A 54,799-nucleotide genomic window follows, 5' to 3' on the forward strand; every position below is an offset into this window, starting at 1 on the left:
TGATCAATTCCCGATGCAAAAGTATGATAAAAAATCAAGAAAAAAAGATTATTGATAAATGTTCCTTTTTTCAATCTCGTTTCGTAAAGAATATTATTTTCATTCAACGCTTGTGTTAACCGCACGAGATGATCCATATTATCAGTTTCACATAATTTAATTTTTCCATTATCCTGGGTATATTTCATAAAAATCTCCATTCCGCCGCCTTTGGCTGGCGGCACAAATAGTGAGGAATTATAAGCGGAAACAGGCGCAGGCCGTGACATTTAGGCGTTTTGAAAGTATCGATTATCTCTGTCAATGCATGAGCATACTTATTTTGATGTGGCAGGAAGAACCAGAGAATATATTTGACAGAGTGTCCAAGATATTTGGATAAAGAAAACCGATGGCTTTGACTGTTATCAATCTACACCATCGGCTTTCAAGGTTTTTAAATACTTAAATTCAGACTTATTAAAATAATATAATGAAAACTTAAGTTAATGGATTATTTACCCATCTGTTTTGCAACTTCCTCAGCGAAGTTCTCTTCTTTCTTCTCAAGACCATCGCCTGTCTCGTAGCGAACGAAGCCTTTGATCTGGAGCTTAGCGCCGTTCTCTTTTGCTACCTGCTCTACGTATTTAGCAACGGACTGTTTTCCGTCCTCTGCTTTTACGTATGTCTGGTCAAGAAGGCAGATCTCTTTGAGCTCTTTCTTGATACGTCCTGTGATCATTCCCTCGATAACCTTAGCCGGTTTCTGGGACTCCTTCGGGTCGTTCTGGATCTGAGCCATAAGGATCTCTTTCTCATGCTCGATATAGTCAGCGCTTACTTCCTTGTCGCTTGTGTACTGCGGTTTCAGAGCTGCGATCTGCATAGCTACGTTCTTAGCCATCTCTTTAACAGCATCGTTAACAACATCTGTCTCAACGTCTACAAGAACGCCGATCTTTCCACCCATATGAGTGTAGGAAGCGATGAATCCGTTCTGCTCCTCAACCTGAGCAAATCTACGGATGTTCATGTTCTCGCCGATTACTGCGATCTGAGCTGCAAGAGCCTCTTTTACAGTCTTGGTTGTATCAAGTGCCCATGCCTCAGCAAGGAAAGCATCGATATCAGCTGCTGTTGTGTTAAGTGCCTGTGCTGCAACATCTGCAACATAGCCCTGGAACTTCTCGTTCTTTGCAACGAAGTCTGTCTCAGCATTAACCTCAACAACGACTGCTTTCTTTCCATCCTCTGTTACCAGAGTTTTGCAAAGACCCTCTGCTGCGATACGGCTTGCTTTCTTCTGTGCTGTAGCAAGACCCTTCTCACGCAGGAACTCAACTGCTTTATCCATATCACCATCTGTAGATGTAAGAGCTTTCTTACAATCCATCATTCCGGCGCCGGTCATCTCTCTTAACTCTTTTACCTGTGCTGCTGTAATAGCCATTGTTCGTTTCCTCCTGAAATATTCTGTTTATACGAATTATTCCTCTGTAGCTGCAAACTCCTCAGACTCAGCCTCGATCTCGCCATCTGCCTCAGCAGTTCCCTGCTTAGCCTCGATAACAGCGTCAGCCATCTTGGAAACGATGAGTTTTACTGCACGGATAGCATCGTCATTTCCCGGGATCACATAGTCAAGCTCTTCCGGATCACAGTTAGTATCGCAGATACCGATAAGCGGGATTCCAAGTGTATGAGCCTCCTGTACGCAGATTCTCTCTTTCTTAGGATCTACGATAAAGATAGCATCCGGGATTCTCTTCATCTCTTTGATTCCGCCAAGGTTCTTCTGAAGCTTAACAAGCTCTTTGCGAAGCTCGATAACTTCTTTCTTAGGAAGTACGTCGAATGTTCCGTCAGCTTCCATTGTCTCGATCTCTTTCAGTCTTGCGATACGGCTCTGGATTGTCTTGAAGTTTGTAAGCATACCACCAAGCCATCTCTCATTTACGAAGAACTCTCCACAACGCTCTGCCTCTGTACGGATAGCATCCTGAGCCTGTTTCTTAGTTCCTACGAAAAGGATGTGTCCACCGTTGGCAACGATATCTGCTACTGCATTGTAAGCATCGTCAACCATTCCTACAGACTGCTGAAGATCAATGATATAGATACCATTTCTCTCTGTGTAGATGTACGGAGCCATTTTAGGGTTCCATCTTCTTGTCTGATGTCCGAAATGAACACCTGCCTCTAAAAGCTGCTTCATTGAAATAACGCTCATGTCTTTTCTCCTTTTTGGTTAAATTCTTCCGCACAGGTCGCCTTCTCTCTGGACCCATCCTCACACCGTAGGGCACCATCCTTATAGAATCGCCGTGCGTGCTTATTTTTGCAACTTCTGAATTATAGCATAGAAAATCCCCTTATGTAAAGGGGATTTTTCCAATTTTTTTCTGTTTTTCAGCGGTTTCCGGCAGACTTCAGAAGCTCCAGCTCTTTTTCGGTGAGCGAACGATATTTTCCTGTCGGAAGATCTGAAGGAAGCGCCAGCGGCCCCATGGATAGTCTTTTCAAATAAGTTACTTTTTTTCCCAGTGCCTCCATCATCCGTTTTACCTGATGGAATTTTCCCTCGTGGATAGTAAGTCGGATCTCAGATTCCCAATTCTTACCGGCTTCTGCAGATTCTGTACCGGACTCCCAGGTAGAAAGGATCTCCAGCCTTGCCGGTCGTGTGAGATCTTTTTCCCCGATATCCACGCCTTCTGCCAGCTTCACAACATCTTCTTCTGTCACTTTCCCAGATACTTTTGCATAGTAGGTCTTGTCCACATGCTTTTTCGGAGAAAGAAGCTCGTGTGCCAGAGGACCGTCATCTGTGATCAGAATGAAGCCTTCTGTATCTTTATCCAGGCGTCCCACCGGAAAAAGACCCTTTCTTCTGTCTTTCTCTTCAATGTAGTCAAGAACCGTTTTATCTCTGAAGTCCTCCGTTGCGCTGACACAGCCTGCCGGCTTGTTAAAAAGATAGTATACATATTCCGGTGCAGCATGGATCTCCTGCCCGTTCATAACCACCTGATCTTCTTCTGTTACTTTCAGCTCCGGTTTCTTCACAGATTTCCCGTTAACCTGCACCTGACCCTTCTGTATGTATTTTTTTACCTCGCTTCTTGTACCTGCGCCGGCATCTGCCAGAAATTTATCCAGCCGGACTGGTTTTTCCATTAATCATTTACCTCCCATTCTGTTACATGGGCTGCCTTTGCATCTGCTCTGATAAAATCCGGGATCTCACCGGCAAATGTCATATAAAGTCCGGAATCCCCGCCGGTGCTCTCTTGTCCTTCCAGAACCACTTCCATTGTGGCATCTGCATTCCAGATAGTCCATCCGTTTACCAGCTGTGATGGACGGATACATTTTTTCAGGGCTTCCAGCTGTTCCTTTTTATCGTAACGGACTTTATAACCGTTATCTGTTTCTTCAAGATCCGAAATGGGCTCAGTGTCGGAAAAAGCTTCATCATCTTCGCCGGCAGCTTCGGAGCTGAAGTAATAAACATCAATATACTCAACAGACAGCTCATCCATAGAAAGAGGATATCCTGTTTCTTCCAAAATTGCAAGTGTTCTCTTATATGACGGATACACCAGAACGGATGTGGACACATTCTCTCCTTCCTGCACAGCCGGTACATTCATTCCCCATTCATCCATGTAGCCTTCTGACGGAATTCCCGTATAATCGAACATCAGCATTGCACATGGCTGGTCTTTTACTGTCTGACCGCCGTTTTCCAGAATGTCCTTTCTCAGCGCCTCTGCCAGCGCCTGACGCTTCTCTGCATTTTTCTCAAATAAGGTTTGAATATCTCCGTCACAGAAAATACCGGTGACCTCTTTCAGATACTGTTTGTCCAGCTGAAAAAATGAATATCTGTCTTCTTTCCATGTCTGCTCATCATACAGGGCTTCCATAAGATTCTGTGCCTGTGCAGAGGATACAATATAGCCTCTGCATACACTGAATCCCTGTTTATTTATGTAGCGCACATACATGCGCCTTCCTGATTTTTTTCCTTTTTCATTCTGAAGCCTGATATCCTTCAGACTGTTATATAATGCTTTACTTTTCATCACCGGCTGATCCAGCAGACCGGAACTATTGTCTGAGGTGGCAGTATACCGGATCTTATAGATTCCGTTTTCTTTTTTTTCCACATTGCAAAGCTGCTCTGTATATGAAAGATTGCTTACATTTATCACAACTCCCTGAAGATTGTCATAAGCCGGAAAATAACTGTCATATCCCAGAAGATCCATTTTCATGGTCAGCGCACAGATTGCCACAACACCTCCAAGGATCATAAGCTGCACTTTTCTGCGGAAAAATCTGCGAAAATCCATTTCATAGATCACTTCCAGAATTCCATGGACCAGGATCGTTCCCAGTATCATTCCGAAGATCCACCATGCTGTTTTGGATGAATCTTCCGGAATCATATAAAAGATCAGACCGATCCCCAGTCCGAATGGTATTGTGATCAGGGCACTTAAGACCGGCTCCATCCAGGTATATACCAGAGCTTTTCCGGTATTCTCTGACCTTCGTCTGCAAAATGCCATCCAGGAAAGTGCTGCCATGATAAACAGCGTGAGGATCAGTATCAGCAAATGCTTTCCAAAGCTTCCGCTGCTGTATCTATCTATAAAGCTTACGATCACCATAAGAGGAGATCCCAGATTCCGCACTGCTGCCAGAATTCCGTAACTGCCCTCGTACCAGGTATCAAAAAATAAATGTCCGCTTAACTGCAGCATCACTGCCAGAACGATACTGTAGGTAAACAGCCCTGCCCATGCAAGTGCTCCCATCAACATGGTACCGGTGCAGGCGATCACCAGCACTGTGGAAAAATACACCAGAAGATACATCAGGAGATGGAGCACCAGCAGGATCAGTGCCTTTTTCATAATGGAAAGGCTGTAATATCCTCTGGCTGCCCCGATGCATACCGCAGCAAATTCCATGATCACATATGGCACCAGATAATAAAGAACAGCCAACAATACTCTGTGCAGAAACAGTGCACTTCGCTTTACCGGAAGGCTGTGATAGAAATCCACTTTTCTCGGGGAATACAGATACCAGAAGCCGCTTACTGCTGCAAAAAATGCGGTTACCGCAGCCACAGCTGCTCCCATTGTGAGAAAGTCACTGCTCCACAGGCTGGAATACAGATAGGAAAGCTGACTCTGAGTATAACTGCGCTCATTCCATTTTCCCATCAGAATAAGTTCCGCTACCGGAAATGCAAGGAGAAATGCGATCATGGCAAATGCCGGGATCCATCTTTGTCCTTTGGAAGAGGATTTCATATACTCACTGGAATAAATTTTTGACTTCATAGCCTGCCACCTCCGTTTCGCTGATAAATATTTCTTCCAGAGTCAGTGGGAGCACTTCGCAGAAAAGAGGATTTTTTGCCTGTATCTTCTCCATGATTTCTCTTCTTGTTCCCCTCGCAGTAATAAGCAACAGGGAGCCCTGATGCTCTGTTTTCAAAACATCCAGCTCTTTCTTTAATTCTTCTTCTTTCTTTTTGTCAGTAAGTACACACTGGATCTTATGGATATGGAATTTCATATCCTCCAGATCTCTGGAAAGGAGAATTCCTCCCTGATGAAGAAGCCCGATGTGATCGCAGATATCTTCCAGCTCACGGAGATTATGGGAAGCGATCACCGGCGTAAATTCACGACTCATGATCTCCGATGCAAAAATACTTTTTACTGCCTGGCGCATTACCGGGTCCAGGCCATCAAAGGTTTCATCACAAAACAGATATTTCGTCCCTGTACTGATTCCCAGGATCACCAGAAGCTGTTTCTTCATTCCCTTGGAAAAAGTGCTGATTTTTCGTTTTCCATCCAGATGAAACTGCTTCATCATTGTCTCAAAACGCGCCTGCTGAAATCCCGGATAAATACAACGGTAAAATTCTGCCATGTCCAGAGCATTGTAATTTGCCGGAATATATGCATCGTCCGGGATGTAGAAAAAATGCTCTTTGATCCTTTCATTTTCAAAAACCGGTTCTTCATCCATCAGCACCTCTCCTCTGTCCTGACGGATGATCCCGGCCATGATACGGAGCAGAGTACTTTTTCCCGCACCGTTGGAGCCGATCAGTCCAAAAACCTCCCGTTCCCCGATATCCATGGTGACCTTATTTACTGCCTGTATCTTACCGAAAGCTTTGCTGCAGTTTTTTATCTCAATCATTGTTTCCCTCCTTATAGCATAAGCGGATCACACCGATCATTTCTTCCTCCCCTACTCCCAGAGCCATTCCCTTTTCTGTGATCTTTTTCAGCTCACTTAAGGTTTCTTCCATACCGATCTGCCTGATCCTGCTGCTGTCTGTGACAAAACTGCCTTTTCCCTTCACCGGACAGATCAGCCCCTGCTGCTCCAGTTCCATATATGCCCGCTGGATGGTATTGGGATTGATGGATAATTCCACGGCCAGCTGCCGCACAGACGGCATCTTGGAAGATGGCTCCACAGCTCCTGACAGGATCAGCATCCGGAATTTCTCTACGATCTGCTCGTAAATGGGACGGCTGTCCTGATAGTCCAAGAATATCATACGACGCTCCTTTCTCTGTAATCTGTGTATTAAGTGTATTAATTCTTTTAATACACTTATGATAGCACATGATACAAAGGTACGCAAGAAATGGTCTCTTAAATAAATATAAAATCTATATAAATTTACCGGCAGCAAAAGATTCCGGCATATTTTTATAAAAAAAATCTGTAATGGCATCCTTATACTATGATTCCACTACAGATTCTCTGTAAAGCAAATATTCATCTATCACTCTGCCTGATCCAGTAGCAGGCAGATATTCGTGATCCACATTGGATCAGACAGCCCGGTAGCCACGTTTTTCTCCCCGGCGTGCAAAATACTGATATCCTCCGATCATCGCTGCCGCAAAAACACCATAGATCATCAGAAAGCTTCCTGCTCCGACTTTTTCCACCAGAGTCTGGGCGTATTCACTGAAAATAAGTATCCAGGTATTGGCTCCGATGTGCATCAGCACACTGGTCCACTTATTACCTCCCATCTCCAGAAACCACGCAAAAATCCCTCCCAGAACAAACGCATACACAGCCTGCAGGACATTTCCGTGATAAATTCCGAAAAACGCCGCAGAGATCACAGCGGAAACCAGCACTGAAAAGTGATCCCGAAATCGCAGATAGATCAGCCAGCGAAAGATCATTTCTTCCGCAACAGGCGCTATGATACCCATCCAGAAGATCATCATAAACAAACTCTTTCCTGAGGTAATCTTCGTCATCGTCTCTCCATAGCTAGATGAGATCCAGTTCTGCAGGATCGCCACCAGCACATTGGCATACTGGGCAAATCCGGCTCCAGCAGCAAGAAGAAGCAGCATTTCAGGAATAGATAGCCTTTGTTCCTCAACGGAAGTCAAACCGCCGATCAGCCTTCCTATACGATCCTTCCGGTAAAAATATACTGCCGGAAACATAACCAACACTCCGGTAAGTCCGGTGATCACCAGCGTATAACTATAGTACCTTTCCTGTGCATTGCCGACATGCCCTGTCAGCCAGAGAAGCACGGCGCTTCCGAGGATCTGTCCGATAAGATAATGGATTCCTGCCGGATAAAGCTCCCTCCACACTATTTGAAAAATATTCTGTCTGTGCAGAGGGGTCAGACGAAAAAATTCAGAAGTTCATCTGCGGAAGCTACGATCTGAAGAGGCTGTGCCTTTTCCAGTTCTTCTCTGCTTCCATATCCGTAAGATACAGCCACACACTGGATCCCGCATCGTCTGGCTCCGAGAATGTCATGTTCTCTGTCACCCACCATGATCACCTGGTCACGATGGTCAGAAAGGCTCATTCTTTCCAGAGCTTCCTCGATCACCTGAGATTTGGTTACTTTCGGTCCATTGAGGTCCGTCCCGGCGATCACCTCAAAGTACCGGCTCAGATTAAAATGGTCCATGATCTGTGTTACGTAAAAGGTCGGTTTCGCAGACGCCACAGCCAGTCTGTAACCACGACGTTTCAGTTCTGCCAGAGTGTTTTCCACACCGGGATAAACGGTGTTCTCATACATTCCTTTTTCTGAATACCGCTCTCTGTAATATTCAATTCCCTTCTGTGCTGTCTCTTTATCAAATCCCGCATATTTCATAAACTGTTCCAGAAGCGGCGGCCCCACAAAAACCTTCAATGGCTCCAGCTCCGGTGCCGAAACTCCAAGTTTCTCCAATGCATACTGTACAGATTTCGTAATCCCCTCTCCGGATTCTGTCAGTGTTCCGTCCAGATCAAAAAAGATTGCCTTATACATAAATTCCTCCTGTTGTATAAAATAATCAGTAAGTATGCCTATTGTATCACTGTTTTTCTGGTAAGTCCATGGTTTCATAGTACAGCTTCCCGGATTTCACAAAACCCATGAGTTCTGCTTTCCAGGGATTTCTGCTTTTTTTCGGTAATTCCGCCAGAAGCTTTTTTCCTTGCCAGTAAAAATCACATTCTTTTCCATTGATCCGAAATGAAAGGATCTGGAACGGAATATCCGGACTGATCTCTATCCGGATCCTGTTACCGTCTGTTTTCATTCGGATCACCGGTTTTTGCTCTTTTTCTTTTTTCCTATCCGACGTTCCTGTTGGTTCTGTCCGATAGTAAGATAATGCCGGATTTTGCTTTTTCTCCCTCTTTGATGCATCTGTCACTGACTTTCGAACTGGTTTTTGAGTCAACGTTACAGATGGACTGGCTGTCACTGTCTGTATGGGGATTGGTTGTTCAGTCAGTATTGGCAGTTTTGTTGGTATCGGCGTTTCCGTCAGTTTTTCCGCAAGCGTATCAGCTATCTCTGCTTCTTCCGGAATAGTTATCCCCGGATTTTCATCTTGTCTGATATCCGGTTCCTGAACTTCATAGCCTTCTCCCCCGACCCCCGGATCTTCTCCATTTTCCATAAAGCTTTCTTCCTGAGAACGTACCTCATCTGTCTGAAAATCTAAATTCCATTGTGCAGACTCCTCCTGATCATTCTCCGATTCTGCCCAGGCAGCGGAATACTCCTCAGTATTTCCTTCTTCTCTGTTCCAATTACTATCATCACTTCCTTCTCCTGCATAGCTTTCTTCCCAGTCTTCCGGCAGCTGTCCGGTTCCTTCTCCCACATTCATATCAAATCCACCGGTATCAGAACTATCCATTCCTGACACATCAAATCCATAGACAGCAATGGAAGGGATCATCCAGCTGCATAAGACCAGCAGAAACAAAACAATAAAACAGGTTTTCCTACTAGGAATTTTCATTTCTTTTGGTTTTTTCTGATCACTTTCTCTTCTTTTTCTCATTGATCTCCTCCCAAAGCTGCAGATTTCTGCTTTCACTGTCATCCAGTAATTCCGCTTTTTCTTTCTCTTTATAATCTTCCCACAGCTTTCTGCTGGCCTCTTTCTGACCGGTCCGAATAAGAAACATCCCATATTCCCCGTAGGCCACAGGATATTCTGCATCATACAGAAGAAGATTTTCATAATATAAAGCCGCTTTTTCCGGTTCACACAAAAGCTCCGCATTCCATGCCAGCAATAGCTCAATACGACGCTGCTGTTCTTTTTCCCCATAATTTCTACTTAACCTCTGGAGTCTCTTTTCCGCTGCCATACAGCACTTTTCCCGATTTTTTGAGTCTTCCGGATACTGTCTGGCTTCGTAATACAAATCTGTTACTTCTGAGATCGCCACAGAAAATTCTTCCGTTTTCAGCAATCCTGCTATCAAGATCAGTGTTCCTATCAGAATCCCTGCAGCTGCCGCTTCCAGAAATCGTTTTCTCCAAGTGATCATCCGATATCTGTTTTCCAGCTTTTGGATTTTCTTCTGAACCACTGACATATCCGAATATCTGTATTTTTCCTGTTTTCTGGTACATCGGAACAGAAGCCAGAAAAAATCCGGATATAAAAACCACTGCCATTTCTTTTTTCCGCAAAGCTTTTCCAGGGTCTTCCCCAGAGCATAAATATCACTTCCCGGTCTTAAGTAGCCCTGATACTGCTCCGGCGCCGCATAGCCTTTCGTTCCTTCACAGATCTGTTTTCTTTTTCCATGATCGAACATGGCACTTCCAAGATCTATCAGATACAGATGCCCGGTTTCAGAAAACATAAGATTATCCGGTTTCAGGTCCCCGTAACAGACCGGTGGCTTCCGACTGTGAAGATATTCCAATACTCTGGCAATCTCCTTTCCCAGAGCAAGGATTTCCCGTAAAGAAAACCGTTTTCCTGAACGGAGAAGTTCTCCCAGCGACTGACCCTTGATATATTCCATGATCAGATAACAGTACTCCCCTGTTTCCACATAATCGATAATCTTCGGTATTGCAGGATATTCCAGATGCTGCATGAGTCTGGCTTCTTTTTTCTTTGCGATCGGTATCTCTTTCACTGCACGGCAGATACCAAGCTCCATATCTTTTGCCAGATAAAGGCTTCCACCTCCGCCATGTCCAATTTGTTCTACAATGCAATAACGTTCTTTCAGAACATTTCCGATCAGACAGATCACCTTCCTCTCATTTCTGTCAGACAATATTTATAATTACATTTCTTATTGATTTGGGATAATCCGGTGAATTCCGGTTTGAAAAAAATCAGATAACTTATAGTCAGGCAGAAATTCGTGATCTGCCCTCGTTTAGGATAAGTCCTATTATAGCACGTCCTGTTCTTTTTGCAAAGAACTTTCTATATAAAAAAGTCCGCCGAATATAGCAGACAAAAATGTCTCTTTATCCGGCGGTCTGTCATTATTCATAGTGTTTGTATCTGCAAAGCTATACCTTACATACGATCCGGTGCAGAGAATCCAAGAAGATCGATGCTTGTCTCAAGCACTCTTCTTGTAAGCTGGAGCAGCTGAAGGAAGGATTCCTTCTGTGCCTGATCCTCTTCGCTTAAGATCTTGGTCTCATGGTAAAAGCTGTTAAATGCATTGGATACCTCATAGATATATGCACAGATCTTATGTGGTGCTTTTTCTTCAAAAGCGTTCTCAACCATTGCCGCAAAGCCGGAAAGCTGAAGCATCAGGTTCTTCTCACTGGCATTGACTGCCGGAAGGATCTTACCTGTACTTAAATCTCCCCCCTCCTGTACATAACGGTTCAGGATCGACTTAATACGAACGATAGTATAAAGGATATACGGACCTGTATTTCCCTCAAAGGATGTAAAGCGGTCAACATCAAAGATGTAATCCTTGGTCGCCTGGTTGGAAAGATCTCCGTATTTGATTGCGGAAAGTCCTACAATCTTGGCAGTATCCTTTGCATCTTTATCTTTTACACTGCGATTCTCCACGATCTTACGATACATTTCCTCATCAATATCTGCGATCAGGTTCTCCAGACGCATAACACCGCCTTCTCTTGTCTTAAACGGTTTACCGTCTTTTCCATTCATGGTACCGAAACCAAGGAAGGAAAGCTTGGTCTCCGGATTTACAAGACCGGTTTTTCTTGCGCAGCGGAATACCTGGATAAAATGCAGCTCCTGACGCTTGTCAACAACATAAAGGATCTCATCCGGCTGAAAGAGTTTCATACGCTCTACGATAGTAGCAAGGTCTGTGGTCGTATAGAGAGAAGCTCCGTCTGATTTCAAAAGCATACATGGAGGGATCTCCTTGGTATCACTCTCTTCTTTTACATCTACAACAAGAGCACCCTGGTCCTCATAGGCAAATCCTCGCTTCTTCATATCCTCTACCATATCCGGAATGTATGGCTGTGCATCGGATTCTTTTTTCCAGAGGTCAAAGTCTACGTTCAGATTCGCGTAGTTTCTCTTAAGGTCTGTTACAGATACATTCATGATGTGGTTCCAGAGAGCCATGTATCCGGGTTTACCCTGCTGAAGAAGGTGGGTTGCCTCCAGTGCCTCATTACGGTAAGCCTCATCCTCTTTGGACTTCCCACTGGCACATGGATAGATCTCTTCCAGCTCGCTGATAGTAAACGGTGCTTCTGCCGGATATTCACCGGTAAAGCTGTCATCAAAATATACCAGCTCCGGTTTCCGGTGTTTCAGCTCGGTGATGATCAGTCCCATCTGAAGGCCCCAGTCTCCAAGATGTACATCACCGATCACCTTATGTCCTACAAAACGTCCGATACGCTTGATGCTCTCACCGATGATCGCAGAACGGAGATGTCCTACGTGAAGCGGCTTGGCAACGTTTGGTCCGCCATAGTCGATAATGATCGTCTTCGGATTCTTGGCAGTCTCAACAGAAAGCTTCTCGTCCTCTGCCATCTTATTCATGTATTCTGCAACAAATTCCGGTTTCACATCCAGGTTGATAAATCCAGGCTTTACAACTTCTGCTCTGGAAAAGATCCGGCTGTCTGACAGCTGTGCTACCACATCATCAGCGATCATAAACGGTGCCTTGTGATATGCTTTGGCTCCTGCCATAGCACCGTTACACTGATACTCACATAAGTCCGGTCTGTTGGAAACAGTAACTTTTCCGTAGGACGGATCATAACCTGCTTTTTCAAATGCTGCGGAAAGTTCTTCCGCCATCTGTTCCATAATCTTCTTCATGTTTCAAACTCCTCATATCTTTGTTTCTGTATTTTATGCTTATAACGTCACTTTTCTTGAACATGCGACTGCAAGGGCACCATAACCGATATGGCAGGCAACACTTAAAGAAAGGGGATCCATATGTATCTCCATTCCCGGAAATACCTCCTGGATCTCTTTTTTAAATTCTTCTGCTTCTTCCAGATTTCCTGTATAAGCAGCCTGAAGACACATCTCACCGTCAGATGCGTATTCCTTAAAACGTGTTTCCCAATCATTCTTCATTGCCTTCAGCATGGCACGTTTGGCCTGCTTCTTGCCACGGACCTTGGCGTAGGCATCCAGCTTCTCTCCCTGGATCTGAAGTACAGGCTTCAGGTTCAGAACCGTTCCGATGGCTGCTGCTGCCGGTGTGATCCTGCCACCTTTTTTCAGATATTTCAGGGTGTCAAGTGTGATATAAATACTGGAATCGAGTTTCTGATCTGTAAGGATCTTCTTGATCTCTGCAGCACTTTTTCCTGCCTCGGCAAGCATCTTAGCATCCATTACAGACTGTCTCTGTGTTACGGAAATCCGCTGATTGTCCACTACCTGAACACGACCATTATAATCAATAGCAAGTCCCATTGCAGTAGAACAGGATGCACTCAGTCCGCTTGACATCGGAATATGAACGATTTCCTCATAATCTCTCAGAAGCTTGTCCCACAGATCACAGAGATCAGCCGGACTTGGCTGAGATGTGGAGATCGGTTCATCCTTCTTAAGCTTCTCATAAAACTCTTCCTGTGTGAGAGTTACACCTTCAAGATACATTTTTTCATTAATATAAAACGGCATCGGTATCACATAAACGCCAAGCTCTTCTGCCTGGGCCTGTGTGATACCGCTGTTGCTGTCTGTTACAATGGCAATTTTGCCCATTCTTTTCTCTCCTCCTGGTCTGTTATCTCACAGTTCAAAGAATTAATGCATCAGCCCCTGATGAACTAATTCTTTGAACTGCTGTAGAAAGCCATGATGTTAGTGTATCATATTTTTTTCTATATCACAATTGGAAATTTTCTGTGACCTTCGCTCACAAAAAATACCTCGCGGAATATTACCAGTGAACAGTAACTAAAAAAACAGCTGCCATACAAATATTTATGCACAGCAGCTGTCACACTATTTATCAAAAATATCCTTATCTATTTATGATCTGTGTTTTATTTCATTTCTCTTACGATCTTTCGAACCGGAAGAACAAATGTCGGAGATACGGACAACTCATCCAGTCCCATCTCTACAAATCTCTCAGTAAGTGTAGTGTCCGCACCAAGCTCACCACAGATTCCGGCCCAGATACCTTCTTTGTGTGCATTATCCACAACCATCTGGATCATACGGAGAACTGCCTCATGATGGGAATCATAAATGTTGTCAAGCTTTGCATTCTGACGGTCAATAGCCAGTGTATACTGGGTCAGATCATTGGTTCCGATACTGAAGAAATCAACCTCTTTTGCAAGAAGATCACTGATCATAACAGCTGCCGGAGTCTCGATCATGATACCCTGCTCCACGTCATCACGGAACGGGATCCCCTGTTCCTTAAGCTCTGCTTTTACTTCTGCTACAATGGCCTTGATCTGCTTCACCTCTGTTACAGAGATGATCATCGGATACATGATGGAAATATTTCCGAACATGCTTGCGCGGAAAAGTGCTCTCAGCTGTGTCTTAAATACTTCCGGACGGTCCAGACAGATACGGATCGCACGATATCCCATTGCAGGGTTTTCCTCATGCGCCATATTGAAATAATCGATCTGCTTGTCCGCTCCGATATCCAGAGTACGAATGATAACTTTTTTGCCGGCCATATTCTGAGCTACGGTCTTGTAAACCTGGAACTGCTCTTCCTCTGTAGGATAGTCTTCTTTTTCCAGGTATACGAACTCACTTCGGAAAAGTCCGATGCCTTCCGCATCATTGGCAAGTACATTCGCAACATCACCTGTACTTCCGATGTTGGCATAAAGGTGGAGCTTACGACCGCTCTTGGTAACAGTTTCTTTACCTTTCAGTTCTTTGAGCATTGCACGCTGTGCAAGTTCATCGGCACGCATATCCTCATATTTTTTAAGGGTCTCTGCATCCGGCTCAACGATCAGATTTCCGCTCTTTCCGTCTACGACTGCCATCTTACCGTCCATGGACTCATCGTATTCAATATTGATCAGCGCCGGAATATTCATGGTTCTCGCAAGAATCGCAGTATGTGAGTTAGAAGAACCTTTTCTTGTGACAAAAGCAAGAACCTTGCTCTTATCCATCTGTACAGTCTCACTTGGTGCAAGATCCTCTGCAACTACGATCACCGGCTCGGATGCTTCAAGCTCTCCATCTCCATGGCCGGAAAGCACACGTACCAGACGGTCTGAGATATCCTTTACATCAGCTGCTCTTGCTTTCATATAATCGTCGTCCATCTGTGCGAACATTGATGAGAAGTTATCACCAGTTGTTGCAACCGCATATTCTGCATTTACAGACTCTGTACGGATAATGTTGTGGATGGAATCCAGATAGTCATCATCATCCAGCATCATCTGATGAACCTCAAAGATTGCCGCTCCGGACTCTCCAACTTCCTGAAGAGCCTTGTCATAAAGCTTCTGAAGCTGTGCCACAGCCTGCTCTCTGGCTGCCTCCACACGCTTTACCTCTTCTTCCGGATCCTCCACGTGAACACGTTTAACACTGGCGTCAACTTTCTGGAGGATTGAGATCTTACCGATCGCAATACCGGAAAATACAGATTTACCTTCCAAAACCTTCATGAAATTATCTCCTTCTGTTTTTATATTTGCCCACTTATGACGTATTATATCACACTATCCAAAGATTCTGCCACGATTTTTTTATGATCTCTAAAAAACCTGTAAAAACTCTATTTATACTTTCTTTTTTTGTCATATATACAGCAAAAGTGACAAAATAAAGACCGCAGAGCTTCATAAAACCTGAACAATACTTTCAGATATAAAAATAAGCATCTGCCGCCGGAATCCTTCCGGCAATTGCAGATGCTATATGTATGTATATCTTTTTATTCACTGCGAAGGGCATCGATCGGATTAAGATTAGCTGCCTTTACAGATGGGAGAAGTCCGAAGATCAGACCGATCAGCATGGAAAATACCACAGAGCCGATGATAGCCGGAACGCTGATGGCTGTTGGTGCTCCTGACACCTGAGACACCATTTTTGACAGGATGATCCCAAGGACCACACCAATGATTCCTCCGATACTGGTCAGCACCGAAGCTTCCGTCAGAAACTGTCCCAAGATCACTTTTTTTCTTGCTCCGATAGCTTTTTTCAGTCCGATCTCGCTGGTACGTTCTGTGACAGATACAAGCATGATATTCATAACACCGATACCACCAACAAGCAGGGAGATACTTGCAATCCAGATCAGCTGCTGATTGGTACTTTCGCTGAGCTTCTGGAGATTCTTGACCTTCTCCATAATGTCTTCCGCTTTATATTTAAAGTTCGATTTGTTTTTTTCATTCTGGATCCCTGTATTCAGAATATCCTCTGCTGCTTTTCCTACAGAACTCATATTATCTGTGCTGTCTGCACGGACTGTCACATTTTGCGGCTGATCAAATTTAAATGCAACAGGCCAGGTAATATCCGGGATCATCACGCTTCCCATGATCGTCTGCGAATATTCCTCGTACTCAGAAATCGTATTGATCTTCGGCATGCTGTCCTCACTCTGAGTGATCACACCTACAATAATATACGGTTCTGATCCCACCTCAATGGTTTTCCCTACAGGGCTCTCACTTCCGAAAATATTCTGTGCAGCATTGGAATCCACAAGAGCAACCTTTCGGTAGCTGTCATAATCTTTTTGTACAAATCCCCGCCCGGACTGGACCAGGTATCCCATCGTTTTCAGATAATTGCTGTCGATCCCGTACACGGTTCCGCCCTGAAAGCTTGTGTTTTTATAATAAACACTGGCAGACTGGCTGCTGTAATAAAATGTAGAACTGATCACATGATCCAAGTCTCCGATCGCCGTTTTCTGGGAATCAGAAATAACCGGCGGTGTGGCCGAGCTTCCGTAAGAACCATAATCCATATCGTATGTACTGTCTCCGTCATAGAGCATAACCTGTACGGTATTGTTTCCGGACCCGATCAGATCTTCCTTGATCTGCTCACTGGTACCTTTGATCGTAGATACAATTGCAATAATAGATGCAATACCAATAATAATACCCAGCATGGTCAGAAAGGATCTCATCTTATGTGACCATATTCCCTGAAAAGCCAGGCGTATATTTTCAAACATGAAATTTCTCCTTCCTGTTATTTATTCATTGTACATATCATCCAAAGTCACTTCTTTTGTCTTGGCTCCCTCCTTCACGGCATCACCATATGGGAAAGCAAGAAGATCATCGGATTTCAGGCCTGAAGTTACAACTGCATAATATCCGCTGTTCACAATGCTTCCCACTGTGATCTGCTGCTTTTTCAGTGTTCCCTTCACGTCTTTGTATACATAGCTGGTTCCATTTTCCGTACGGATAAATGCCTTCATCACAACCATACTGCCTTCGGCAAGTTTATTTGACTTCAGAGATACCGTCACATAATCCTGGTCGGTAAACTGCAATGAACGATCTGTGATCTCTGCATTAAAGGTGTAATACGATACATTGGGATTAGAATCTCCACCATAATAAGCATTTGAAGAATCCACCGGGTAATCGGATACATTCAGTACCTTCGCCTCAAAGCTGCCGGAATTATAACTGGTACACTGAAGAAGTGTTCCCTCCTTCATCTGATCCAGCATCAGTTCGCTGACCGTTCCGGTAACATAAAAACCATCTTTGCTTTTTACTTTCAGAAAAGCATCTCCATTATAAGAACCTGTGACTTCATCTCCGATGTAAGCAACCGTTCCATCCAGTTTGCTTGTTATCAGCTTGTTTTTTATTTTGTTCTCCAGCTTAGTGATTTTCAGATTATTTTCCTCAATATCCAGTTTCAAACTTGCGATCTTGTTTTTCTGGATCTTGATCGCATCCTCTCTTGACATGGTTGTGCCATCAGTACCGTCATCTCCATCACCGCTGTCATCCGGTATCTCATCATCATTTTTGTCATATTTGGAAGCCTCGTCCAGTGTAAATTCTGTTTCCGCATACATATATACCGGATTTTCAAGAAGACTTCCATCGATCAGATAATATCCTGTACAGGAAAGTGTTCTGTCTTGAAAATCAGCAATGGTATCATTCTCATGAAACTCCAGCTGGAACCAGCTACCGCCTTTCTGGACCACTTTGGTTCCATCCTCACTGTATCCCGCCATTCTGTTAAAGAAGGATCCCATCACCGTAACTTTGCCTTTGGCACTGCTTACAAGAAAAACATAGGGATCTTCTTCCGTACCGGTTCCTGTAAACGGCTGAGAAGTATAATCCAGCTTCTGATAAAATTCCGGTTCACCATCTGTGATCCCCGGAATTTCCGGTTCTGTTATATTGGGATCAGGAAGCTCATTGGGTCCCAGTGTGGGAGTCGGTGTCGGAGATACCGTTGGGGTGTCATCTTCTCCGGAACCCCAGTCCGTAGTCTCTCCGTCTGTAATATCATTGGCAGTAGGATCCTGGTAGGTCGGATCCATGATCAGATCCTCATCGGATGCAGTTGTATCCTCTTCCATATCCGCTGTGTCATCTCCGGTCATCTGCTCTGTTTCACTGTCCGTCGTTTCTCCGGACGGCATTTCTTCGGTAACTTTCTCTGCAGAATCTTCAAGATCTCCTTCTGTATCTGTAAAGGCACTGAGAAGTAATGGCCTGGAGGAAGCCGCTGCAAGATAGCTGCCATCTGCAGTAGCCGCGGAACCGGTAGTTGACTGCATATCCTCGTCTCCGTCACTTCCGGAAGGTGTATCCGTATTTGTCATTTCTCCGTCATTTCCTGTATCACCACCTGTAAGATTCAGGTCCGTATCATCAGTACTGTCTGTACTGTCTTCGATGGGACCTCCATTCTGAAGACTTGTCAGACGGTTCTGTGCTTTGGTCAGATCCTGCTCCTGCTTCTGCTGTTTCAGCTTTGCAATATTCAGTTCCATCTCTACAAGTGTCATATCAAAGGAGATCAGATTATCGCCTTTTTTTACATCATCACCCTGGGATACATATATTTTCTCGATGATCATATCTTTATCCATATTTACATTCTGAGAAACATTCGTGGTGATGGTTCCATCCAGTGTTGTCTCCGAATACCAGTCCGTCTGAAGATTGCTGACGCTGGTTACCGGCACCTCTGTTACCTTGGATTCTTTCACATGCATAAGCCCTGTGTAGATTCCTCCGGCTGCCAATGCCGCAACCAGTACACCAACGATCACTCTCTTCACCACTTTCATTCTATCACCTCTTTTCCTGCAGCTCACCGTCACGGATCATAACAACCCGTTTGGCATGTGCCGCGATCTCCGGGTCATGTGTGATCATCAGCACAGAAACTCCCTCATCGTTCAGCTTCTGAAACAGTTCCATAACCTGTGCTCCCGATTTCGTGTCCAGTGCCCCGGTAGGCTCATCTGCCAGCAAAAGCTTGGGATTGTTTACGATCGCTCTTGCAATAGCCACTCTCTGCATCTGTCCTCCGGAAAGCTGGTTGGGCTTAAAATCCACTCTGTCGGCAAGGCCTACACGCTCCAGAGCTTTTCGTGCACGTTCCCGGCGCTCCTTTTTGGGAACCCTTGCATAATTCAGCGGCAGTTCCACATTTGTCAGCGCACTCTGCCTTGGAAGGAGATGAAAGCTCTGAAATACAAATCCGATCGTTTTCAGACGGATATCTGACATCTCATTCTCTGTACATTTGGCAATATCTTCTCCATTCAGGAGAAAAGTTCCCTTGGTAGGTTTGTCCAGGCATCCGATAATATTCATCAGTGTAGTCTTTCCGGAACCAGAAGGTCCCATGATCGCCACATATTCTCCCTCCTCCATGGAAAAATCTACATCTTTCAATACAGGTACCGTCATTTTCCCCTGTTGATAATCCTTATATATTCCTTTTAAATCCAAAATCATTCTGTCGGCGCTCCTTCCATCGGAACAAGGTCATCTCCCGAAGAAATATCGTCTGTCGCATCCATCATGTCACTGTCGATCGCTCCATCTTCGATCATTTCAGGCTCTGAGCCATCACTTTCCGTGTACGCAGAATCATCAATACTTTCATCATCCTCGGAATCATCCCACATCGCCGCTGTAGTCTGATCTGCAGTACCTTCTGTGACAGACATACCTTCTTTCAGCTCATCTGTCGGAAATGCGATCTTATCTTTTTCAGAAAGTCCGTCTGCGATCTCATATTCCCCAAGATCTTCATCATACTGTCCTAATATGACATCTCTCTTCTCCAGCTTGTTCTGACCGTTTGCGATCCAGACATATGGGCTGTCTGTATCCGCATCCACGATAAAATAATCGTTCAGCCAGATACCGGACTTCTTCTCATCCTGTCCTTCGTCCGGTTCAATATACACATGCTGCCCCAGCATCAGACCCTCAGATGAATCCAGATTCACATAAAACGGATAGGTACTGGATGATGTCTGATCATCACTGGCACTGGACATTCCGAACATTGCCATATCCGAACTGCTGTTGCTGGTAGAATTATCCATGTCAACAGAGCCCATGGTGCCCTTCCAGGTTTTTGAAGAATCCACCCTGGAACGAATGATCACAGGAGTTCCCTCTATGATCGAATCACGGTTTATTTCATTTACCGTTCCCTTTACACGATAAGCACCTGTACTCAGGATCGTGATAAATGCATTGCCGGAGCTGTTTCCGGAACTGGAATCTGTGGAATCCGTCGTGCCTTCTGTCAGCGTATCCTCCACGCCCTCAGAATCATCACCGCCCATCTTGGAGGTATCGATCTTCTGGATCACTCCATCGATCTCACTGCGCACCTCGGTATTCTGCGTTGCCTGGGAAAGCTTATCGATCTCTGCCTGTTTGCTTTTCTGATCATATTCATTCTTCTTGAGATTCATTTTCTGTGTTTCGATCTCTATTGTATAGGAAAGCTGATTATCTGCTGTAGCTTTCTTTTTCTCAGCTTCCAGTGTAGTGATCTGATCAGATATACTTAACTGTTCGTTTTTCAGGCGGTCCAAGGCCAGCTGTGCTTCCTGAAGACTTTGCTGGATACTTCCAAGATCATACTGAAAAAGAAGCTGCCCTTTCTTGACTTCCTGACCGGTCTTTACCTGAACTTCTTTTACCTTTCGGCCGCTTTCGATCTTTACCTGAACCGTTTCCTGCGGTTCCACAACACCTGCATATCGGTTTTCCACTCCGGAATCCATTTCCGAAAGCTTGCTTATCTTTGTTACATATACAATATCGCTGCCTCCTGCGGACCCTGCATGATGTGTATAATAATACCATCCACCGGCTCCGATACCGGCTGCAAGTACAAGGACCCCAAGTGCGATCAAAATACGTTTTTTCATATCTGTCCCCTTTTCTCAGCATCGTACTAAAACTATCTGTTGCTTCAAACATCATAGCAGATTCACTCTAAAAAGAAAAGTCCCTGAAGAAAACGATGCAGATTTCACAGATTTTTCATAAAAAAGTCTCCTTTTTCTCCATTTTTGCGATATTTTGACTTTCGGTACTTTATCTGCTAAAATGTTGTAATATAACTTTTTTGAAAGGAAAGAACAATATGAAGACAGTGAAACATCTGCTGGCTTTCTTGATGATCATTCTTCTCTCAGTTTTTTTATGTAGCTGCTCCCAGTCGGCCAAAGCTCATGCGGAGAAGGCGATCAAAAAAGATCTGGATCTTCTTAAAAATCTGGACTCTGAAACAACCATGCAGTACATATCCTATCAGGAACTGTTTCCGGATTCTGAGGACAGCACAAAGCTTTCTGCTGACATAAAAGAAGTATTTTCTCTCTTCTTTCAGAATTTCGATTACAAAATCCTGGATATATCCGTTGATAGCGACGAAAAAAATGCTTCTGCGCAGCTTAAGCTTACTACTCTGGATGCTGAAGCTCTTGCCAGTGATTTTGTTTCTGCAAGCCTTCAGGAAGAAATACTGGAAACCGCCTCCGGTAAAGAAAATGATAACGGAAATTCCCTGGAGCAGCGTTATCTGCTCCTGTACAAGCTTCTCAAGAATAACACGTACAGTTCTGCAGAACGCAATACTTCCATCCAACTAAACAATCTTGGATCTTCTTCAGAACCTGACTGGGAGATTACGCACAGTTCCTCTCTCGAAAATGATCTGGTCGGTGGCCTTATCACCTATCTGTCCGATCCTGATCTTGTGCCGCCTGCCGAAACGCTTACCGTCTATCTGAAAACGCTTCAAGAAATGGATGTAAAGCAGATGGCTAATTATTTGGGGCTGGATTCCATTCTGAACACTTCAGATTCGGCAAAAAACGCCATTGCCTCTGCCCTTATGGAACAGTTTCACTCCTGTTTTAACTACAAAATATCAAGCACCTCTGTTTCCGGATATCTTGCTGAAGTGGACGCAGAGCTTACCACATTTGACAGTAATTCCATTCTTACACAGTACGAAAAAGAATTGAATACTTATCTGGCTTCTGCTGATGCAGTGATCGACGGTTCCCAGAAGCGTTACAACAAATCACATGAACTGCTTCTGGACAGTATCAGGAATAATCAGGCAACCATAACTGCCACTGCTACCTTCCATCTCACAAACGATGGTGCATCCTGGAAGCTTGAGAATGCAGGTACCGAACTGGGCAATGCCATCTTCGGAACTCTTACCGCTTCACCGGTTCCTGAAGATTCTACCGAAGATAACGAATAAAGAATAAAAGCTAGAAAACCCGTGAATATCTGCTTTCTCTGACAGGAAAGCGTGATCTTCACGGGTTTTTTATATTCTTCTTTTTTATATTCCGGATATGATCTTTATAAAAAGCAATGCAAGGACTATAAGAATAATAGGCCGTATGATCCGGCTTCCGTTTTTCATAACCATACCTGCACCGGTATAATGTCCTGCGATCGAGAACACTGACGCTGCAATTCCAAGCATGATCACAATCTTTCCGCTGAGCAGAAATACAACAAGAGCCGCTACATTAGAAGAGAGGTTGGTAACCTTCATGGTACCGGATGCTTTTGCCACACTCATTTTTCCCAATCCTGTAAACAAAAGCAGGAGAAAAGTTCCTGTTCCTGGTCCATAAAATCCATCGTAGCATCCTACAGCAAGAGAGCATACGGCACAGAGCAGGATCTGTTTTTTTCTGGCGATCTCGCCACCCTTCTCATCCATATTTTTCTTGCGCAGCACATAAAAAGCAACCACCGGAAGAACAGGGATCAGCATATAACGCAGGAGCTTATCACTGGCTATAAGAGCAAGGTGAGCTCCTATGGAAGATCCCAGGAGTGCCATTGGAATACATGGAAGCACCAGGATCCAGTCCACAAATTTATTTTTGCACAGACGGACAGTTGAGATCAATGTTCCTGTTGCTGATGACAGCTTGTTGGTGGCAACAGCATTATGTACAGGAACTCCGGCCAAAAGATAAGCAGGCAGGGAGATCAGTCCTCCCCCGCCTGCTACAGCATCTACAAATCCGGCAAGAAATACAAGTGGACAAACGATCAGAAATGTATAGATTGTCGGCTGCATGATCTTTTATTCTTCCTCTTCTTTCTGCGGCTCAAGGTCAAGTCCCAGCTCATGAAGCTGTGCCTCACTTACCTGGCTAGGAGACTGAGTCATCAGACAGGAGGCATCCTTAACCTTCGGGAATGCAATAACATCACGGATCGTATCTGCCTTTGCCATAAGCATAACAAGTCTGTCAAGGCCATATGCAAGTCCTGCGTGTGGCGGAACTCCATATTTGAAGGCATCCAGAAGGAATCCGAACTGCTCATGTGCAGCTTCTTTTGTGAAGCCAAGTGCCTCAAACATTCTTTCCTGAATATCATCCTGATGGATACGCACGCTGCCGCCGCCGATCTCATTTCCGTTAAGAACGATGTCGTATGCTTTTGCACGAACCTTTCCCGGATCTGTGTCAAGAAGCGGAAGATCCTCCTCCATAAGCATGGTGAACGGATGGTGCATTGCTGTAAAACGGTTCTCCTCCTCGCTCCACTCAAGAAGCGGGAACTCTGTTACCCATACGAAACGATACTCATTTTTATCTAAAAGATCCATCTGTTTTGCAAGCTCAAGACGGAGTGCTCCCAGTACATCGTATACCAATTTTGTCTTATCTGCTGCAAAAAGAAGAAGATCTCCTGGCTTGCCGTCCATAGCTTTTACAAGAGCATCCATCTCTTCATCTGTCATAAACTTGGCGAAAGAAGACTTTCTGGTTCCGTCCTCTGCAATGGCAATATATGCAAGACCTTTTGCACCATAACCTTTTACGAACTCAACAAGCTTATCGATCTTCTTTCTCGGCATTGCGCCCTGACCTTCTGCATTGATACCACGAACACTTCCGCCGTTCTCAAGCGCACCTGTGAACACACCAAATCCGCAGTCTTTTACGATATCACTGACATCATGAAGTTCCATACCGAAACGCATATCCGGCTTGTCGGAACCAAAACGATCCATAGCTTCCTGCCAGGTAATTCTCTGGATCGGGAGTTTTACATCGATATCCAGAACTTCTTTGAACAGGAATGCAAGATATCTCTCGTTAACATCGATAACATCGTCTACATCAACAAAGGAAAGCTCCATATCGATCTGTGTGAACTCCGGCTGACGGTCAGCACGAAGATCCTCATCACGGAAGCATCTTGCGATCTGGATATAACGATCAAATCCAGAGCACATCAGAAGCTGCTTGTACAGCTGCGGAGACTGTGGAAGGCCATAGAAGCTTCCCGGATGAACACGTGATGGTACCAGATAGTCTCTGGCTCCCTCAGGAGTACTCTTTCCAAGCATCGGTGTCTCAATCTCAAGAAATCCCTCTTCTGTAAAGAACTGTCTTGTAAGCTGGGCAACCTTGCTCTTCATCATGATATTTCTCTGAAGATCCGGTCTTCTTAAATCAAGATAACGATATTTAAGTCGGATCTCATCTTTTGTCTTGCTATTCTCCTCGATCGGGAATGGAGGAACATCTGCCTCAGCAAGAACACGGAGGGATTTTACACGAAGCTCGATCTCGCCAGTTGCAAGATTCTCGTTTACTGCTCCTCCACGTTTCTCTACGGTACCGGTTACAGCAATAACAAACTCACTACGCAGTTTACCTGCTTTTGTAAAGCCTTCTTCGTCAATGCTGCCATTCTCAAAAATCAGCTGCATGATCCCGGAACGGTCACGAAGATCCACAAATACAAGACCTCCTTTATTTCTGGCTTTTGCCACCCATCCCATTAATGTTACTTCTTTTCCGACCATCTCTGTGGTCACTTCTGCACATCGGCAAGTTCTGTGCAGTCCCTGCATGCTTTCAGCCATCTCTTTATCCTCCTCTGACTATTTTTTTCATAGTCATTTTAATTTACTCTGCTATCTCCGTTTTCAGACGGGCAGTTTCAGTCTCTGTTGAAAAATTCTACATACTCTGTATAACCATCTGCTGCCAGCTGGTCTTTCTGGAATTTTTTGTTCTTTTTCATAATAGAGATATTGATCTGTGTACCTGCACTTCTTTCCTCAGTTGCCTGTTTCAGGATGTTCAGAAGCTTGTCTGCCGGCATGTTCTTCTCGATCAGATATGCTTTCTTGCCATTCTTGGTTGGAATCTCATAGCCTCTCTCAAGAAGCAGCATAACGATTCTCTCAAATCCAATGGAGAAACCACAAGCACAGGTATTATTTCCTGTAAATTTACCGATCATCTCATCGTAACGTCCGCCTCCACCGACGCTTCCGCCGAACTCATCCATGGAAATCTCAAAGATCGGACCTGTGTAATAGGACATTCCACGTACCAGTGTAGGGTCAAAGGACATTTTGAAGTCTGCTGTTTTTACAGATTCTACAGTGTTGATGATCGTTTCAAGATCCTCTGCAATACCTGCTTCCAGAACATCAGAAAGTTTTTCTTTAATATAACGGACACCCTCAACATCGTTGGTGATCTCACGGAAAAGTCCAAGATAAGTGTCAATGCTCTCTTTCGCAAAGCCCTCTTTCTCAAGCTCCTCTGCAACTCCCTCGATGCCGATCTTATCCATCTTGTCAAGAATAATAAAGACAGTATCAAAGCTCTCTGCCGGGAATCCACTGTACTGAGCCATTGCCTTCAGGATCCTTCTGTCATTGATACGGATCGTAAAGTTATGGAAATCCAGTTTTCCAAGAAGTGTTGTAGTTGCAAGTACAAGCTCGATCTCAGCAAGATAGGTCGGCTCACCCAGGATATCGATATCACACTGCATAAACTGACGGAAACGACCTCTCTGCGGACGGTCAGCTCTCCATACATTTCCCATCTGAAGTGCCTTAAACGGAGCCGGAAGCTCGTTTGCATTATTGGAATAATATCTGGAAAGCGGTACGGTCAGGTCATAGCGAAGTCCGGAATCTGTCAGATCATTCTCTGTTTTTGCAGTATCCAGTTTCAGTTTCTCGCCTCTCTTCATGATCTTGAAGATCAGTTTTTCATTTTCACCGCCCTGCTTGCTGCAGAGATTCTCAATATGTTCTACACAGGGAGTTTCAATTGCGGAAAAACCAAAGGTTCCGTACGTCTCTCTGATCATATTCATCACATAGTTACGGATTGCCATTTCCTTCGGTAAAATGTCCTTCATTCCTGTAACCGGTTTCTTTTTTAATGCCATAGTTTCCTCCTTTATGAATCACCCTCTGAAATGCAAGAAACACCTGCATGTCAAAGTTTTTAATCTCATCGATCATCAGTCTTAAAACTTCATCATTTTCCAGAGCTTTCCGATATGGTCTGTCCATACTCAAAGCCGCATATACATCACATACTCTCAGGATCCTTGCACCCATAGGGATATCCTTTCCGCTTCTGTTGCTGGGATAACCGCTGCCGTCAAAATTCTCATGATGATAAAGAATACTTTCCAGAACATAATCGGAATATCCCTGGTCTTTCAGGATCTCATAACCTAATGTGGAGTGCATGCGAACATATTTCAGTTCTTCAATGACCATCGGATTCTGCTCTTGGCCATTAATGTATCCTTCCAATTTCAGCTTGCCTATATCATGGAGCATTCCGGCAATAGCCAGCTGATAACATTCTTTCTCACCAAGTCCAAGCTCCTTTGCCACATCATAGGCAAGGTTACTGACAACAACCCCATGCTTCAGCTCTGCGGAAAGATCCATTTCCAGAATCCGGTCCTGCGTAGTTTCACTTATCTTCTGTACGCTTTTCAAGGATCCGTCTCTCCTTTCCGTCTACAGCCATTTTGCAATGCCCTCGCGTTTTCTCTCGATCATTTCATCGATACGTGTGATATAATTGACAACATCCTTCACATTCTCCACACGCTCAATGCGCTGTCCGTGATCAAACACAAGCTTGGAGGAACCACCTGCACCCAGTGCGATGATCGGCTGCTTTTCCTCCATAATCAGTATATTGTAAATCCCTGCTTTGTCAACCTCAGAATACCCAACGTTCTCAAAATTCCCCTTCATATTCTTCTGTCTGTACAGATAATAAGGACCCATTCCCATCTCGTAGGCCGTTTTCATAGTCAGATCCATGATCTCCTGATTGTTTTCAAAGGTCATCTCCTGGTATTTATCACGGAAAATATTCAGTCTTGCCGCACGCTTTACAGCAAGAGAATGTACGGTCAGGCTGTCCGGCCCGAGAGCTTTTACCTCGTCCAGTGTATGCTGCACTTTTGTGATATCTTCGCCGGGAAGACCCACGATCAGATCCATATTGATATTGTCGAATCCGGCTTTTCTTGCCAGATGAAACGCATTCTTTGTCTGTTCTACTGTATGACGTCTGCCAATGATATCCAGGGTTTCCTGATTCATGGTCTGTGGATTTACAGAAATCCTGGTAACCGGAAACTCCCGGATCGCCTGAAGCTTTTCCAAGGTTATACTGTCCGGTCTTCCTGCCTCAACCGTAAATTCTTCCAGCTCCTCACAGGGAAAATATTCCGTGATCGCGCCAAGAAGTCTCCGAAGCTGATCCGGCTCCAGTGTGGTAGGTGTTCCCCCACCGATATAGACCGTATCCAGCTTCCGGTTTTTCATCATCCCGGAAACAGCCCGGATTTCCTTTACCAGCGCGTCCAGATACGCCTCCACATATTTACGCCATCTCTCCAGCGGATAGGAACTGAATGAACAGTACAGACAGATACTCGGACAGAAAGGAATGCCAACATAAAGGCTGTAACCGTTTTCATAATCAATGTTTTTCAGGATATCCCGCTCACGATTTGCGATGGTAACTGCAAGAGCTGTTTTCTCCGGACTTACCAGATACTGATCTCTCATATATCTGGCGATCTCCGTATTTTTCATTCCGGACTCCAGCATTCCCATAGCCATTTTCACAGGACGGATGCCTGTAAGATTTCCCCAGGGAAGTGTCTTTCCTGTAGCTTTGGAAAGCATCTGATACAGGGCGTATTTGATCGCGTCTTTTTTTTTTCTGCGGATATCATGGGCATCATTGCAAGAAATAAGGGCATCCGAAGCTTCTCCACTGGATTGCCCTTCTATCACAGCCCCATGAGCTGTTTTTTTCTCTATTCCGTTGTTGTAACTGATGGTATAACCTTCTTCATCACGTAAGACCCGGAAGCGGATATCATAATCCGCATCATCCTCTTCATAAAGAGAAACGATCTCATTTCCGGGATAAAACGCTTTGATCAGTTCATACACATCATGCTCAAAATCTCTGTTCTGAAACAAAATGCCAATCTTATACAAATGGATTATACCTCTTTTCATAACCAATGGTTGTGGATGCGTCATGCCCCGGAAATACTTCTGTATCCTCCGGCAAAGTATCCACAAGCTTATGAAGGCTTCTTACGATCTCAGCAGAACTTCCGCCAGGAAAATCGGTTCTTCCCACAGAGCCGCAAAACAATGTATCTCCGCTGAAAAGCACACCTTCGTCTTTGATATAATAGCAGCAGCTTCCTTTGGTATGTCCCGGTGTGTGGAACATCTGGATGGAAAATCCGGCCGCTTCGAAAATCTGCCCGTCATCCAGAAGAACCTCCGGCTTAATTGAACAGGCACTTCCATAAACAGCAGTCATATTTATCGTGGGCTCTGCCAGCATTGCTTCTTCCTGCCTGCATGCATAAACCGGGATCTGATATTTTTCCTTCACTTCCTTTACAGCCATGATGTGATCAAAATGACCATGTGTCAGAAGGATCCCCACCGGTTTTCCCTGCATAAGAGATACTTTCTGAAAAACTTTTTCTGCATAGTCTCCCGGGTCTACGATCAGCAGTTCTCCGGTCTCTTTATTTTTCAGAAAATAGCAGTTGGTAAACACCTGGCCCAGCACACACTGCTGCATTTCAAGTTTACTCATAAAAATTCCTCCGTTTATCGGGTCAGCCCGTTGTTCGCTCTACATCAAGAACACTTTCAACCTGACGGATCTTTTCGATCAGAGAATTCAGTTCCTGTTTGCTGCATACATTAAAGGACATGGAAATCGTGGCGCGTTCCTGCTTGTTGGTACGGCTGTTAATGGAACGAAGATCGATCTTCCTCTCTGTAAAGATCTTGGAAATATCCACCAGAAGTCCGGTACGGTTATTTGCATAAACCTGGATCTCCGCTTCGTATTTCTCGGAATCCGCTCTGTCCGGCATCTGCCACTCTGCTTCAATGAGACGTTTCCGGTCAATCTCAGGCATGTTGAGCACATTCACACAGTCTGTACGATGAATGGTGATCCCTCTTCCTCTTGTTACAAAGCCTACGATCTCATCTCCCGGGATCGGACTACAGCATTTGGAAAAACGAACTGCCACATCATGAATGCCTTTTACTACAATGCCACTCTTACTCTTGGCAATGTGAAGCTTCTCCTGTGATTCAGAAGCTGCCTCCAGGACCTGTTCATCTGTAAGATTCTTCTTATGCTCCCTCTCATAGGCTTCTACCAGCTTGTTAAACACCTGACCTTCTTTCAGGCCGCCATGTCCGATCGCTGCCAATACAGAATCCCAGTCTCGGAAACCATATTTATGCATTACCGATTCCATATACTGTGGCTTGGTATATATGCCTGGTTTAAAGCCCTTGGTCTTGGCATACTGATTCAGCATGTCCTTACCCTTCAGGATATTATCTTCCTTCAGTTCTTTCTTAAACCACTGGTTGATCTTATTCTTAGCCTGTGTGCTCTTTACGATCTTCAGCCAGTCACGGCTGGGGCCCTGAGAATTCTGGGATGTTATGATCTCAATACGATCACCGTTTTTGATCTTATATTCAATAGGAACAAGTTTGCCATTGACCCTGGCACCTACCATCTTGTTTCCTACTGCACTGTGCACGCTGTATGCAAAATCAATAGGCGTAGAACCATTTGGGAGTGTTTTTACATCTCCCTGGGGAGTGAAACAGTAAACACTGTCTGCAAAAAGATCCAGATCATTTTTCAGAAGACTCATGAACTCCCGGTTATCGGACATGTCACGCTGCCACTCCAGGATCTGGCGCAGCCAGTTCAGCTTCTCTTCCTCACTCTTTCCAGGTTTCTTACCATCGGAAGTTTCCTTATATTTCCAATGAGCCGCAATACCGTATTCTGCGGTTTTATGCATTTCAAATGTACGGATCTGGATTTCGAAAGGCTGTCCGTTAGGACCGATCAGTGTTGTATGCAGAGACTGATACATATTGGCTTTCGGCATTGCGATATAATCTTTGAATCTGCCGGGGATCGGCTTGTACATCTCATGGATAACACCAAGAGCTGCATAACAGTCCTTCACAGTATCTACAATGATACGTACAGCAAACAGGTCATAAATCTGATCAATGGTTTTATCCTGATTGACCATCTTCTTATAGATGCTGAAGAAATGCTTCACACGGCCATCCACCTGTGCCCTGATATTGGCATCCTCCATATGCTGCTTTACCTGTTTCACGATAGAATTAACAAATTCCTCACGGGCACTTTTGCGAAGAGCAACCTTTTCTACCAGATCATAGTAAACATCCGGCTTCAGATACTTAAGAGAAAGATCATCCAGTTCCACCTTGATCTTGGAAATACCAAGCCGCATCGCGATGGGAGCATAGATATCCATGGTTTCTCTTGCTTTCTCCTGCTGTTTCTCTGGTCTCATATATTGCAGGGTACGCATATTATGAAGACGGTCCGCAAGCTTGATCAGGATGACGCGGATATCCTTAGCCATTGCAAGGAACATCTTTCTTAAATTCTCAGCCTGAACCTCTACCTTGTCCTTGGAATAGGACAGCTGTCCCAGCTTGGTAACACCATCTACCAGAAGTGCTACCTCAGAACCAAATTCCTTTTCCACCTCTTCATACGTCATCCAGGTATCCTCTACCGCATCATGAAGAAGACCTGCCACTATGGTCTCCTTATCCAGCTCAAGATCCGCAAGGATGATTGCAACACAGAGAGGATGAATGATATAAGGTTCACCGGATTTACGTTTCTGATCCTTATGTGCCTCGCTGGCCACTTTATAGGCCTTTTCGATCATGGAAATATCTGTAGACGGATGATATTTCTTCACGCTTTTTATAAGCTCCTGATAAAGAACCTCAGGGCTTGTAAAATCATGCATGGATTTCACCGCCGCATCTGCCTTCCGGACAGACTCTCTTTTTTCTTCTTCCTTCTGTATCTCAATGTTTTGTTTTTCCGTATTTTTTGTCTCTGCCATTAAATCCCACCTGCCTGTGCACAATTTCATACTGCCGTATGACTACAACAGTTCACATCCCCTTCCACCGACAAAAAATCATTTTCCGTCGTAACAGATCACAGATGCCACATCATAACCTTTGAGACGCTCACGTCCCTTCAGACCTGCAAGCTCCATAAGGAAAACCACCTTGACAACCTCGCCGCCAAGCTCCTCCACAAGCTTGATGGCAGCTTCCACGCTTCCGCCCGTAGCGATCAGGTCATCCACAATAACAACCTTCTGTCCCGGCTTGATGGAATCCTTATGCATCTCGATAGTTGCACTTCCATACTCCAGCTCATAGGTTCTGGAAACGGTCTCACATGGAAGTTTTCCTGCTTTGCGGACCAGAACAAAGGGTTTGTGAAGATTATATGCGATCGGCATACCAAAGATAAAGCCTCTGGATTCAAGACCTGTGATCACATCGAACTCCTCACCCTCCAGACAATTCTGCATAGAATCAATGGCAAGCTGTAATCCATCCGCATCCTGAAGGACGCTGGTAACGTCACGGAAAATAATCCCTGGCTCTGGAAAGTCCGGGATACTTCTTACATATTCTTCTATTTTTTTCATAATAACCTCCAATGGTTTAATTTGTCAATCAGATGTTAGATAGTATAGCACTTTTTCTGTAGGGAATCAATGTGCAACCCGACAGAACTCGCGGAATTACGACAGGCCCTGGACTGCATATTGCCCAGTACAGAGCCTTCTTTCCTGTTTTACAGTCAATTACTCGCTGTCAGGATCTGCATTTTAGTGATACCTTCTCCTGTTATTCTGTAATATAATTTCGGATTACGATCTGTAAGGTCTCTCTTCCCTGATAACGGTTGATCTCAGGATAATATGTGACCGCAATACTTCCACATTTTTTTATTCTATCAACAAATTCATCTGCTTCTCCAAAATATACTGCTTCCACTACACAGCCGGTACTGTCTGATAGCTGAAGCTTTGCCACATTCCTATTTTTGCCAAGAATACGGCTGCTTAAAACCCGAAGTCCCTTCTGTGCAAAAATCGGTTTGGTATTTCCCTTTCCAAAAGGCTCCAGCAGGGATATCTCTTCCACAAGTTCCTTATTTATATAGGAAACCGGCATTGGCACATCGATCAGGATCTTTGGAGCCAGATCCTTTTCTGTCAGAGTACAGTTTTCGTTTAACCGTCTGCGGAACTCTTCCACATTTTCTTCTTTAATGGATAATCCTGCCGCCATAGGATGACCGCCATACTGTTCCATCAGATCTCCGCATTTTACCAGTTCCTCAAACATGGAATAGCTTTCTATAGAACGTCCGCTGCCTTTCACCATTGTTTCACCTTTTGTCAGGACAAAGACCGGTTTATTGTACTTTTCTCGGATACGTCCCGCAATAATTCCGGCCAGACTTTCGTGACAGTCCGGTAAATAGATCACAAGAACCCTGTCCTGTCCAATTTCTGTCTCTTCCACAATACGGATCGCTGCTTCCTTTCCCTCTTCTGTGAGAGCTTTTCTGCTTTGATTCAGTGCAGTCAGATCACCGGCAAGTTTTGCTGCTTCATCTTCCGTCTCCGCACAGAGCAGTTTCAGGGAACGTGCAGCGGTATCCAGTCTTCCACTGGCATTGATACATGGTCCCAGCACAAACCCTACATGATAGGCAGTGATCGTCCCATCCTCCAGGCCATTGGCACGGATCAGTTCACGGAGACCTTTGTTAGAAGTGTGGGAAAGTCGTTTCAGGCCTTCCTTTACAAGGATGCGGTTTTCACCCTGAAGATCCATCACGTCTCCCACCGTGGCAATGGCTCCTAATTCCAGAAAATCTTCCAGCTCTTTTTCCGGAATCCCGCATGCCTCATAGAGAGCTGTCACCAGCTTCAACGCAACAACTGCTCCGCACAATCTTTTCTCCGGATAATTACAGTCCGGCTGTTTTGGATTTACAATGGCATCAGCCGGCGGAAGGATCAGTTCTCTTCCATCTTCCGTTTCTTTATAGGGAATTTCATGATGATCGGTTATTATCGCCGTCATTCCCTTCTCTTTAGCCATAGTGATTTCATTGTACGCCGCAATTCCATTATCACAGGTAACAATTACGTCAATCCCATCATTCACTGCTCTTTCGATCAGGTGCTCATGGATTCCATATCCGTCCGCCACACGGTCCGGAATATATGTATCTGCCAGAGCTCCTGCACGCTTCAGTCCTTTGATCAGAATGAAGGTCGATACTACCCCATCAATGTCATAATCGCCTATAATACGGATGCGTTTTTTTTCCTTTATTTTATTCCGCAGGATCTCCACTGCCTTATCCACATCTTTCATCAAATGTGGAGAAGCCAGTTCGTCCACCTTTCCATAAAGATATCTGCGAATTTCATCCCTGTCCTGTACATCCCGGTTTCGGATCAGTCTGGCGATCACCGGATCAATTCCGAACTCTTTTCCAATTGCCGCAAAGTCCGCCCGTTTTGCAGCAACAACCCATCGTTCCATGTTGTTTCCTCCTTGATGCTTTGCCGCTTTCTTTCTTCAAAGCAACACAATAACCGTATTGTAACTCATACTCCTGCATAGCTGCAAGTTTTTTATGCCACACAAAAAAACGTTCCGCCAGGAAATATTCTTTCCCGGTACGGAACGTTTCTGTTATTCAGCAATTTTATTCAGATTTCTCCTCATCATTCTGCTGCTTTGCTGCCTCCTGCGCTGCAAGGCGCTCAGCAACTCTTTTACGGTTTTTCTTCTTCGGCTGCTGAGCTGTCTGCTGTCCGGATGGCTGTTTTACCTTTTTCTCAGATTTCTCGGAAGAAATCTTTGCGGAAGCTACTACAGCTGCCGGTGCTGCAACACGATTTTTTCTGAATGTTTTCATAGTGTACCACAGAGCACCAGTGATGCATACAGAAGAATATGCTCCACCGATGATACCTACCATCAGCGGTGCTGCAAATTCTTTAATTGAGGAAACACCCATTACATAAAGAATTGCAACCATTACAAATGTTGTCAGGGATGTGTAAATGCTTCGTGTCAGAGTTTCTGTAACACTGGTATTTACGATCTCTTTCAGTTTCTCATCCTCAACTTTCTTTCTGCCTCTCATATTCTCACGGATACGGTCGAAGATGACAATAGTAGCATTGATGGAATAACCTACGATCGTCAGCATACACGCAATAAATGTATTTCCCACAGATGTTCTGGAAATAACATAAAACGCAAGTACGACCAGGACATCATGAAGAAGTGCAAGTACTGCACTGCTTGCAAAGCGGATATCCTTAAAACGGAACCAGATGTAAAGAAGCATGAAGATCGCAGCTACGATAACCGCTACGATAGCGTCTCTTCTCATCTCATTGCTGACAGTAGCGGAAATATTCTCCGATGTGATCAGACTTGTATCTACATCAAAATTTTCCTCCAATGCCTTATTCAGTGCTTCTCGTTCCTTAAGATCCAGAGAACGTGTTTTGATCACTACCTGATTGGTTCCCTGCACCTTGGTCGGCTGTACATTCTTATCACCTGTCACTGCCTCAACAACCGGTGTTACCTCGGAATCGATTTCCTTGATATCCATCTCTTTATTGAAGGTTACATTGGTAGAAGTACCGCCGGAAAACTCCAGACTGTAATTCATGGCTTTGTCACCGATCACATTACTGTGGACCAGCATTCCTACAGGTCCGCAAAGGATCAGGATAATGGAAACAGCAAAGAAGATTTTTCTCTTTCCAACGAAATCCACAACCTTACGTTCCTTGGCAATGCCATAGAATTTCGGGTCACGAACACCAATTGCGTATACCGCATTAATAACAAGCCTGGATATAACCAGTGCTGTAAACATGGAGATCACGATACCCATTGCCAGCGTGTAGGCAAACCCCTTAACAGAACCGGAGCCAAGCCACATCAGCACACAAGCCGCGATCAGTGTTGTGATGTTTCCATCAAAAATAGCGGAAAACGCTTTGCCGAATCCACTTTTGATCGCTGCATGGACAGAAAGGCCTGCCGCGATCTCCTCACGGATTCTGGCGTAGATGATAACATTGGCATCCACTGCCATACCAATGCCCAGGATGATACCTGCAATACCCGGAAGCGTAAGGGTGATATCAAAGGCATTCAGTGTGATCAGCATTAAGGTTGTATAAAGAACCAGTGCAACAGATGCAACCAGACCTGGGATACGGTATGCGATGATCATGATCAGCATAACGATCACAAGACCGATCGCTCCGGCTTTTACACTTGTTGCGATGGCTTCTTCACCAAGCTGTGCAGCAACTACGCTGGAACGAAGCTCGGTAAGCTCAAGACTTAAGGAACCGATTCTTATGTAAGAAGCAAGATTCTGTGCCTCTTCTGTACTTGCCATTCCGGTGATCTGAGCTTTTCCGCCGGAAATCTCCTCATTTACATTCGGAGCGCTTAAAACCTGATTGTCATATACGATTGCGATCTGCTTTCCAACATTTGCCTTGGTAGCTTCCGCAAATTTGGTTTTTCCATTCTTTGTAAGAGTCAGACTGACTGCATATTTCTGGGAGCTTGTGGATGAATCCTGATAAGCACCTCCCTCAGCGTCTGCAACGTCTGTACCTTCCAGTACAACAGATCCGGCTTTCTGGATATCCTCAATACTTCTTGCAAGAACATATCCACTCTCACTGTTTCCTGTTGTAAAATTCTGGTTTCCGTCTGCATCTGTCTGATCGATAAAATACAAAGAACCTGGCTTTCCAAGTTCTTCCAGGATCGCATTTGCATCTGATACTCCTGGAATCTCAATGGTGATACGGTTGGAACCTTCCTGATATGCCTGTGCCTCAGTACTGTACTGAGAAACACGCTGCTGCATCTTGTAAACAGTATCGGACATGTCTTCCTTGCTCGGATTACTGTCCTTAGCCTGGTATGTGATGCTGACACCGCCGGCAAGATCAAGTCCGGTGTTGATATTCTTAGCCGAACCTGTTCCTGTAGGACCAATGCCTACCGCAGCCACATAGCAGAAGAATACTGTGACAATTGCTGTCAGAAGCAGCACTGCAATTCCTCTACTTTTCTTCATTTTCTTTTTCCTCTCTTATTCCGCCAAAGCGGCTTTTATCATGATAGCGCACTCCACACGCTTCCTCTGGAGTTCGCATCCGATCTTATAATTCCCCCGGATATCTCCGCCGAAATGGTAACCATTTGCCGCACAGCCGCCGCTGCAGTAGAATCTGGCAAAACAGTCTTTACAGTCCGGTTTCGTATAGACGTTACATCTTCCAAAGTCTTTTACGATTTCAGGCTTTGTGATTCCCTCGTCTACATTACCCATAAGGTACTGTTCCTCACCCACAAACTGGTGACATGGATAAAAATCTCCCCACGGAGTAACAGCCAGGTACTCGGTTCCTGAGCCGCATCCGGAAAGTCGTTTGTATACACACGGACCACCGGTAAGGTCTATCATAAAGTGGAAGAAGTTGAATCCTTTTCCCTCTTTTTCTCTTTTGATCATTTCTTTTGCAAGAATATCATACTGTTCCAGGATCTGTGGGATATCCTCCTCACGGATCGCATACTCTTCTGTATCTGCTGCCACGACCGGCTCAACAGAAATCTGCTTGAAGCCAAGATCTGCCAGATGCAGAACATCCTGAGAGAAATCAAGATTATGATGAGTAAAGGTTCCTCTTACATAATACTTGTCCTGATTTCTGGATTCCGCAAATTTCTCAAATTTCGGCATGATCAGATCATAGCTTCCTGCACCCTTACGGAACGGGCGCATGTAGTCATGAACTTCTTTTCTACCGTCCACGCTTAAGACAACATTTCCCATTTCCTTATTGCAGAATTCCATCACCTCATCATTTAAAAGAACGCCGTTGGTTGTCAGTGTGAAGCGGAATTTTTTGTTATGAAGTTTCTCCTGTTCTCTTCCGTATTTCACAAGATCCTTTACAACCTGCCAGTTCATAAGAGGCTCGCCGCCAAAGAAATCCACTTCCAGATTCTTTCTGGAGCCGGAATTAGCGATCAGGAAATCCAACGCTTTTTTTCCTACCTCAAAAGACATCAGCGCACGTCTTCCGTGATACTCTCCTTCTTCTGCAAAACAATATCTGCATGCCAGATTACAGTCATGAGCAATATGAAGGCAAAGAGCCTTTACAACGGTCTGGCGGTTTTTGGTAAATTCATCAATGATATTCTCATAAATATCTTTTGTAAAAAGCATTCCCTGTTCCTGAAGCTTCTTACATTCAGTTACAGAGGTTTCTACATCCTCTTTCTTAAAACGGTCGCCAAGCTTCTCAGCAATGGCAGCCGCTTCCATGCCTTCTTCAAGATACGGCAGCACCTCATAGGTTACTTCATCTACTAGGTGGATACAGCCGCTGTTGATATCCAGCACAATATTATATCCATTACTTTGATAACGGTGAATTAAACTCATCTTCCCGCAATCCTTTCTAAAATTCTTTTATAACCCGACAAAACGCGCCCTCCGGCGCGTTTTGCTGGATACCTGTTACTTTCAAATAAAACAAGTGAAGCAGCGGATCTCCCGCTGCTTTCCACTCATTCAACGGCTGCTTCTTATTTATGCTCGCAGCTCTGGTTTCCTACTGTACAGGAAGTCTTGCAAGCAGACTGACAGGATGTCTGACATTCGCCACATCCACCCTTCTTAACCGTGTTCTGAAGGTTCTTTGTATTTAATGTCTTGATATGTTCCATGATATATCCTCCTTTATGTATTCTATTCTTCGCCTAGTATAGCATAAAATCATCGATTTTCAAAGCATTTTTTTGTAAGCTTTTACGACAGCATCCCACCAATGGCTCCGCCACCAAGACACATGAAAAAAGTAGTCAACGCATGGGCAAAGGTCATATCCCATTTCCCCTGTGCCAGAAAAGATACCAGAAGCAGCAGAACATAATAGGAAAGCCCGGTAACGATCCCCCATATATATCGGTCTTTCCGTATGATCTTTCCCGCCATAAAACCTCCGACCAGGCAGGATACTACATAAATAATAATGATCCCCACCGCCGCCGTCCCTCCTCCGAATTCAAACTGAAAGAGCAGAAACGCCAGTATCAGAAGAAAAAGTCCTGTCACTCCATAGGCTAGCAGCAATGATCGTAATATTGCTTTTCCCTTCATAAAAAAGCCCTCCCACAGTCATTATATGGGAGAGCTTTTTCTCTTATTCTTATTCTTTACTTCTTTCTTTTCTTAAAAAACACTGCTACACCAGCTACAACTGCCGCTACCACAAACAAGATCACAAACGGAAGGATCTGAGTGTTATCTCCGGTATTTACCTGTTTCTTGGATGTTGTTGCAGAAGACTGTTCTTCAGCCTCCTTCTCCGCCGTATCACTGTTCTGAGAAGAAGACTGTTCCTGATCTGTGCTATCTGAAGTCAGATTCTGAGATGTCTCTGCCGTATTGGTGTCTGTACTGTCTGTTTCTGCAGAATCTGCAGTACCTGAAGATGCAGTATCCGAAGATGAAGCATCAGCTGCAGGTGTAACCGTTGCACCGGTATTGCTTTCAGCATCTGGCCCTACCAGAGATTTACTTCCAGCGATGCCAAATGGGCTGAATGAATGTGTACTGAAAGTCATTGTGGCACCATCCATGCTTGGAATGATGGTCTCCATTGCGCCATTATCAAGAAGGTGTTCAATCGAATATGTATAGCCTGCCTTTACAGGTACAGTCACACTGATATACTCCCCATCCGGAATTTTATACTCTGTATTATTCTGTGTATCCCAGAGTTCAAACTCATAGGATTTAAAGATTGTTGCATCTTCTTCATTGGTAAACTGATAGTCCTCACCACCAGAAACACGAAACTGTACATACCACGGAAGATCGATTCCTGATACAGTTATTCCATCACAGGTATGATTTTGAGACGCAATTTCCTCTTTTTCTGTTTCTGTCAGATCGGTAGCTGCATTCTGAGGGCGTTTATCCTCTGTATCATCTTTCCTGTCAAAAATATTATCCTTGTTTTCTTCAGTATCAGGAGTCTCCGTAATTTCCGGGATCGCGGTAATTTCAGCATCGTTATCTTTTTCATGATTCTCATCGTCTCTATTCTCAGATGCTGCATCAGGATCCATACCATCTTCTGCCGCCGGAGTTATCGTTACAGCAGGAGTTTCCACAGCTTCTGCTTCTTCCCCATCCTGAGTTTTATTATCCTCAGATGGTGCAACTGTTACCTCCGGAGCTTCTGTTATCTCCGGATCCCTTTTTTCCTCTCCACTGGCATCTGCTGCATCTGTTGTATCTGAAGAATCTGAAGAAGACTGCTCCGTTTTTCCTGTTGTCTCCAGATCTTCTTTATTTTCCTGGGCACTGTCATCCTGCAGACCTTCGTTCTTCTCCTCATTCTCTGCAGTGCTGTCCTCTGTTTCTTTTACAGAAGTATCTGCATCACTCTCATTGACGTCGGTTCCATTTTCCTCTTTATCATCGGTTCCATAGGATTCTCCTGAATCTGAATCAGAAGAATCGGAACTTTCCTCACTTCCGGAATTTTCCTCTGTACTGTCAATGCTGCTGACCACAACTGTCACGGAACCTGTAAGTGTTCCTGAATTACTGTCCCACCCCGGAAGGCCTGAAAGGTCAGCACCTGCAGCAGGTTTGAACACTACCCCACAGGATTGCACACGTTTGTCCGGAACATAAGAACTATCTGCCCAGGAAAGAGTTCCATACGCATTAGATGGGAGCGCAATGTTAGCAAGAGCTGTAGGGCTGTCAATAGTTATATTATCCGGGATCACAGCACCGGATTCTATACCTGAAGAGTTCTCCGCATATGCCGGAAAGGTCTGTCCTCCGATCAGTGTCATGGACAATGCCGCTGCTGCCAGTATTGAAAAGCTTCTGCTAAATGTAATCTTTGTGTTCTTTTTCATAATAATCTGCACCTCTATATTCAAAATCTAAGATTCATATTTGCCTTTTGTCAAAAAATTCAGTTATATAAAATATCGAACGCATGTAACATGCGCTCGAACCAATATTTCTCCAAAAATTAATATCTTGTTAATCTTTCGTAACAGATATTTCTTTTTTTCGTCAAATGCATTATAACACAATTCTTTTTTTTACGACACCCCTAAATTAATTTTTTTTGAGCATCAATGAAAATTGTTTAATTATTCTAGTTATTTCCCCCATTACCTCATCAATTCCATCATTTGTCATAATCCACGTATTTTTATCTATAGAATCCACACAACACGAACTCACAAAGAATTCCGTATCCGGATAAAGCAACTTGTAATACATCAACGCACGTCTTGCATGACAGGTTTTACAGCAGAGAATCGCCTTTTTGATATCCAGGTATTCTCTGTCTGTTACCTGCCGGGAATAAATTGCGTTCTCATAAGTGTAGGTTGCCTGATCTTCTTTCAGAATTGCTTCTTCCGGTACACCATTCTGCATCAGAACATCTTTCAAAAAATCCCATTCCGTTTTGTATGTCCCACAATAACATTCTTTCTTGTCAAGAACTCCTGTAAATCTCCCTGCTGTGATACTGTATCTTCCACTGGGCAGGATCTTTGGTGCAAACCCATTCCTGTAAAGCTCCGCTGCTTTTTCCGCCATTTGAGGATATCCGTTTCCCGGAACAAAGATCACATCCGCTTTTTCCGGCTTATCTTCTATAAACATGAAATCTTCTATCTGTTTCAGAAACTCTTCGTACATTATTTTCTATGTCCTTTCTTTACCATCTGCAGCTAAATCCCGGATCAAAAGATATTTATCTGACAGGTATCCCTTATCCAGCTTTCTGTATTGCCTAATCATATCACTCTTTCGTGGCAGATGCACTAACAGATCATCTGTTTTCTATTTTGTAACGATCACTGTGCTATATCCACTGTCCCTCAGCCTTTGTTCCATATTGACCGCATTTCCAAGCTGCATATATGCTCCTACCTGAACTTTGTAAAGATCATTCTCTCTCAGGATAAACGCCGGAAATCCCTGATCTGTCAGCTGATACAACATCCTGTCTGCATTTTCCCGATTTCGAAATGCTCCTGTCTGTACCCGATAATACAATGGCTCTTCCACCGTTTCCTCATTCAATGTTCCCAGAATGGCATCTGCGATGCTTCTGGCAATCTCTTCGAATTTTTTTTCAAAAAGCTGATTATCCTTTTCCGAGTTTATAAATCCGGTCTCGACCAAAAGTGCCGGCATTTTTGTGCGCCGGAGCACTACCAGCCCCGGACGTTCTTTTACGCCCAGTTCCCGAAACCCCAGTTCTCCCAATGCTCCCAGGATATTCTGTGCCATCTGATATTTAATGCCTTTCTTATCATAGATCAGTACTTCAACTCCATTGTATTGTTCCGGCTTGGAACTGCTGTTGCGATGAAAAGAAATAAAAAAATCTGCTCCAGCTTCATTTGCAGCTTTCGCTTTTTCAAAAGGAGTCTGATAAATATCTGTAGTCCTGGTATAAACCACATCCACGCCATTCTCTTCCAGGATCTTTCCTACTGCAAGGGTCAGTTTCAGATTGTCATCCTTTTCCTTGCGATCTTTATAAACAGCACCCGGATCTTCTCCACCATGTCCGGCATCCAGAACGATTTTATATGCCATGTTCTTTCTCCTTGAGAATTTCATTCACAATATGATATGACTGTATGTTTTTTCCTGTGCCTGCATTTCATTTCATGCTTTATTTTGTTTTCCGGATCTGTTTACTCAACATATTTTCACGTTAATTCTTCTTGACTTTTAAGCGTTAAAGTGTTATATTAACACAATCAGTGTTGTATTTTTAAATAATCCAAAAATGCAGCAACATCGTGAGGAGGAAAACAATATGAAAAAGCGTATTTTAACAGCTGTACTCGCAGCAGCTCTTGTAACAGGAACCTGTGCTGCCACAGTAAGCGCCAAAGAAGAAAAGACTTACACAATAGGTATCTGCCAGCTGGTCCAGCATGACGCACTGGATGCCGCAACTAAGGGTTTTGAGGATGCCATCACTGAAAAGATGGGTGATTCCGTAAAATTTGACGAGCAAAATGCACAGGGTGATTCTAATACCTGTTCTACCATTATCAACAGCTTTGTTTCAGAAGGGGCAGACCTGATCCTTGCAAACGCAACCGCATCTCTTCAGGCTGCAGCTGCCGGAACTTCCGATATCCCGATCCTTGGAACAGCCGTTACCGAATATGGTGTCGCTCTCGGAATCGATGACTTTGACGGAACAGTAGGCGGGAACATTTCCGGTACTTCTGATCTTGCTCCTCTTGATGAGCAGGCCGATATGCTCCATGAGCTTTTCCCGGATGCAAAAAATGTCGGACTTCTCTACTGCTCAGCAGAGCCAAACTCCCAGTATCAGGTAGATACAGTAAAAGATGCTCTTGAGAAGCTTGGTTATACCTGTGAAGATTATGCATTCTCTGATTCCAACGATCTTTCATCCGTTGTTACCACAGCTGCCAATGACAGTGATGTGATCTATGCACCTACAGATAATACTGTAGCATCCAATACTGAGATCATCAACAACATCTGTCTTCCGGCAAAGGTTCCGGTAATCGCTGGTGAAGAAGGTATCTGCCAGGCATGTGGTGTTGCAACACTTTCCATCAGCTACTATGATCTTGGATACAAAACCGGCGAAATGGCAGTCAGCATCCTTCAGGATGGCGAAGATATCTCCAAAATGCCGATTGAATATGCACCAAAATTCACAAAAGAATACAACAAAGACATCTGTGACGAGCTTGGTATTAAAATTCCGGATGGATATGAAGCAATCGAAACAGATAAAACAGCTGAATAATCGGTAAAAAACCTATTATACACTGATACAGCGAGAAGGGAGTTCCCCTTCTCGCTGTTCGTGCATAAAAAAGAGGAGGATAATTTAACATGCAGATTATGAGTTTAATAACCGCACTTCCAGGAGCTGCCGCACAGGGGCTTATCTGGGGAATCATGGCGATCGGTGTGTACATTACATTCCGCATTCTTGATATTGCGGATCTTACCGTTGACGGAACTTTATGTACAGGCGGCGCTGTTTGTATCATGATGATGCTCAGCGGACACAATGTATGGGTGTCCATGCTGGTTGCAACAGGAGCCGGACTTCTGGCCGGTCTTGCCACTGGTATTTTTCATACCTTTATGGGCATCCCGGCTATCCTTGCCGGAATCCTGACACAGCTTTCCCTTTATTCTATCAACCTGAAGATCATGGGAAAAGCAAACCAGGCGATCAATGTTGATAAATTTAATCTTCTGGTATCCCTTCGACGTGTCAAGGGTGTTGCTCTGACACAGAATACGCTTTTTATCGTAGCAATTATGATCATCATTCTGATTGCAGTCCTTTACTGGTTCTTCGGAACTGAACTCGGATGTTCCCTGCGTGCGACCGGATGTAATCCAAGCATGTCCCGTGCACAGGGTATCAACACAGACCGCAATAAGGTTCTGGGACTGATGCTTTCCAACGGACTTGTTGCTCTTTCCGGCGCTCTTCTCACACAGTACCAGGGATTTGCAGATATCAACATGGGACGTGGTTCTATCGTTATCGGTCTTGCTGCAGTAATTATCGGTGAAGCGATCTTCAGCCGTATTTTCCGCAACTTTGCACTGAAGCTGTTAAGCGTTGTATTTGGTTCTATTCTTTATTATCTGGTACTTCAGATTGTTATCTGGATGGGAATTGATACAGACCTTCTGAAAATGCTTTCCGCACTCGTCGTTGCATTGTTCCTTGCTTTCCCATACTGGAAGGGCAAATACTTTACAAAAGCCAAACAGGGAGGTAAATGATCATGCTGAAACTGATCGATATACATAAAACATTTAATCCGGGCACTATCAATGAAAAGGTTGCTTTAAACGGCGTGGATCTTCATCTGAACGAAGGTGATTTTGTTACAGTCATCGGAGGAAACGGCGCCGGAAAATCCACTATGCTGAATGCAGTTGCAGGTGCCTGGCCTGTAGATTCCGGAAAGATCATTATCGGTGGAACCGATGTCACAAAACTTTCCGAATATAAAAGAGCCGCGTATCTTGGCCGTGTATTCCAGGATCCTATGACCGGAACTGCTGCAACTATGGGAATTGAAGAAAATCTCGCTCTTGCCAAACGCCGCGGAAAATCCCGCCTTCTCCGTCCGGGCATTACCCGCCAGGAACGGGAAGAATACCACGAACTCCTGAAGATTCTCGGTCTTGGTCTTGAGGACCGGCTCACTTCCAAAGTCGGACTCCTCTCCGGTGGCCAGCGTCAGGCATTGACACTTCTGATGGCAACTTTAAAGAAGCCTCAGCTTCTTCTTCTGGATGAGCACACTGCTGCTCTTGATCCGAAGACTGCAGCCAAGGTTCTCGAGATCACAGACATGATCGTAAACCGCGATCATCTGACAACCATGATGATCACCCATAACATGCGTGATGCAATCACTCACGGCAATCGTCTGATCATGATGTGGGAGGGAAAGATCATTCTGGATATCCAGGGCGAAGAAAAGAAAAAGCTTACAGTCAAAGATCTCCTGGACAAATTCGAAGAAGCCAGCGGTGAAGAATTTTCCAACGATTCCGCACTTCTCAGCTAAACCACAAAAAAAGAACTCTTATAATAGTTAGACAAACAGCATAACACATGGAAAGAACCTGGCCGGAATTTCATTCTTTATGATGGATTCCGGCCTTAATTTCTGTTCTAATGCCCAAATAACGATAAACTCAAAGCACTTCCATATGTCACCTCTCTTTAGCTCATTTCAATTCCACAGAGAATTCACCACTCCTTCTGCTGTATCGATAAATGGAAGATGTCAGATAATCCTCTTCCGGAGTTGCTTTCTCGAGCGTATCACTTAGAACTTCTTTCAAATCTTCCGGATAAACCACATCCGCATTATGGACCATTACTTCATGAACACTGGTAAAAACCAGATACAGGTCTGACCCCAGAAGTTCAGAAAGACGTCTGGCTACCCCGGGCAAAAAGATTGCTGCCGCTCCATTAGTACGCTTTTCTGTACTCAGGCAATTCCCGGCAATCCCTTTATTTGGATGGTATGTTCCAAGGATATCCATGAAATTATCTCCTTCATATGTCTTATCAAACAGCATTTTTTCCCAATGATAGATTCTTGGTGGACTGATAAAATATGTATTTATTAGAGCAGCTTCGAAAACAGTATCCGCATCTTTTCCCCATTTCTCCACAAAGCTTTTCTTGATCTTTGCACTCAGAACATATCCCTCTTTTTCTCCTGCAAGATAATAAACCACTAAAGCAATATCTCCGATTTTGTGATGAACCAACTCCTTCAGTATAGTCCTGTTTTTATCTGCATTCAGAAGGCGAATAAAAAGTCTGCTTTTTACCTTCTCATAATCTTTCAGATCGTCCAAATCACATAGCACACAATTTTCACTGACTTTTTTTATCTCCCTAATACAATCATGAACGATATTTTCAAAAGAATGTTCCTGACAGTACCTTTTATAAAGCTCTTCTGTATGCAACCCGCAGACTGTTTTTGCCTTTTCCATATGACCACTCTCTACAAATAGCCTATCTCCCAAACAACCATATTTTTCTCCATCGTTTGAAAAATAAATTTCTTCTTCCTTCAGGTCCATAGCCGCAAGAAGAAGCTTTCTCAGGTCCGTGACAAAAGTTTCATAACTTTTTTCCATATTTAATTTCCTTTCTGTGAAACAAAGCGGACGAATGTCCTGACAAAATCCTGTGCGCTCTCACAACGACGCACAAAATGATTCTGATCTGATAACATGATTAGATATTTCTGTGGAAAGAACTTCCACTGTAGAATTGCAGAGAGCAGATTTCTCTGCTGAATCTGAGTTGCTTGCTGTATGGACAAGTATAATAGAAGTTTTCAGATTTGTAAAGAAGTTTTCATCGACAGAAAAAGCAACTTCCGCTGCCTTTTGCTGTCATACCTTTTGTATTGTTTCAGATTTGTGTCTCATTCCGAAATATCAGTAATGGATTTCTCCATGTTTCTCCAGATAATCCAGAAATCCCTCACAACCTTCCTGTATATCTTCATAAGTTTCGTCAAAATTTCCTGTATACCAAGGATCCGCAATATCCCGTCCTGATCCGGCAAAAGTCAGAAACTTATAAAGCTTCTCTTCCGGGTCATTCTTCAGCATCCTGTTAAGATTACGCATATTAGCAGAATCCATACCAATAATATAATCGGATTTTTCATAATCCGCCCACGTAATCTGCTTCGCTCTGTGCGGAACCAGTGGTATTCCCACTTCTCTCAGCTTGTTCACTGTTCCTCTGTGAGGTGGATTCCCAATCTCCTCTGTACTTGTTGCAAAACTGTCGATCAAAAACTGATCTGAAAGGCCGAGCGTTTTTACTTTGTGCGTAAAAACACTCTCGGCCATGGTTGATCTGCAGATATTGCCGTGGCAGACAAATAACACACTTATCATTGCTTAAAACTCCTTGAAATGCTGTATTTACGCTGTTTACAGGCATTTTCCGATAATCTTCAATCCTGTCATTTTCCTGTATATCACAGCATAAATTCGTATATTTTCTTATCCAAATTTAGTAACTTCTTAGTAATAACCAGCCTGGAAAACAGGCTTTCTAAGAACCTTATAATCAGATTATTTTTAATTCTTTTTTCTATTATTTTATCATACTATGCCAGTTTTGCAATCCTATTCATCTCTTCTTTTGCATCAATTAATCCCAGATGCGTATATACGTTTAACGTAACCCCTATATCAGAATGTCCCATTAAATATTGGAGTGCCTTCGGATTCATTCCAGCTTTCGCCATATTGGAACAATATGTATGCCTACATACATGTGGATGTGTCAAGTATAGGACAAAAAAAATTTTATTTTTTTCTGCCGAAGACTATCTGACGCTTCCATCAGGTAGTCCCAGCACCTTTATTATCTTTTGATAAGTCATTCTTGTCCTGCTCAAGTTATCTCTGTTCTGAAAAAATATCGTCAAAATTCCATTCGATTTCAATTTCATCCTGACTATGAACACGGATCACCTTGATAACCTCACGCAGCTTCTCTGTATCGAACTTCTGAATTCCCAAGAAATCTTTTAGTTTTATTTTATCAGAAAGTTCATTTTGTTCAAGAAGCTTTTTACTATTCTTCGCATCTTCTATCTTTCGTTTTATTTCATCCAGCTGTACACTTATCTTTTCAGCTCTCTGCTTATACGAATCACGATCTATACGACCATCTTTGTAATCATCATAGAGTTTCATCTTTTCCGAGGTCAACTGTCGGCTCTGTTTTTGCAATTCTGTAGTATTGATCTCTTTGTATTCACATTGTCTTTTGGAAGATACTTTCTTTCCTTTTTTCAACATTGACGCTGCATACTGACGGACAAGCCCAAGGATATTCTCCTCCATCGGTTCCCTACGAATCACCAGACTTCGGCACACAGGATCACCATTGGTTCTGGCATCTGAACATTTCAGCAGATGCTCTGTTTCTTTTAACAGAGAATGCCCACAGTTGGCACATATCAGCAAGGCCGGCTGTTTTTTACGTCTTTCCAGAGTAAAATTGGTGCGTGATTCTGCAACACTTCTCTTCTTTTTCGGATGCATTTCATTTGCTTTTTCAAACAATTCCCTGTCTATAATTGCCGTATGATGATTTTCCAGGCGAACCCATTCTGTTTCATCATTCAGAACTGCTTTATGGCCCGTATGCATACTGCAACGTGTTTTGCCCCAGATTCTGGTTCCAATATAAATCTCATCCCGGACGATTGCCGATACTGTCGTAGGGCTCCAGTGTTTCTTTTTGATCGTGTCAAACCTCTGGAACTGCACCTGATCCCCTCTTGATAATTTCTGCTCATCACAAGTAGCAATCGCCTGTCTGTTCAATTCCCTTGTAATATCTGCAAAACTTGTTCCCTCCGCTGCCATCTGAAAAATCATTTTCACGACTTTTGCAGCCTCCGGATCAACTTCCAGCCTTCCATCTTTTCCTTTTTTATAGCCATATCTGGCATTTACCGGAAGACGTGTACCATTTTTTGTTCTCGTCTGCATTGCTGATGAAATTTTCTTGGACAAATCCAGGCTATACATATTGTATACCAGATTCTGCAATGCCACATTCATTCCACCAGTCATTCCGCTGCTTGCTGCACTGTCATAGCTGTCATTAATCGAAATAAATCAAATCTGCAGAAGTGGAAAAATATATTCAATATAAAATCCAACTTCCAGATAGTCTCTTCCGAATCTGGAAAAGTCTTTTACAACTACACAGCCGATTTCTCCACTTTTCATGTCATCCTGCAGCTGTTGAAATCCCTGCCGTTTAAAATGAGTACCGCTGACACCATCATCCACATATTCCAGGATATCTGCCTCATCTACACCCAGCTGATCAATCACAAATGATTTTAACAGAATTCTCTGAGAAGTTACACTGTCGCTCTCTTTTTTAGCTCTGCCATCTACATTGTCATCTTCTGCGGATAAACGGATGTAAACAGCTGTTTTTCTATGATCTGTCATCTTGACTGCGCCTCCTTCTCTTTCTTTAATTTCTGTAAATCTGCAAACTGATCGTCATATACCAGCTTGATCTCATAATCATACTTACCATGGATAATAATTGAATCCACAAAGGCATCTGCCATTTCTTTTGTCAGCTTACGCTTTGACATATAAGTATGTATCACTTTTCCCCATCCTTCCTCGATATGATAATCCTTGGAATACCGTACCTGTGCCGCCAATACTACATCCAGGCGGTTCTTGATGTTTTCTATTTCATTGGAATAGATACGGGAAAACTGCATGTATTCTTCTTCTGTAATCAGACGTTCCGAATAATCCTCATATAAATCAGATTTACGCTTGCTGATCCTGCTCAACTCCCGCCGAAGTTTCCCCACTTCCTTATCCAGAAGCAAATACTGTGTCTGGTTTCTGGAAGCAGAATTCATTTCACGGATCAGTTTCTCTGTATCCAATACGGCTTTCATATGTGACTGGATCAGGCGAAGGACGTCTTCATCCACGTATTCTTTTTTGACTCTGTGCCCCTTACACTGATTTCCTCCGGATTTATGGTTCGCATCTGCACCACAGATATAATAAAATGTCCCTGTTTTTTCTCTGGACAACACCATGCGGTTCCCACAACCCCCACACCTGATCTTGCCGGTATAGAAATTATGATTCCGAATGGCTCCATTATTCAGCTGATGCTTCTTTTTGTATGCTTCCGTAAATTCCCGGATTTTTTCCTGTACCTGCCGGAACAGTTCTTTATCAATAATTCCTTCGTGGGTATTCTCAGCATAGAGCCACTCACTCTCCGGTAGATTTCTCTGCTTGTTTCCTTGAAAAACACTCTGCTGATATTTTCCATATACAGAATCTCCGGTACAATGGACATCCTGAAGTACACGTTTCACTTCATAATTATTCCAAGGTTTGGATTCCGGTGAAGGCTTTTCGCCTGTTTTATAATATTCCCTCTGCAAAGTCGGGGAAAGGATACCATCTGTATTCAGTCTTTTTGCAATATCGCTGTAGCTGCATCCATCCATATACATAGTAAAAATTTCTCGTAAATGTCCGGCAGCCTCCTCGTCAACTACCAGCTGGTGTCTGTCCTGTTCTGATTTCCTGTATCCATAAGGTTCCCATGCACCAGTAAATTTTCCTTCTTTCCACAGGGCTTTTTTGGCACTGCTGCTCTTTTTTGCAAGGTCTTTGGAATAAAACTCATTGATGATATTTTTTAAGGGAACTGTCAGATCCACTCCCTCACGGAAAGAATCAAAGTCATCCGTCACAGCAAGAAACCGCACATGAAAAAACGGAAATACACGCTCAATATAATTACTTGTCTCTACATAATTCCTTCCAAGTCTGGATAGATCCTTTACAATCACACAGTTAATTTTTCCATGCTTGATATCTTCCATCATCTGCGTAAAACCAGGACGGTCGAAATTTGTACCAGAATAATCAGAATCCTTATATATTTCTGCAACTGCGATGTCTTCCGTATCTGCCACAAAGTTTTTCATCAGTTCCACCTGGGTTTCTATCGTTCCTCTTTCTAAGGTTTCTTCTGTTTCCATTGAAATTCTGGCATACAATCCTGCCCGGAACGGTCTGCTCACCTCTGTCTGGACGGTTGCACTGCTGACTACTTCCGGAATGTTTTTCCTGCTCTTTCGTGCCATTTTATACAACCTCCTTTACATTGACCTGCAGATTGTTATCATCATCTATTACCATATCAACTCCCATAGCAGGTAATTGATTCAGCAATGTCTGATAACAATCATCAAAATCAAAAGTGATCTCTATATTCTTTTTATCATATACTCTGATTTGCCTGATCAGTTCTACCACCACAGTGCGGGACAGTTCTTCAATATCCTGATATTTCACAAAATAATCCAGCCAGGTATTGGCTTTGTCTGCTTTTTCCAGCTCGTTATCCATTTCTTTCTGGATCGCACGGATACTCTCTTCCGCATTTCTAAGCCGCTTTCCATATGCTGCATGAAGCTCTACATAGTCTTCTTTTGATACAATGCCCTCTTTCATATCCGAATAGAGCATCATCCGTAACTCCTTACAGCGTTCTTTCTCCTGCTTTTTCTTCTCCAGCCTGTCCTGCAGCTTTTTCATATTGATCTCCTGAAATGGCACAGTACCGATAAATTCCAGGACTCTTTTCAGGTGCAGGATATTCTGGATATGCTGTTTCAACATCACTAATACGGCATCTTCCAGATCCTTTTCCGGTATTCTATGACTGGAACAGCGTTTTGTTTCTTTATTTGTGGAACATAGATAATAAGCATATTTTTTTCCTGCCACAGTAGAAACCTTTCTTGTCATAGGTGCTCCACAATCCGCACATACAGCAATTCCGGATAACAGATATACCTGCTTTTGGTCAGGTGAAGTACGTGTATCCATGCCAAGAAGCCTCTGAACAATTTCAAAATCACGGTCACTCACCAGAGGTTCATGATTTTTCTCAATCCGGATCCAGTCATCTTCCGGTTTCACATAAGTCTGCTTCACTTTATGGTTTGGAGTTGTCCTTTTTCCCTGTACAAGGTTTCCGATATAAACCTCGTTTTCCAGTATCCTGCGGACCGTAACGGAACTCCAAAGTGCCTGTTCTTTCTGCCGGAAACCTGTTTCATAACGACTGCCGCTGCTTATTTTATACTCAAATGGGGAAAGAATACCCAGTTCATTTAAACGATTAGCGATCGCATCCTGACTCATTCCCTGCAGCTTCATCTTAAAAATATCCTGTACTACACCGCCCGCCGATGGATCAATCTCTAATTTATGCTTATCTGTCTTTGTCTTCCTGTATCCAAATGCTACAAACGGAGTCACGCACTCGCCTTTTTTCCTCTTAATCTCAAGATTACTCCTGATCTTAATAGAAATATCACGACAATAAGCATCGTTGATTAAATTTTTAAATGGGATAATGATTTCGTCTGCCTGATTCTTTCCCTTAAGACTGTCATAATTATCATTGATGGCAATAAAACGCACACCAAGAGCCGGGAATAATCTCTCGATATACTTCCCGGAATCAATATATTCCCTTCCAAATCGTGATAAATCTTTTACCACTACGCAGTCTACAATCCCATGCCGGATATCTTCCAGCATTGCCTGGAATGCAGGGCGCTCAAAATTAGAGCCTGAGTAGCCATCATCAACTCGGACTGAAACAACTTCAATATCTTTTTTGTCTTTCAGGAAATCCAGAATCAAAGCTTTCTGGTTAGAAATGCTGTTACTTTCCAGTTTTGCTGAACTGGAAATATCGCCATCTTCTTTAGATAATCTGACATAGATGGCGGCATGATAGATTTTGTTGATATTCTGATACATATCTTACCTCCTTTTATTACGTCAGAAAATCCATGTAATAAAAGGGGGCTGCATAATTTGTCCTTACCGACATTCTAACACAGTCCCCTCAATTTTACCAGTACTTTTTCAGACACTCAGAAGCATATTCTCAAATGCCTGCTCCATAGATATACCGTTATTTGCAAATCTGACTTTTACTTTCATATTACCGATCCGGACCAGATAAGGATTTCCTACTTTATTCAGAAAAATATCTCTCCGTTCCTGAAGCGATTTATTTCTGTCTGTTTTTATCATCCGTAGATCAGTCATTTCATTGATATCCACATCACTGAAATCCTGATCCAGATAATTTCTATATTCCTCTGCTGTCATGCCCTTCTCCTTCCATTCCCATCTGAATCCGTACTGCTTTCAGTACCCGATCCAGGCTCCACTTATTTACTCTTCCGCATTTCTCAATAATACATTTTGTAGAAATACTCATAACCTGTTCAGCCAATGCCAGGCTTCCTTTTCGGATCCCTGTCATATCGTACTTACTGATAAATACATGTGTTGGCAAATACCGCTTCTTATATATTCTTGACGTCAGCGGAACTACTGTAATGACTGAACTGTATGTATTAGCTTTGTTGTTACTTACTACGATCACCGGTCTTACTCCACCCTGAACCGAAGTTGTCGGAAACATACCGAGATCCGCCCATAAGATATCTCCTCTTCGAATCGTCACTTGTCATCTCTCCAATCTTTTTTTATTTGTAAAGCATCCCTAGCGCTATATTGGCTCCACAGGAATACGGCAGAGTTCCTTTCCAAGATGGAAAGCTCTGCCGCATAACCTCTATAACCAATTTGATTATTAAACAGTGCTCGCTCGATTCTATTTATCCTCGATACCCCGAATCGTTACTCCTGCATCTGCAGGAAGGGAATAATAACCTGTCCGAATGCTATACTCCGGACCACAACCCAAAAACTCTCGTTTCCAGGCTCTGGCAGTTCATAGGTTTACCAATTACAGACTTCTCAGGGTCTGCAAGTGTATCGCATCTCACACATGTCATCGCATCACCAGCCTGCCGACTGGCTTTGGTCAGTGCTTTTTCGCAGCATTATTAGCTCTAAAAATGTTTTTACGTCTTATAATCCTATAGCGGCATCTTCCTCGTGCTCACTGTATGAAATGTCACGTCAGTTATTATTGGATATTCAGTTATCACGGTGCGTTTTAGGGAGTCCTTAAAGCTCCTCTAATTACTAAAGTCAAATGACTTCGGAAGATGCAAAAGATTTTGAAAAATTTTTTAAAAAAATTTATTCATATACATTTCACGCATCTTATTAAGAATGGATTTCAGCTTGTATGACAGCATCTGTCTGGAAATTCCCATAATCTCTGCCATCTGTGTCTGTGTCTTGTTTTCAAAGAAAATACCGTAAATAATCATGCGTTCCTCGGAGTTCAGCTGATTGATCACTTTGTGGATATCCTGCTGTTCCATTTTTGTCAGCACACTATGCTCCACATCACAATTCAGATCCGGAAAATCCTCTATCATAAAGCCTTCTCCATCAATGGACTGACCACTGTAAGGTACTTCCCTCAACATCTTGTCCACGACCTCTCCCAATTCGTTTTTGATTTCTACCTTTTTTGCCTTGCTGCTTCTATAAAAATTGTTCATCGCATACGCAACCTCTTTTGTAATCTCAATCATCTCTCCATCAATATTTGCGTAATACTTTCCTTCATAAAAATATGGGTGTTCAATATACATGTCCGTTCCTCCTGAATTTGAAATCTCGTTGCTTGTTTCAAATCCAGAAGGCGGACCTCTGTTTAGAATCATGCCTGCTCCGCCTTTATCCTGCCGGGACATACCCGCAGTTATTGGCTGAGAAATTCAGGCACGAAAAAAAGCCCCAGTAGTTTTTTTCTTAACTACTGAGGCCTTCGTCTCTTTCTTATATTCAGTTATCTATGCCTTCTTTCATCAGCATAATCATTGTATCAGGATAAAGTTCACAAAGTATCCGCAATACATTCCTATAAGTTCACATCATTATTGAAATCGTACATATTTCAGTATAAAAAGTTCACCGTGTTATTCTTCTACTTCTTTTCCATCTATATATAGTTGAAATTTATCAGGATTATTGACAACATCATAGT

General features: G+C 43.6%; 48 protein-coding genes. 4 read left to right on the forward strand and 44 right to left on the reverse strand.

Translation table 11 applies throughout. The annotated features are described in order from the left end of the window. The 18 genes from LI091_RS13320 to LI091_RS13405 form a co-directional block, all read right to left on the reverse strand. The coding region (locus LI091_RS13320) for a hypothetical protein (RefSeq protein ID WP_265191244.1) at positions 1 to 188 on the reverse strand (188 nt) is incomplete at its 3' end. 305 nt (positions 189 to 493) lie between these two features. Continuing rightward, positions 494 to 1,432 carry a translation elongation factor Ts gene (gene tsf, locus LI091_RS13325; RefSeq protein ID WP_265191245.1) on the reverse strand — a complete coding sequence of 313 codons (939 nt, stop codon included), beginning with the start codon at positions 1,430 to 1,432 and terminating at the stop codon, positions 494 to 496. A 36-nt stretch (positions 1,433 to 1,468) separates the two neighbouring features. Further along, the gene (rpsB, locus tag LI091_RS13330) at positions 1,469 to 2,212 is read right to left on the reverse strand and encodes a 30S ribosomal protein S2 (protein ID WP_044960678.1); all 744 of its coding nucleotides are present in this window, start codon (positions 2,210 to 2,212) and stop codon (positions 1,469 to 1,471) included. Positions 2,213 to 2,391: 179 nt separating this feature from the next. Further along, on the reverse strand, positions 2,392 to 3,159 hold the full coding sequence (locus LI091_RS13335) for a pseudouridine synthase (RefSeq protein ID WP_265191246.1): 768 nt from the start codon (positions 3,157 to 3,159) through the stop codon (positions 2,392 to 2,394). Next, a complete protein-coding gene (locus LI091_RS13340) occupies positions 3,159 to 5,342 on the reverse strand; it encodes a DUF6449 domain-containing protein (protein WP_265191247.1) in 2,184 nt (727 codons plus the stop codon). The genes LI091_RS13335 and LI091_RS13340 overlap by 1 nt, the downstream gene beginning before the upstream one ends. Further along, positions 5,317 to 6,219 carry an ABC transporter ATP-binding protein gene (locus LI091_RS13345; protein ID WP_021650396.1) on the reverse strand — a complete coding sequence of 301 codons (903 nt, stop codon included), beginning with the start codon at positions 6,217 to 6,219 and terminating at the stop codon, positions 5,317 to 5,319. Before LI091_RS13345 ends, LI091_RS13340 begins: the two co-directional genes overlap by 26 nt. Continuing rightward, a complete protein-coding gene (locus LI091_RS13350; protein WP_173746002.1) occupies positions 6,212 to 6,586 on the reverse strand; it encodes a GntR family transcriptional regulator in 375 nt (124 codons plus the stop codon). Before LI091_RS13350 ends, LI091_RS13345 begins: the two co-directional genes overlap by 8 nt. 280 nt (positions 6,587 to 6,866) lie before the next feature. Beyond that, positions 6,867 to 7,661, reverse strand: a complete 795-nt coding sequence (locus tag LI091_RS13355; protein ID WP_265191248.1) for a CPBP family intramembrane glutamic endopeptidase — start codon at positions 7,659 to 7,661, stop codon at positions 6,867 to 6,869. Positions 7,662 to 7,693: 32 nt separating this feature from the next. Further along, a complete protein-coding gene (locus tag LI091_RS13360; protein ID WP_059085566.1) occupies positions 7,694 to 8,341 on the reverse strand; it encodes an HAD family hydrolase in 648 nt (215 codons plus the stop codon). Between the two features lie 46 nt (positions 8,342 to 8,387). Further along, positions 8,388 to 9,371: a hypothetical protein gene (locus LI091_RS13365; RefSeq protein ID WP_173746001.1), complete on the reverse strand. Its 984-nt coding sequence runs from the start codon at positions 9,369 to 9,371 to the stop codon at positions 8,388 to 8,390. Continuing rightward, entirely contained in the window at positions 9,349 to 10,614 is a 1,266-nt protein-coding gene (locus LI091_RS13370) for a serine/threonine protein kinase (RefSeq protein ID WP_173746000.1), read from the reverse strand. Before LI091_RS13370 ends, LI091_RS13365 begins: the two co-directional genes overlap by 23 nt. A gap of 251 nt (positions 10,615 to 10,865) precedes the next feature. Further along, positions 10,866 to 12,632, reverse strand: coding sequence for an arginine--tRNA ligase (gene argS, locus LI091_RS13375; protein WP_059085563.1), 1,767 nt, complete (start codon positions 12,630 to 12,632; stop codon positions 10,866 to 10,868). Positions 12,633 to 12,671: 39 nt separating this feature from the next. Further along, positions 12,672 to 13,541, reverse strand: coding sequence for a DegV family protein (locus LI091_RS13380; RefSeq protein ID WP_015524658.1), 870 nt, complete (start codon positions 13,539 to 13,541; stop codon positions 12,672 to 12,674). A gap of 284 nt (positions 13,542 to 13,825) precedes the next feature. Beyond that, positions 13,826 to 15,442, reverse strand: a complete 1,617-nt coding sequence (ptsP, locus tag LI091_RS13385; protein WP_015524657.1) for a phosphoenolpyruvate--protein phosphotransferase — start codon at positions 15,440 to 15,442, stop codon at positions 13,826 to 13,828. Positions 15,443 to 15,711: 269 nt separating this feature from the next. Then, a complete protein-coding gene (locus LI091_RS13390; RefSeq protein WP_173739892.1) occupies positions 15,712 to 16,974 on the reverse strand; it encodes an ABC transporter permease in 1,263 nt (420 codons plus the stop codon). Positions 16,975 to 16,995: 21 nt separating this feature from the next. Continuing rightward, on the reverse strand, positions 16,996 to 19,077 hold the full coding sequence (locus LI091_RS13395) for a hypothetical protein (RefSeq protein WP_265191249.1): 2,082 nt from the start codon (positions 19,075 to 19,077) through the stop codon (positions 16,996 to 16,998). 4 nt (positions 19,078 to 19,081) lie between these two features. After that, positions 19,082 to 19,753: an ABC transporter ATP-binding protein gene (locus LI091_RS13400; RefSeq protein WP_015524653.1), complete on the reverse strand. Its 672-nt coding sequence runs from the start codon at positions 19,751 to 19,753 to the stop codon at positions 19,082 to 19,084. After that, positions 19,750 to 21,192, reverse strand: coding sequence for an efflux RND transporter periplasmic adaptor subunit (locus tag LI091_RS13405; RefSeq protein ID WP_265191250.1), 1,443 nt, complete (start codon positions 21,190 to 21,192; stop codon positions 19,750 to 19,752). Before LI091_RS13405 ends, LI091_RS13400 begins: the two co-directional genes overlap by 4 nt. Positions 21,193 to 21,410: 218 nt before the next feature. On the opposite strand from LI091_RS13405, the gene LI091_RS13410 reads away from it, so the two are divergent. Next, the gene (locus LI091_RS13410) at positions 21,411 to 22,544 is read left to right on the forward strand and encodes a hypothetical protein (protein WP_265191251.1); all 1,134 of its coding nucleotides are present in this window, start codon (positions 21,411 to 21,413) and stop codon (positions 22,542 to 22,544) included. Between the two features lie 84 nt (positions 22,545 to 22,628). Here the strand turns inward: LI091_RS13410 and LI091_RS13415 are convergent, their stop codons facing one another. The 16 genes from LI091_RS13415 to LI091_RS13490 form a co-directional block, all read right to left on the reverse strand. Continuing rightward, on the reverse strand, positions 22,629 to 23,384 hold the full coding sequence (locus tag LI091_RS13415) for a sulfite exporter TauE/SafE family protein (RefSeq protein ID WP_021650384.1): 756 nt from the start codon (positions 23,382 to 23,384) through the stop codon (positions 22,629 to 22,631). 6 nt (positions 23,385 to 23,390) lie between these two features. Then, on the reverse strand, positions 23,391 to 25,190 hold the full coding sequence (gene aspS / locus LI091_RS13420; RefSeq protein ID WP_015524642.1) for an aspartate--tRNA ligase: 1,800 nt from the start codon (positions 25,188 to 25,190) through the stop codon (positions 23,391 to 23,393). Positions 25,191 to 25,267: 77 nt separating this feature from the next. Beyond that, a complete protein-coding gene (hisS, locus tag LI091_RS13425; RefSeq protein ID WP_114002783.1) occupies positions 25,268 to 26,521 on the reverse strand; it encodes a histidine--tRNA ligase in 1,254 nt (417 codons plus the stop codon). Beyond that, a complete protein-coding gene (locus LI091_RS13430; RefSeq protein WP_021650382.1) occupies positions 26,454 to 27,089 on the reverse strand; it encodes an HD-GYP domain-containing protein in 636 nt (211 codons plus the stop codon). Before LI091_RS13430 ends, hisS begins: the two co-directional genes overlap by 68 nt. A 21-nt stretch (positions 27,090 to 27,110) precedes the next feature. After that, positions 27,111 to 28,640 carry a coproporphyrinogen dehydrogenase HemZ gene (gene hemZ / locus LI091_RS13435; protein WP_265191252.1) on the reverse strand — a complete coding sequence of 510 codons (1,530 nt, stop codon included), beginning with the start codon at positions 28,638 to 28,640 and terminating at the stop codon, positions 27,111 to 27,113. Continuing rightward, positions 28,612 to 29,241, reverse strand: coding sequence for an MBL fold metallo-hydrolase (locus LI091_RS13440; protein WP_114002781.1), 630 nt, complete (start codon positions 29,239 to 29,241; stop codon positions 28,612 to 28,614). The genes hemZ and LI091_RS13440 overlap by 29 nt, the downstream gene beginning before the upstream one ends. Before the next feature lie 22 nt (positions 29,242 to 29,263). Beyond that, positions 29,264 to 31,588, reverse strand: a complete 2,325-nt coding sequence (locus tag LI091_RS13445; protein ID WP_015524639.1) for a RelA/SpoT family protein — start codon at positions 31,586 to 31,588, stop codon at positions 29,264 to 29,266. A 78-nt stretch (positions 31,589 to 31,666) separates the two neighbouring features. Then, entirely contained in the window at positions 31,667 to 32,191 is a 525-nt protein-coding gene (locus tag LI091_RS13450; protein ID WP_161208536.1) for an adenine phosphoribosyltransferase, read from the reverse strand. A 202-nt stretch (positions 32,192 to 32,393) separates the two neighbouring features. Continuing rightward, the gene (recJ, locus tag LI091_RS13455) at positions 32,394 to 34,112 is read right to left on the reverse strand and encodes a single-stranded-DNA-specific exonuclease RecJ (RefSeq protein WP_129975270.1); all 1,719 of its coding nucleotides are present in this window, start codon (positions 34,110 to 34,112) and stop codon (positions 32,394 to 32,396) included. Between the two features lie 166 nt (positions 34,113 to 34,278). Continuing rightward, entirely contained in the window at positions 34,279 to 36,702 is a 2,424-nt protein-coding gene (gene secD, locus LI091_RS13460) for a protein translocase subunit SecD (RefSeq protein ID WP_129975272.1), read from the reverse strand. Between the two features lie 15 nt (positions 36,703 to 36,717). After that, the gene (scfB, locus tag LI091_RS13465) at positions 36,718 to 38,082 is read right to left on the reverse strand and encodes a thioether cross-link-forming SCIFF peptide maturase (protein ID WP_129975275.1); all 1,365 of its coding nucleotides are present in this window, start codon (positions 38,080 to 38,082) and stop codon (positions 36,718 to 36,720) included. A gap of 143 nt (positions 38,083 to 38,225) precedes the next feature. After that, on the reverse strand, positions 38,226 to 38,366 hold the full coding sequence (scfA, locus tag LI091_RS13470; RefSeq protein WP_015524633.1) for a six-cysteine ranthipeptide SCIFF: 141 nt from the start codon (positions 38,364 to 38,366) through the stop codon (positions 38,226 to 38,228). Positions 38,367 to 38,448: 82 nt separating this feature from the next. Further along, the gene (locus LI091_RS13475) at positions 38,449 to 38,799 is read right to left on the reverse strand and encodes a TIGR04086 family membrane protein (protein ID WP_021650373.1); all 351 of its coding nucleotides are present in this window, start codon (positions 38,797 to 38,799) and stop codon (positions 38,449 to 38,451) included. 56 nt (positions 38,800 to 38,855) lie between these two features. Next, positions 38,856 to 40,580, reverse strand: a complete 1,725-nt coding sequence (locus tag LI091_RS13480) for a hypothetical protein (protein ID WP_022427130.1) — start codon at positions 40,578 to 40,580, stop codon at positions 38,856 to 38,858. 208 nt (positions 40,581 to 40,788) lie between these two features. Beyond that, the gene (locus tag LI091_RS13485; protein ID WP_021650371.1) at positions 40,789 to 41,382 is read right to left on the reverse strand and encodes a YdcF family protein; all 594 of its coding nucleotides are present in this window, start codon (positions 41,380 to 41,382) and stop codon (positions 40,789 to 40,791) included. A 144-nt stretch (positions 41,383 to 41,526) separates the two neighbouring features. After that, positions 41,527 to 42,291, reverse strand: coding sequence for an N-acetylmuramoyl-L-alanine amidase (locus LI091_RS13490; protein WP_022427131.1), 765 nt, complete (start codon positions 42,289 to 42,291; stop codon positions 41,527 to 41,529). 226 nt (positions 42,292 to 42,517) lie between these two features. Between LI091_RS13490 and LI091_RS13495 the strand changes: the two genes are divergently transcribed. The 3 genes from LI091_RS13495 (at position 42,518) to LI091_RS13505 (ending at position 45,296) form a co-directional block, all read left to right on the forward strand. After that, positions 42,518 to 43,495, forward strand: coding sequence for an ABC transporter substrate-binding protein (locus LI091_RS13495; RefSeq protein WP_022427132.1), 978 nt, complete (start codon positions 42,518 to 42,520; stop codon positions 43,493 to 43,495). An 89-nt stretch (positions 43,496 to 43,584) separates the two neighbouring features. Next, positions 43,585 to 44,499, forward strand: coding sequence for an ABC transporter permease (locus LI091_RS13500; RefSeq protein WP_022427133.1), 915 nt, complete (start codon positions 43,585 to 43,587; stop codon positions 44,497 to 44,499). Positions 44,500 to 44,501: 2 nt separating this feature from the next. Continuing rightward, on the forward strand, positions 44,502 to 45,296 hold the full coding sequence (locus tag LI091_RS13505; protein ID WP_021977269.1) for an ABC transporter ATP-binding protein: 795 nt from the start codon (positions 44,502 to 44,504) through the stop codon (positions 45,294 to 45,296). 163 nt (positions 45,297 to 45,459) lie between these two features. On the opposite strand, the gene LI091_RS13510 is transcribed toward LI091_RS13505, so the two are convergent. The 10 genes from LI091_RS13510 to LI091_RS13555 all read right to left on the reverse strand — a co-directional run bounded on the left by LI091_RS13510 (position 45,460) and on the right by LI091_RS13555 (position 54,404). Then, positions 45,460 to 46,392 carry a DUF5688 family protein gene (locus tag LI091_RS13510; protein WP_015524624.1) on the reverse strand — a complete coding sequence of 311 codons (933 nt, stop codon included), beginning with the start codon at positions 46,390 to 46,392 and terminating at the stop codon, positions 45,460 to 45,462. 306 nt (positions 46,393 to 46,698) lie between these two features. After that, a complete protein-coding gene (locus tag LI091_RS13515; protein WP_015524623.1) occupies positions 46,699 to 47,169 on the reverse strand; it encodes a low molecular weight protein-tyrosine-phosphatase in 471 nt (156 codons plus the stop codon). Between the two features lie 215 nt (positions 47,170 to 47,384). After that, positions 47,385 to 47,567, reverse strand: coding sequence for a tyrosine-type recombinase/integrase (locus LI091_RS13520; RefSeq protein WP_226845253.1), 183 nt, complete (start codon positions 47,565 to 47,567; stop codon positions 47,385 to 47,387). Between the two features lie 112 nt (positions 47,568 to 47,679). After that, the gene (locus tag LI091_RS13525; protein WP_265191253.1) at positions 47,680 to 48,867 is read right to left on the reverse strand and encodes a recombinase family protein; all 1,188 of its coding nucleotides are present in this window, start codon (positions 48,865 to 48,867) and stop codon (positions 47,680 to 47,682) included. A gap of 45 nt (positions 48,868 to 48,912) precedes the next feature. Beyond that, positions 48,913 to 49,257, reverse strand: coding sequence for a recombinase family protein (locus LI091_RS13530; RefSeq protein WP_265191254.1), 345 nt, complete (start codon positions 49,255 to 49,257; stop codon positions 48,913 to 48,915). Then, complete coding sequence (locus tag LI091_RS13535) at positions 49,254 to 50,945, reverse strand: recombinase family protein (protein WP_012744258.1); 1,692 nt, start codon at positions 50,943 to 50,945, stop codon at positions 49,254 to 49,256. Before LI091_RS13535 ends, LI091_RS13530 begins: the two co-directional genes overlap by 4 nt. Position 50,946: 1 nt before the next feature. Then, positions 50,947 to 52,638 (reverse strand): recombinase family protein, encoded by a 1,692-nt coding sequence (locus LI091_RS13540; RefSeq protein ID WP_023922627.1) that lies wholly within the window; start codon positions 52,636 to 52,638, stop codon positions 50,947 to 50,949. A gap of 108 nt (positions 52,639 to 52,746) precedes the next feature. Continuing rightward, the gene (locus LI091_RS13545; protein ID WP_012744260.1) at positions 52,747 to 52,995 is read right to left on the reverse strand and encodes a DUF6870 family protein; all 249 of its coding nucleotides are present in this window, start codon (positions 52,993 to 52,995) and stop codon (positions 52,747 to 52,749) included. After that, the gene (locus LI091_RS13550) at positions 52,976 to 53,356 is read right to left on the reverse strand and encodes a type II toxin-antitoxin system PemK/MazF family toxin (protein ID WP_012744261.1); all 381 of its coding nucleotides are present in this window, start codon (positions 53,354 to 53,356) and stop codon (positions 52,976 to 52,978) included. The genes LI091_RS13545 and LI091_RS13550 overlap by 20 nt, the downstream gene beginning before the upstream one ends. A 574-nt stretch (positions 53,357 to 53,930) precedes the next feature. Then, positions 53,931 to 54,404 (reverse strand): sigma-70 family RNA polymerase sigma factor, encoded by a 474-nt coding sequence (locus LI091_RS13555; RefSeq protein ID WP_023922628.1) that lies wholly within the window; start codon positions 54,402 to 54,404, stop codon positions 53,931 to 53,933. Positions 54,405 to 54,799 lie beyond the last annotated feature (395 nt).

This window comes from Blautia sp. MSK20_18 (assembly GCF_020553125.1).
Classification (GTDB): Bacteria; Bacillota; Clostridia; order Lachnospirales; family Lachnospiraceae; genus Blautia_A; species Blautia_A fusiformis.

What these genes read in the sequence shown, in the direction of transcription:
- tsf (WP_265191245.1), bottom strand. Translation starts at nt 1,432, where the DNA reads ATGGCTATTACAGCAGCACAGGTAAAAGAGTTAAGAGAGATGACCGGC.
- rpsB (WP_044960678.1), bottom strand. Translation starts at nt 2,212, where the DNA reads ATGAGCGTTATTTCAATGAAGCAGCTTTTAGAGGCAGGTGTTCATTTC.
- LI091_RS13335 (WP_265191246.1), bottom strand. Translation starts at nt 3,159, where the DNA reads ATGGAAAAACCAGTCCGGCTGGATAAATTTCTGGCAGATGCCGGCGCA.
- LI091_RS13340 (WP_265191247.1), bottom strand. Translation starts at nt 5,342, where the DNA reads ATGAAGTCAAAAATTTATTCCAGTGAGTATATGAAATCCTCTTCCAAA.
- LI091_RS13345 (WP_021650396.1), bottom strand. Translation starts at nt 6,219, where the DNA reads ATGATTGAGATAAAAAACTGCAGCAAAGCTTTCGGTAAGATACAGGCA.
- LI091_RS13350 (WP_173746002.1), bottom strand. Translation starts at nt 6,586, where the DNA reads ATGATATTCTTGGACTATCAGGACAGCCGTCCCATTTACGAGCAGATC.
- LI091_RS13360 (WP_059085566.1), bottom strand. Translation starts at nt 8,341, where the DNA reads ATGTATAAGGCAATCTTTTTTGATCTGGACGGAACACTGACAGAATCC.
- LI091_RS13365 (WP_173746001.1), bottom strand. Translation starts at nt 9,371, where the DNA reads ATGAGAAAAAGAAGAGAAAGTGATCAGAAAAAACCAAAAGAAATGAAA.
- argS (WP_059085563.1), bottom strand. Translation starts at nt 12,632, where the DNA reads ATGAAGAAGATTATGGAACAGATGGCGGAAGAACTTTCCGCAGCATTT.
- LI091_RS13380 (WP_015524658.1), bottom strand. Translation starts at nt 13,541, where the DNA reads ATGGGCAAAATTGCCATTGTAACAGACAGCAACAGCGGTATCACACAG.
- ptsP (WP_015524657.1), bottom strand. Translation starts at nt 15,442, where the DNA reads ATGAAGGTTTTGGAAGGTAAATCTGTATTTTCCGGTATTGCGATCGGT.
- LI091_RS13390 (WP_173739892.1), bottom strand. Translation starts at nt 16,974, where the DNA reads ATGTTTGAAAATATACGCCTGGCTTTTCAGGGAATATGGTCACATAAG.
- LI091_RS13395 (WP_265191249.1), bottom strand. Translation starts at nt 19,077, where the DNA reads ATGAAAGTGGTGAAGAGAGTGATCGTTGGTGTACTGGTTGCGGCATTG.
- LI091_RS13400 (WP_015524653.1), bottom strand. Translation starts at nt 19,753, where the DNA reads ATGATTTTGGATTTAAAAGGAATATATAAGGATTATCAACAGGGGAAA.
- LI091_RS13405 (WP_265191250.1), bottom strand. Translation starts at nt 21,192, where the DNA reads ATGAAAAAACGTATTTTGATCGCACTTGGGGTCCTTGTACTTGCAGCC.
- LI091_RS13410 (WP_265191251.1), top strand. Translation starts at nt 21,411, where the DNA reads ATGAAGACAGTGAAACATCTGCTGGCTTTCTTGATGATCATTCTTCTC.
- LI091_RS13415 (WP_021650384.1), bottom strand. Translation starts at nt 23,384, where the DNA reads ATGCAGCCGACAATCTATACATTTCTGATCGTTTGTCCACTTGTATTT.
- aspS (WP_015524642.1), bottom strand. Translation starts at nt 25,190, where the DNA reads ATGGCTGAAAGCATGCAGGGACTGCACAGAACTTGCCGATGTGCAGAA.
- hisS (WP_114002783.1), bottom strand. Translation starts at nt 26,521, where the DNA reads ATGGCATTAAAAAAGAAACCGGTTACAGGAATGAAGGACATTTTACCG.
- hemZ (WP_265191252.1), bottom strand. Translation starts at nt 28,640, where the DNA reads ATGAAAAGAGGTATAATCCATTTGTATAAGATTGGCATTTTGTTTCAG.
- LI091_RS13440 (WP_114002781.1), bottom strand. Translation starts at nt 29,241, where the DNA reads ATGAGTAAACTTGAAATGCAGCAGTGTGTGCTGGGCCAGGTGTTTACC.
- LI091_RS13445 (WP_015524639.1), bottom strand. Translation starts at nt 31,588, where the DNA reads ATGGCAGAGACAAAAAATACGGAAAAACAAAACATTGAGATACAGAAG.
- LI091_RS13450 (WP_161208536.1), bottom strand. Translation starts at nt 32,191, where the DNA reads ATGAAAAAAATAGAAGAATATGTAAGAAGTATCCCGGACTTTCCAGAG.
- recJ (WP_129975270.1), bottom strand. Translation starts at nt 34,112, where the DNA reads ATGGAACGATGGGTTGTTGCTGCAAAACGGGCGGACTTTGCGGCAATT.
- secD (WP_129975272.1), bottom strand. Translation starts at nt 36,702, where the DNA reads ATGAAGAAAAGTAGAGGAATTGCAGTGCTGCTTCTGACAGCAATTGTC.
- scfB (WP_129975275.1), bottom strand. Translation starts at nt 38,082, where the DNA reads ATGAGTTTAATTCACCGTTATCAAAGTAATGGATATAATATTGTGCTG.
- scfA (WP_015524633.1), bottom strand. Translation starts at nt 38,366, where the DNA reads ATGGAACATATCAAGACATTAAATACAAAGAACCTTCAGAACACGGTT.
- LI091_RS13475 (WP_021650373.1), bottom strand. Translation starts at nt 38,799, where the DNA reads ATGAAGGGAAAAGCAATATTACGATCATTGCTGCTAGCCTATGGAGTG.
- LI091_RS13480 (WP_022427130.1), bottom strand. Translation starts at nt 40,580, where the DNA reads ATGAAAAAGAACACAAAGATTACATTTAGCAGAAGCTTTTCAATACTG.
- LI091_RS13485 (WP_021650371.1), bottom strand. Translation starts at nt 41,382, where the DNA reads ATGTACGAAGAGTTTCTGAAACAGATAGAAGATTTCATGTTTATAGAA.
- LI091_RS13490 (WP_022427131.1), bottom strand. Translation starts at nt 42,291, where the DNA reads ATGGCATATAAAATCGTTCTGGATGCCGGACATGGTGGAGAAGATCCG.
- LI091_RS13495 (WP_022427132.1), top strand. Translation starts at nt 42,518, where the DNA reads ATGAAAAAGCGTATTTTAACAGCTGTACTCGCAGCAGCTCTTGTAACA.
- LI091_RS13500 (WP_022427133.1), top strand. Translation starts at nt 43,585, where the DNA reads ATGCAGATTATGAGTTTAATAACCGCACTTCCAGGAGCTGCCGCACAG.
- LI091_RS13505 (WP_021977269.1), top strand. Translation starts at nt 44,502, where the DNA reads ATGCTGAAACTGATCGATATACATAAAACATTTAATCCGGGCACTATC.
- LI091_RS13510 (WP_015524624.1), bottom strand. Translation starts at nt 46,392, where the DNA reads ATGGAAAAAAGTTATGAAACTTTTGTCACGGACCTGAGAAAGCTTCTT.
- LI091_RS13515 (WP_015524623.1), bottom strand. Translation starts at nt 47,169, where the DNA reads ATGATAAGTGTGTTATTTGTCTGCCACGGCAATATCTGCAGATCAACC.
- LI091_RS13525 (WP_265191253.1), bottom strand. Translation starts at nt 48,867, where the DNA reads ATGACTGGTGGAATGAATGTGGCATTGCAGAATCTGGTATACAATATG.
- LI091_RS13530 (WP_265191254.1), bottom strand. Translation starts at nt 49,257, where the DNA reads ATGACAGATCATAGAAAAACAGCTGTTTACATCCGTTTATCCGCAGAA.
- LI091_RS13535 (WP_012744258.1), bottom strand. Translation starts at nt 50,945, where the DNA reads ATGGCACGAAAGAGCAGGAAAAACATTCCGGAAGTAGTCAGCAGTGCA.
- LI091_RS13540 (WP_023922627.1), bottom strand. Translation starts at nt 52,638, where the DNA reads ATGTATCAGAATATCAACAAAATCTATCATGCCGCCATCTATGTCAGA.
- LI091_RS13545 (WP_012744260.1), bottom strand. Translation starts at nt 52,995, where the DNA reads ATGACAGCAGAGGAATATAGAAATTATCTGGATCAGGATTTCAGTGAT.
- LI091_RS13555 (WP_023922628.1), bottom strand. Translation starts at nt 54,404, where the DNA reads ATGTATATTGAACACCCATATTTTTATGAAGGAAAGTATTACGCAAAT.